Consider the following 57671-nt stretch of genomic DNA (forward strand, 5'->3'; position numbering starts at 1 on the left):
CAGCTTTTGGCTATTCTAATTTTACTAATCTCTTAACCAGAATTCGTTTGGAAGAAAATCTGTACAAAGAAAAAGAAACAAACAGCCTTTTAATGGTTGCTTGATTCTATTCATTTACTCATTATCAACAGGATTTGACAAAGAGCCCATTTTTTGTTAGGTCTTTATTTCAAAATAATTTCATGTTGTTTAGGTCTGGAATTAATCTTTCTTATCCATCCCAATTTTTCTAATTTGTCTAGAGCCATTTTGGTCCGCCTAATCGAAATACTATTTTCTTTAGAATTTAGTTGAATAATATCCCTATCTAAGATTGCCAATTCTTTATTACTTGCAAAAAGCTTAGACTCTCCTAAATAAAGTAGAATCGCATAAAATGCTACTTTATCATAACTACCATCAATATCTTTAATTTGCTGGCTAATATTAGCCTTAATTTCCTCTAATTGCTGCTTATCATCGGTTAAAGCGGTAACTATTTCTTCTTGTTGTGCGACGAGTATTTTTAACATTTCAAGAATAAATAATGTTAATTCGGCATAATTTTCAGTTTTATCTGCTTCTTTAAAAATTCTATAGTATGTTTGAACCCTAGAATGAATCGCAGTCGCAATAGAAAAGCCAGTAAAATGATCGTACTTATGCGAAATATATGTAGATAACAAATATCTCCCCATTCTCCCATTACCATCTAAAAATAGATGCGTATTTTCAAAAAAGAAGTGGGTAATCAAACTCTTATAAATTGACGGCAACTCATCATCGTTCATAAATTCAATTAAACTAGATAAAGCTTCATTAATATCTTTTTCTGTTTGTGGTGGAATATGAACTGTATGTAAGGCATCTCCAATCCGCAATCTTTCTCCTTCTGGTAATTCATCTCTAAATAATTTTCCATTAGGCAACTTATCAGAATCAATTTCGCCTTCTAATAAAGTATTATAAATATCTCTAAAATCTTTCAATTGTTCAATTTTAATGAGATGATCACTTTGGGTTTCTTGATACATTCGAATTGTTGATTGCAACCGCTTATGGAAAGGTCGTTGTGAATTTTCTTCATTCTCCCGAATAATTGTGCTAATTTCTCCACGATCCGTTTCAACTCCCTCTATTCGATTAGTATATGCAATCTCAGATACTAATAAAGAATTCAAGAATTGTTGTTTGGCAATACCAGGAAGATTCTTAGATAATTCCTTTATTTTATTAGAATTGTCTCTTAGATCACTTTCTAATTTCACAATTTCCGGCAAATAGACAAAAAAGATAGGATAGTGGTTTGTTTGGGTACCATTTTTATCAGTCAAAAGTGGATACAAATTAGTCTTAAAAGAACTAACACCGTTTAAACGTTCTTGATAAATTTGATTAATTTCTTCCTGAGTAACCATCTGGGGCTTATGCATATATTTTTCTTTATCTAGTAAATGATATCCTTTGACCATAATTGTCCTCGCTTTTACTAAGTTTGTTTAACAAAAACTACTTTTTGTTAATTATCTTGTATTTTATTATGAATAATTATTAACAAAAGCCGCATTTTGTCAATAATTATAGTAAAGATTCACTTTAATAATTAACAAATACGCACTTTTGTTAATTATTAAGCTTTCTTAATTCTAAACAATAAGATTTCTACCCAAGATAATTGTAAATTATAACTATCTATTTATACTGAAGATAATGGCTATTTAATACTTATGGAGGAACCAATGAAAAAATATTCTACACTACAAAAATTCAAAGCCTTAGTCCAAATCCAAACAATTATTATCTCGGCTCTGCCATATATTATCGGCTCGGTGATGGCTAGCTACTATTATCACAACTTTAATCTAGTCTATTCATTATGGCTATTTTTAGCTGTGATTTGCTTTCATTTAGCAGTTAATGGTCATAATCAATACACAGATTACACACGTTATAAGCAAAACCATATAACTAGCTACAACAATATCCTGGAGAAATTTAATATTACGAAAAGCTGGGCTCGAAAAATAATCATTATTTTGACGTTAATTTCTGCAATTATCGGAATTACTCTTAGCATTAAAGTCGGTTGGATTATTTTATTAATCGGGATTTTAAGCTATCTAATCGGCTATTGCTACTCAGGTGGCCCTTACCCCATTTTGAAAACTCCTTTTGGTGAACCAGCTTCAGGAATTACAATGGGCTACAACATTACATTTTTAGGCCTATATATCAACATATATAACGTGCATCCCTTCGATAATTTTTTCTGGGCTAAAGCCATTATCGTTGCTGGACCGGCAATTTTTGTCATTGCCAATGTCATGTTAGCCAACAACATCTGCGATGTGGCTGAAGATGTCAAAATCGGACGTAAAACCTTGCCCTACTATACAGGTCGAAAAACTGCCCTGACTATTTTATGTGGTTACTATGTATTAGCCTACATCTTTTTAATATTGGGAATAGTATTAAAATATTTGCCAGTTATTACTTTAGGGAGTTTACTTACTATTCCGCTTGTTTACCACACAACTAAGACTTTCGTAAAAAATCCACATAAAGAATCAACCTTTACAGGCATCTTAGTAAATGTTCTATTAGTACTAATTAGTGAAATTATTTTCTCGCTTGTTGGGTTGGCAATATAAAAATAAATAAAGCCCGCAAATTTAATTGCAGGCTTTTTTGCATTAATGACCGCGATGTTTTTCTCGGCGTTTAGCTTGTTTTTGTAAGAAACGTTTTTCTTGCTCCTCACGTTTCCTATTCCTATTTGCCTTTTTCTTGGCTACCTTTGACTGTTCAAACTGCTTTTTTAAAGCTTGTTTTGCTTTAGTACCAATTGCTTTGTTCTGCGTTGCCTTATGAGCCAACCTTTGGGCTCTCTTAGGGTTAACATGGTGAAACTTTTCCTCTTCTACAGTTGATTGATAAAAATGCAACTGCGAATAGTGATCATTCACCAATCTAAGTATCTCTGGCATATGTGGCAGGGATACACCTAAATTCACTTGTGCCACTTCATAATTAGTACCATCTACCCGTTCAAAAATTGCTTTATAAAACGGATCATCAAAAACGATAGTCAATTTACCTTTAATCATAATGCGTTCCTCCTAATAAAAATTATCAGGAAAGACGGACATCCTAGGAGGAAGGTTACTGATATAAAGTTAATGATTATATATTTGGACTACCAACCAAATCGTGTTTTTACTTTCCTTAGAAAAGATTATACCCTCACATTGTTACTTACAAATTAATTTTCATAATCTTATCCAGATATCTATTACGCCTATCATTAGAAGAATTGCTAATACCGCCAAAATTATACCAATGACAGTCTTGCATTCCTAATTGTTTTAAAGTTTTATTAATAAAGATTCTTTTAATTCCATTACCTAAAAATAGTTTTAAATAAATAGTCGGAGAAGTAGAAGTAGTAAAAACATAAGTATGTTTAATATTAGTCAACTCGCCATGAATACCTGTTTTTGTTACTGTATGCGATAATCCCTTTCCTTCTTTCATTACTTTATCAATACATCCTTTAAGCATTCCAGGAACTCCATTCCACCAAAATGGAGTAATAAAAATTACTTCTGGTGTCTTTCTTAACCAATTAAGATATTTTTTAACTAAAGGATCATGAGTTTTTCCGACATGGAATAATCGCATCTCTTCTAGATCATAAACTGGATTAAAATCATCTTTATACAAATCTATCACTTGGTAATTTTTATTATTTTGATCCAAATTGTTCTCTACGCACTCTAATACTGCATGATTAAAACTTTTATTATACGGATGGCAATAAATAATTAAACATTCCATAAGATACCTCGCTTTTACTTCAAGAACTCGTTTAGTGTTTTTTCAACTAAAGTTTCATCATATTTAACTATTTTATTTTTGATTAAAGCAGCATATCCCTGAATAAATGACCAAATTTGAATAAAAAATTCATGATCTGATACATTACTTTTTCGATTTAATTTATGAATTAAGCTACTTATTTTATTTAAAAAATCATATTTTGACTCTTTAGTAGAAAAAACCTTTAAAGTAACTGGATTAAAAAATAAAAAATCAGCCAAATTAGAGTGTTGTTCGACATATTTACAGAAATAATTTGCAATTATTAATAATTGCTGTTTAGCAGAGGCTCCTTTATGTAAAGGTATACTATTAACAAAATTTTTAGATAATTCGATTGCTACCTTTTCATATAAATCATTTTTATTTTTAAAATGTTTATAAAAAGCCCCTGTAGTCAACCCCAATGTACCTGTCAGCCTTCTTAGACTTAAATCTTCGTATCCATATTTATCTATTACAATGATTGTTCTACTAATTAAACTATCTTGTGTGTTCATTTTTATTCCTTTGGATAACATCGTTATCTAATAGTTTCTATGATAACACTGTTATCCTAAAAATCAAATTTAATAAAAAAGATAATTTGACTTAATACCTATGATCTTCAAAGCAGAAAAAATTTCCTTGTAAACTAAAAACCCGCAAATTGATTGCGAGCTTCGTTTATCAATAATCATTATCTCTGGTAACTATCTTAATTATTTTCCCAGTCAGAAACCACAACTTTTCCAGTCATGTGACCACTTTCCACTAATTTATGAGCCTTGCGTAAATTTGTTGCATTCAAAGGTATTAATGACTTAGTCATAGTGCATCTAAGGTTGCCGTTATCTAACATTTGCGCAATTTTGTCTAAAATATCATGCTGAGTAATCATATCATCTGTTTGATAATAGGATTTAGTATACATCCATTCCCATGAAAAGTGTGCTTTCTTTTTAGTTAATAATCTTAAATTAATTGGACGATGATTTTCAGTAATTGAAACAATGTGTCCTTCAGGCTTAATTAATTCACACATTTCTTTCCAATGACCATCTAAATCCTTTAGTTCCAAAATATAATCAACATACTTGAAACCTAATTTTCTCACTTGTTTTACTAGATCTTCATGGTGATTAACAACATAATCAGCACCATGACCTTGTGTCCACTTAATACTATCTGGGCGGGATGCAGTAGCAATAACTGTTAACCCTGCTAAATGTGCTAGTTGAGTGGCAACAGACCCTACTCCTCCAGCACCATTAATAATTAAAATTGTTTTATGTTGATTATTCTCTTGATTCCATGTTAAATCCATTTGTTCAAATAAGGCTTCGTAAGCGGTAAGAGAGGTTAAAGGCATTGCGGCTGCTTCATTATCTTTTAAGGTCTCGGGAGCATGACCAACTATTCTTTCATCAACCAGTTGATACTCACTATCACTACCTGAGCGAATAAATGAACCCGCATAAAATACCCGATCACCAGGTTTAAAAAGACTAACCTTAGATCCTACTTCTTCAACTACACCGCATGCATCCCAACCAATTACTTTTGGAGTCTTTAAAACTGAATGTCCTCCTTTTCTTACTCCAACATCTACCGGATTGACTGATACTGCATTTACTTTTACCAGCAAATCATGTCCCTTAGCGATAGGCTTTTTCATTTCAAAGTCAATCAGGCTTTCAGGATCATCAATTTTCAAATGTTTTTTAAATCCAATTGCTTTCATTTTTATCTCCTTTTCTATTTACTAATTAATTGTAAGTGGAGCATAAATAAAAACAAGAAGTGAATTTTTTCTTACTAAGTAACAAATTCTTCCCTAGCTCGATCCAATATAAAGATTTAAAATGAATTATTATATCGAGGTGAGAGAATGCCGCATCATATTTATAATTGCGCCGAAGGCTGTCCTGTTGAAAGCACACTTCAGGTTATCTCAGGTAAATGGAAAAGCGTAATTATCTATCATTTAATCAAAGAAAAGAATTGTCGCTTCAATGAATTGCAAAAATTGATGCCTAACTGTTCAAGACGAATGTTATCCCTGCAATTAAAAGAATTAGAACACGACCAAATCATTGATAAGACTATCTTTCCAACTGTACCGCCTAAAACCAGTTATCAATTAACTGCACTAGGTAAAACCCTTACTCCATTAATTTTGGAAATGGAAAAGTGGGGAAATAAATATAATCAATTGTATGAATAAAAGCCCTTAGTTTTTATACTAAAGGCTTCTTATTTTGGCATACTTTGGCAAACATGATACTTCTTCGAATCAAATATCATCTTATCCAATTACTGCTATTACTAAGGTTTTACCATGTATCCCTATTTATTTTTTGGCATACATTTTGGCATACAACCTTATCTTTTTTTATTCTTTTTGAGCTGGTTTCATTCCTTAAAATGCTTTTAAATCAAGGTTTACCATTCAAATTACATTGTCAGCTTATTCCCATTCAATCGTTGAAGGTGGCTTACTCGTCACATCGTAAACTACGCGATTAACGTTATCTACTTCATTGACGATTCTATCTGAAATGTGACCAAGTACATCCCATGGAATTTGGGCAAAATCTGCAGTCATCCCATCAATTGAGGTTACGGCACGAATACCAATCGTATAGTCATAAGTACGTCCATCGCCCATTACTCCAACGGAGCGAATACCTGGAAGAACAGTGAAGTATTGCCAGATCTTTTCTTGCAAACCTGCCTTTTTGATTTCTTCTCGTAAAATCGCATCAGAATCACGCACAATCTTAAGCTTGTCTTCAGTCACTTCACCAAGAACACGGATACCAAGACCAGGGCCTGGGAATGGCTGACGCCATACTAAGTCATGTGGAATGCCCAGCTTTTCACCAAGTTCACGTACTTCATCCTTGAACAACTTACGCAGTGGTTCAATCAGCTTGAAATGCATGTCCTTAGGAAGACCACCAACGTTGTGGTGGGACTTAATCGTTTGGGCAGTATTGGTACCTGACTCGATAACGTCAGTATAAAGCGTACCTTGGGCTAAGAAATCAACATCCTTGAGCTTCTTAGCTTCTTCATTGAAGACCTCGATAAATTCTTTACCGATGATCTTTCGCTTTTGTTCAGGATCAGTTACACCCTTAAGCTTATCTAAGAAACGTTTTTGCGCATTAACGCGGATAATGTTCACCCCAAGGTCCTTATTCAAAGCTTGCATTACTTGGTCGCCTTCGTCTTTGCGAAGCATCCCGTGATCAACAAAAATTGCCGTCAATTGGTCGCCAATTGCTTTATGAAGTAGTGTTGCTGTAACGCTGGAATCAACCCCACCAGAAAGACCTAAAATAACCTTCTTGTCGCCGACTTCCTTACGAATATCGTCAACCTTCATCTCGATAAAGTCTTCCATCGTCCAGTTAGCTACAGCACCACAAACATCAAAGGCAAAACGCTTCAAAATGTCCAAACCATATTCAGAATTGCGAACCTCAGCATGGAACTGAATGCCATAAAACTTTTTATCTTGATTGGCAATCGCTGCAATCGGACAGTTTTTGCTTGAAGCCGTTACTTCAAAGCCCTTAGGAGCTTGGGTAACCAAATCTCCGTGGCTCATCCAAACATATTGCTTGCTTGGCAAACCCTTAAAAAGTGCGCTATCAGGATCTTCAACAGTAATATTAGCCCGGCCATATTCTTTATTAACAGCTGGTTCGACCTTGCCGCCTAAGTCATAGCTCATTAGCTGCATCCCGTAACAAATTCCCAAAATCGGAATTCCTAATTTGAAAATCTCAGGATCGACCTTTAGCGCATCTTTATCATAAACGCTGTTAGGGCCACCTGAAAATACGATACCTTTAGGCTTCATTGCCTTGATCTTCTCAATTGAAAGATCATGTGGTAATAATTCTGAATAGATACCAAAATCACGGATTCGCCGAGTAATCAATTGATTGTATTGACTACCAAAATCAAGCACAATAATCTTGTCAAAATCGTCTAGATTCTTAGCCACAAAAATTCTCCCTCTTTTCACTAAACATTTTTAACTAACTCTACTAGGAAAAATTAAAAAGGTCAATTAAAAAATCAGAAAACAAGGCGTGATTGTTCGTCTTTAGCGGCCGCAACTACCGGTTGCAACTACTAGTTGCGCTAAATGCAATTAAAAAGTGGTTGTCTGCAACCGCAAATTTTCGTTAAATTAAATTATTCCAAAACGAAAGGACGATCAATCATGAGATTAGGTCAAAAAATTGCGGCATTACGCAAGAAAAATCATCTTTCTCAAGAAGCACTAGCTGAAAAGATGAATGTCAGTCGGCAAGCTGTATCCAAATGGGAAAGTGAACAATCAATTCCCGATATTGAAAAAATTGTAGCTTTATCAGAATTATTTGGAGTGACCACCGATTATTTACTCAAAAGCGGCACACCTTCCTTTGAATTAAACCACAAAGATAATAATTTAACTGAAGAATTGCCAATTTTATCTGATCAGCAAGAGCAAGGCTACTTAACAGCTGCTCAAAAAAGTGCCAGCCTTCGCGCTTTAGCCATTAGTTTAATTATTTGCAGTCCAGCTATCCTTTGCTTTTCTACTGCCCTAGCTATTATGCTTGACCTCGGCAATTTAACAATCCAATTAACCGGCTTAGGGCTAGTCATTGCTGCTCTAGCTGTCGCCTTTGGTTTATTAGTTTACGGCTGGCTCAATATGCGCGAATTCAAATTTCTCAAAAAACAAAACTTTAATTTAGCCAAAGAGAAAGCTAAATTAACACCTAGAATGCAAAACTTTCGCCATACTAATACCAAATACATTGTACTAGCCAGCGTTTTAGCCGTTTTAAGCATCATGCCACCAATGATTGCTAGTGAAAATAATTCAGATGGCCTAGGGGAAGCTATTGCGTGGGGAATAACTTGGCTACTTTTAAGTGTTGCTTGCTATTACTTCAGCTCATATTTGTTCCAGCAAAACAGCTTTACTATTTTGACTAAGCATAAAAGGCGCTTGCCAGCTCAACTGCGGCGTTTATATGTTTATGGCAGCTGGTTATATGCTTTAGCAGTTATTGGCATTTATTACATCATTTCTAGATTTGAACCCTGTCGTAGTAGTGGACCTAACTTTATTTATCTAAGCACGTTCATTTATATTCTATTCACTTATTTTTTCATCAAGGAAAAAGCAGAATAACGATTGCAAAAAAATAGTCTAACTCACCGATTTTTAATAAAATATAGTTAAGATATACTTTATTGTTTTCATATATATGAGAGGTGACTAACTATGATTAATTCAAAAATTTTGGCTAAAGATGCCATTAATCAATTTTTAGCAGCTCGCAAAACTGCGGCTACCCAGATTGCTATCGGCGTTCTACTCTGCATTATTTCCGCCGCACCGCTGCTATTGCTAATCAGCTTTACTAAATTAGACTTATTCCAATTGCCACTAGAGATGATGACCGTTCTCGGCGTCATTATTTTACTCATTATTGTTGCGATCGGCGTGGCTTTCTTCATTGCTGCTGACCGACAAACTAAGATTTACGAAGAACTTGAATATGAAGAATGTCAGCTTAATGAGGCGAAGCTAACAGAAATTAAACAAAAGAAGGCACAATACACTAAATCCTACACTGCAATGACAATTACAGCTACGGTTTTATGCATCATTTCTGCTATCCCGCTTCTATGCGGCGTGTTCTTTACTCAGCTACTAAATGGCAGCCAACTAGATCAATTAATGACTGGCTTAGTCGCTGGCACTTTAATCCTTATTGCCATCGGTGTGTTCTTCTTTGTCAAAAGCAATATCATTATGGACAGCTACAACATTTTATTACAAACAGATGATTATACCCCTAAGAAAAAACTTGGTCGCAAGATTATGAACAAATACGCCACACTCTATTGGTTAATAGCAGTCTTACTTTATCTAGGATATAGCTTCATTACCAATGATTGGGAACGCAGCTGGATCATCTGGCCAATCGCGGGGATCTTATATGGCATTATCGAAAAGATTATCAGTCTGTGCCATAACGATATCGCAGCTGAATAATTTTTACCATAATCGAACATTAATCCTTAATTTTCCACTTGTGTTCGGCAATATATTCTGTTAAGATTAAGCCAACACAAATATCTATATATCGTCGAAATAAGGTCGACAGTCTCTACCCGGTACCGTAAATACCGGACTATAGGTGAATGAAAGTTAAGAATAATCTTAAGGACTTCTTTTACCTGCTCTAGGTAGAGGAAGTCCTTATTTCTTTCTTGAGGAGGATAATGTTGAAGGAATTAGTAGATCGAATTAAACAAGATGGTGAAGTTTTACCTGGAAATGTGCTTAAAATTAATTCATTTTTGAATCACCAAGTTGATCCGCAACTAATGATGCATGTTGGTGAAGAATTTGCCCGCCTTTTTAAAGATGAAAAAGTCGATAAGGTCTTAACTTGTGAAGCATCTGGAATTGCCCCTGGCGTAATGGCAGCCTATCAACTGCACGTGCCAATGATCTTTGCCCGAAAGAAAAAGCCATCTACTTTGAATGATGCAGTTTATTGGGCTGACGTCTTTTCTTACACCAAGAAGGTCAACAATAAGATCTGCGTTGAAGAAAAATTCTTGCACCCAGGCGAACATATCTTAATCATCGATGACTTCGTTGCCCACGGTGAAGCAGTCAAAGGCATGGTTAACATCGCCAAGCAAGCCGGCTGTAACATTGTTGGCGTTGGCGCTGTTGTTGCAAAAACCTTCCAAGGCGGAAGCGAATGGGTAGAAAACGAAGGCTTACGCTTTGAAGCCCTAGCAAAAATTGATAGCTTTGAAAATAGTCAAGTACACTTCGAGGGAGAAGAATAATTAAAAATGGCACAAAAAGAAGTTAGTCACAAAAAAGCTGCTGTCCTAGGTTTGCAACATTTGCTGGCAATGTACTCCGGTGCAGTTGCCGTTCCCCTTTTAATTGGTACGGCACTACACTTCAATAGCACACAAATGACTTACCTAGTTTCGATTGATATCTTCATGTGTGGCTTAGCCACTTTAATTCAACTATTCCGTAATAAATATTTCGGCATTGGCTTGCCAGTCGTTTTAGGCTGTGCAATTCAAGCAGTAGCTCCCTTAGAAATGATCGGGCAGAAGTTTTCAATTAACACGATGTATGGTGCCATTATCGTTGCTGGAATCTTCGTCTTTCTAATTGCTGGCTGGTTTTCAAAAATCAAAAAACTCTTCCCGCCAGTAGTTACTGGGACCTTAATTACAGTAATTGGGCTAACTTTAATTCCGGTCGCTTTCCAAAATATGGGCGGCGGAAACGCACAAGCCAAAGACTTCGGTGATGCGAAAAATTTAATCGCTGCCTTTATTACCATCCTCATCATCATTGCCATCGAAGTCTGGACTAAAGGATTCTTACGTTCCATTTCCGTTTTAATTGGATTGATTGTTGGTACTCTAATCGCTAGCTGCATGGGGCTTGTTTCATTAAAGCCAGTTGCTGAAGCTTCTTGGTTCCATTTGCCTCAATTTTTCTACTTCGGGGTGCCAGAATTCGAATGGTCATCTTGTTTGACCATGATCATCATTGCCTTAGTTTCCTTGGTCGAATCCACTGGCGTCTTCTTTGCCATTGGCGACCTACTTCATCAAGATATCACCGAAGAAGACCTCAAAAAAGGTTATCGTGCAGAAGGATTAGCACAAATCTTCGGTGGGCTTTTCAACACCTTCCCTTACACTACTTTTTCTCAAAATGTCGGCTTGCTTCAATTATCCGGCATTAAGACTAAGCGTCCGATTTACTGGGCTGCTGGCTTATTAATGGCCATGGGCTTACTTCCTAAAATCGGTGCTCTAGTTACCATCATTCCTGACTCAGTTTTAGGCGGAGCCATGTTGGTCATGTTCACAATGATTGCCGTGCAAGGAATCAAAATGTTAACCAAAGTTGATTTTGAGAACAACCGCAATATTCTAATTGTAGCTATTTCAATTGGTATGGGACTGGGCGTAACTGTCTATCCGCAAATCTTCCAACCCCTTCCCCAAACCATTCAATTGTTCTTAGGCAACGGTATCGTTGTTGCTAGCATCTGTGCAACTCTGCTTAATCTTTTATTCAACGGAAGAAGTGGTGCCTATAAGTAAAAAGCCTTTTCATTTCATAATTCCACATATCACAATTCCCTATAAATATTCAAAAGCGGCCACTTAATGTGGTCGTTTTTCATTCTTCACCTTTTAAGCAAAATCTCTTTTATAATAGAAGTAACGTAATTTTTTTAAAGTGAGGGAATCCATGCCTAACTTAAACATTCAAAACCTTGAAAGCTACATCATGTTTTATGGCCGGCAAAAATGTCAGCCTGATGAATTCTTTCAAGGTGACAATCTTCGTAAGAACGATATCTTTTATTACATTATTAGTGGAACTGGCAGCTTTACTTCTAGTAGACACCACGCAGTCAAATTAAAAGCTGGCGATCTTTTTTACGTCCCGCGCAGTCAAACTTGTTCTTTCCAAGCTGACCATGATGAACCCTGGGAATACTTCTGGATTGGCTTAGCCGGCTACGGCGTTAATGAAAGCATCAAGGCATCAAATTTACCTAATAAAAATTTCTTGCGTCAAATTCAAAAAACTGCCTTTTATCAAACCCTAAATGAGCTTTATCAATGTTTGACAAAGAAAAAGACCTTATTAAACAATTTACAAATTTCAGCTTTAACCTATCAACTTTTTTATCATCTAGTAAAAGACTTTCCTAACCATCCACCAGTCCGCAAAACACCTAAAAATGATCAATATCAAATCGCTATTAATTATCTTAATCAAAATTACACTGATCCTACCTGCAATATTGTTGAACTTTGTCATAGGCTAGGAGTATCACGCAGCTTTTTATATGCTTTGTTCAGAAAAAACACTAAATTATCGCCGCAAAAGTACCTCATGCAATTGCGCATGGAAGCTGCTAAAAAAGAATTAATTAATACCAAGCACAATCTAAAGCAAGTTGCTCAAAAAGTCGGCTACGGCGATGAATTTACCTTCTCCAAGGCATTTAAACGCTATAGCGGCGTTAGTCCAAATGCCTTTCGGGGAAATTAATTATATTCTTTGCCTTATCGGATTATTTTTGCATACAATATTATTAGGAAATAATTTAAACATAAATATAAAGTAAAGGACTGATCCAATGAAACAAACAGAATGTACTACTATTTTAGTTGGTAAAAAAGCAACTATTGATGGCTCAACAATGATCGCTCGTAGTGAAGACGGTGGTCGTGTCATCATTCCTGAAGGCTTTAAAGCCGTTAACCCAGCTGACCAACCTAAGCACTACACCAGTGTTATTTCTAAGCAAAAGATTGATGATGCCGATTTAGCAGAAACACCATTGCGTTATACTTCAGCACCTGATGTTTCAGGTAAAAATGGTATCTGGGGCGCAGCCGGAATTAACGCTGAAAACGTAGCTATGACCGCTACTGAAACTATTACTACTAATTCACGTATTCAAGGCGTAGACCCATTGCTTGACCCAAGTGAAGGTGGTCTTGGTGAAGAAGATTTCGTTACTTTGACCTTGCCATACTTGCACTCAGCTTTTGATGGCGTTAAGCGCGTTGGCTACTTGGTAGAAAAATACGGTACTTACGAAATGAACGGCATGGCCTTTTCTGACAAGGACAATATTTGGTACCTCGAAACTATCGGTGGCCACCACTGGATCGCACGCCGTATTCCAGATGATGCTTATGTCATTGCACCAAACCGTTTGAACATTGATGAGTTTGACTTTGACGATACTGACAACTTCGCTGCTGCGGCCGACTTGAAGGACTTAATTGCCGAATATCACTTGAATCCTGACCGTGAAGGCTACAACATGCGTCACATCTTTGGTTCATCAACAATCAAGGATGCTCACTACAATAATCCACGTGCTTGGTACATTCACAATTACTTCGATCCTGACTTCGGTGGCACTCCAGCAGACCAAGATCAACCTTTCATCTGCCATGCCAACCGTTTAATCTCAATTGAAGATATTAAATGGGCCGAAAGTTCCCACTACCAAGACACTCCTTATGATGCATATGGCGATCAAGGTACCGCTGAACAAAAGAAGACCTTCCGTCCAATCGGCATTAACAGAAACTTCGAAACTCATATTTTGCAAATTAGAAATGATGTTCCAGCAGAAATCGCTGGCGTACAGTGGTTAGCCTTTGGACCAAATACTTTCAACTCAATGGTGCCATTCTACACTAACGTCACTACTACTCCAGAAGCTTGGCAAACAACACCTAAGTTTAATTTGAACAAGATCTTCTGGCTTAACAAGTTGACTGCTCAATTAGGCGATACTAATTACCGCGTTTACGGCGAACTTGAAGATGCCTTTGAACAAAAGAGCTTGGCTCAATGCCACAAGATTCAACATGACACTGATAAGGAAGTCGCAAATCTTTCAGGCAAGGAATTGCAAGACAAGTTAATTGCGGCCAACCAAAAGATGTCTGACACTGTTTACAACAACACTGTTGAACTTCTTGGTCAAATGGTTGACGAAGGTCACGGTTTAATGACTTTGAAGTACGACTTGCTTGATTAATTAAAAAGGCAAAAATAATCCACATGGAATTCACATCCATGTGGATTTTTCATTTACTGAATGTTCAACTCATATGCCAATCGATCAGGATTAATTGGATCATCTACTTGGATAATTCCCCGTTTAATAAAGTTATGACTAGTCGCAATATGTTGGACAATCTTATTCCTCTCGCCGGTATCAATTCTAAAATTGTGAATTTCCTGTGCATAAGTTAACGAAATAATATTACTCAAGAAAAATTGCGTCAAATGTATTCCCCGAAATTTGCTAGAAATCGCAATTCGGTGAATGGTCGCATAAGAATCTACATCATTATTCCACTCACCATCAATTTTGGTATAATTTGAATCTCTTCCAATCACCACTGCCGCATAACCAGCTACTTCATTATCCACAGTTAATACCCAAGCACAATTGTTTTTGATGTCTTCTTTCACCGTTTCTCGGCTAGGATACCCACTTTGCCACTGTGTTGAGCCCCTTTCCTTCAAAAAAGCAATGGCATCTTGCAGAATTTGTACAATTTTATCCACATCTGAATTTTGTGCATGTCTTGTAAAAATTAAGCTCATTTTTTCACCTATAAATTGACATATTCAAAAACCACATGAATTTCCCCATGTGGTTCTTATTATATTAAATATTATCTAAAATACCTGGTACATCAGGATCATCCTTGATCGTTACATCAGCGCCAAGTTGACGCAACTTCTCTTGTACCCGATCATACCCGCGCAAGATATTACCAGCTTTATCAATAATGGTGGTACCGTTTGCCATTAAACCTGCAATCATTAAACATGCACCAGCACGAATTTCACCTGCAGTCACTTCTGCGCCATGAAGTTGTTCAGTTGGATGAGCCAAAATAATATTATCCTCAACTTTAATATCAGCACCCATCTTCTGCAACTGAGCAATGTGTCCGATCCGCTTAGGATAAATATTATCAATCACCACGCCTTCACCGCTCTTAGCAGTTAACAAAAGTGGCGTAATTGGCTGCTGCAGGTCTGTCGCAAAGCCCGGATAAACATCTGTCTTTACCTGAACCATCTTTAAGTCACCGGCTGGATAAACATACAGTGAATCTTCATCTGCATCGATTACCACACCCATTTCTTCAACCTTAGCCAAGTATGAATCAAGGTGTTCCTCAATGATATTATGAATTCGAATACCGTTACCGATGCAAGCAGCTAAAGCAACATAAGTACCTGCTTCAATTCGATCAGGGATAATAGTATGGGGAATCTGCGCCTTAAGTTGTTCCACACCCTCGATTCGAATTGAGTCTGTACCAGCACCACGAATAACTGCCCCCATATTATTCAAGAAGGTAGCTAAATCGATAATTTCTGGCTCTTTTGCGGCATTTTCAATAATTGTTTGACCCTTCGCTGTCACACTAGCCATAATAATATTCATTGTCGCACCAACTGATGGCATCTTTAAATGGATTTTTGCTCCATGTAAACCATCTTCAGGTGCAGTAATTATAATTTGATCATTTTCATTTTTTACGCAGGCGCCTAAGGCTTCAAAGCCCTTAATATGTTGGTCAATCGGCCGTGGCCCTATATCGTCACCACCAGGGAAGCCCACTACTGCCTTGCCAAAACGACCAAGTAGCGCACCCATAAAGTAATATGAAGCACGCAAACTCTTAATCTTACCAGCTGGCAACGGACTCATCTTGATATCAGTTGGATCTATCCGCAAAGTGGTTTCACCGAAATCACAATGCACATCCATCTCACTCAATAAGTCCATCAAGTTAACTACATCAGCTATTCTTGGGACGCCTTCCAAGGTCACTGGTGTTCTTGATAAAATTGATGCCGGAATAAGAGCAACTGTTGAGTTCTTAGCTCCACCGATCCAAACATCACCCTGCAGGGGCTTTCCACCATGAATTATCATCTGCTTCATTGGCGAAAACAAATCCTTTTCTACTTTCAATTAATCATAATAATGTTAAAGGATATTTACAAAAAAAACAAGAGTTGCGGTCTTTCAACTCTTGTTTTCTTAAGATTTTGTATAATCAAACATTGAGTAGATTAAAATTCTTGTGCAGGAAGTCCACTAGCAGCGCCAATAAATGACTTAAATAAGCCTTCTGGACGTTGTGGACGGCTCAAAAATTCTGGGTGATATTGAGCTGCAACAAAGAATTTCTTCTTTGGTAATTCAATAATTTCAACTAAGCGGTTATCTGGTGATACACCTGAGAAGACCATGCCTGCATCTTCAAATGCTTGACGGTACTTGTTGTTAAATTCGAAACGGTGACGGTGACGTTCTTGGATAACATCTTGATCATCGTATGCTGCCCGAGTCTTAGTCCCCTTCTTAAGAGTAGCTGGGTAAAGACCTAAACGCAAAGTACCACCAATATTTTCTTCATCACGCTTGTCAGCCATAATATCAATGATATTGTTCTTGCAGTTTGGTTCTGCTTCAGCAGAGTTAGCGTCTTCAAGATTTAACACGTCACGTGCAAATTCAACACTAGCCATCTGCATCCCCAAACAAATACCTAAGAATGGGATGTCATGTTCACGAGCATACTTAATTGCAGTAATCATACCTTCAAGACCACGAGTACCAAAACCACCAGGTACAATCAAACCGTCTGAATCCTTCATAATTTCAGCAATATTATCTTCAGTTACATCTTCAGCTTGTACCTTATCAACATCGATCTTAGTGTTGTAAAGATAACCCGCATGTTGCAAAGCATCCGTTACTGAAATATAAGCATCTTCAAGTTCAACATATTTACCAACCAAGGTAATCTTAGTATGATGCTTCAAATTCTTAGCACGTTCATCCAGCTTCTTCCAAGCTTCCATGTCAGCTTCTGGCTTTGGACTTTCCAAGTGTAAGAAGTCACAGACCTTTTGATCCATGCCTTGCTTTTGGAAGTTCAAAGGCACATCGAATAATGAAGGAGCATCAATTGATTCAATAATTCGATCAACAGGCACGTCTGTAAAAGTAGAAATCTTGTCTTTGTGTTCTTGGTCAATTGGTTGTTCAGCACGAAGCACTAACATGTTTGGTTTAATACCAATACTACGAAGCTCAGCAACTGAGTGTTGTGTTGGCTTAGTCTTCATTTCATGAGCAGCGTGAAGAAGTGGTACTAAAGTACAGTGAATGTACATTACATTTTCTGGGCCAACTTCACGACGCATTTGACGAATTGCTTCCATAAATGGAGTTGATTCAATATCACCAACAGTACCACCGATTTCAGAAATAATTACATCTGAATCAGTAGTCAAAGCAGCACGCATGATCTTCTTCTTAATCATGTCAGTAATATGAGGAATTACTTGCACAGTTGCACCATGATAGTCGCCGCGACGTTCTTTTTCCAAAACTTCTTGATAAATCTTACCAGTAGTTACGTTAGAATACTTGCTAGTTCTAACGTCTACGATTCTTTCATAGTGACCTAAGTCAAGGTCAGCTTCTGTACCATCATCGGTAACATAAACTTCACCGTGTTGGTAAGGATTCATTGTACCTGGATCAATATTAATATATGGGTCAAACTTTTGCATAGTGACCTTTAAGCCACGGTTCTTAAGAAGTCGACCTAAACTTGATGCAGTAATACCCTTACCAAGTGAAGATACGACACCGCCAGTTACGAAGATGTATTTTGTCATTTAAATGCTCCTTTTTTACTTATCCTTAAAACAAAAAAACTCCCACTAATGGGGAGCTAAACGCACATAGGGTGCCCAACAAAAATATTATCTGCTTTTTCTTCTTAAGTCAAGCAAATTAATTATCTTCGTCGTCATCATCGTCATCGTTTAATTGTGATAATTGACCTTCAATGCCATCTGGCAATACATCATCAGTATCGTCATTATCTTCATCGTAATCAGAATCTTCATCGTCATAGTCGTCATCAGTATCCTCATCTGTGGCGTCTAAGTCGTCGTCTTCTGGGTCATCATTATCGTAGTCGATAATATCATCATCACCAGTTGCACTAGCTAAGAAGGCATTAACCTTCTTATGGTGCTTACGTGAATCGTCTTCTTCTTCATCTTCAGGGTGGTTGACTTCTTCATCAACTGATTCATATGGGAACCATGAACGAAGTGCCCAAACATTTTCACCCATTGAGATAAATTCACCATCAGTATTCATATCAGTATAGAATTGTGGTAAACGTTCACGAATTTCTTCGTCACTCTTATTCAAGTATTTTTGTACGGCATTAACAATATCGGCAAATGCCATTCTCTTGCCATTGTCTTCCAAAATTGCGCGAGCAACTTCGATCATTGACAATTCATCGCGATTTTTGTCTTTAAATTTGTCTAATCCCACAGCTGTACGTCCTCTCTTATACAATCTTTACTATTTTACTAGGCGTTTAAGTAAAAATCAACGTGACTGCATAGTTACCTATTAAGTATAGTCCATTAAAGAGGTCATATTCAACCCGAAGTTTTCGTGAACCATCAGCTTGACTTTGATATTCAAGCAAATTGGTAACGCTAGTCATGTCCATGCGGCGGCCCTCAACCACGTAACGACAATTTTCCTTTTCACCTGGAACAAATTTCATCATAGAATAATTATTACTGTCAACGCCGCGGCGAATTAACAACTCATTTTCTTTTAGGAGCATCTTTACCGGAATATCGCCTTCCTCGGCATAAGAGATCCGTGTAACGTCGCCATCTTCAGTCAATTGTCCTTGCGCATGTCGCGAAAAAGTTTCTGTTTCATCATCTTGAGTAATTCTACTAGTCAAATCAATCGTAATTGCTGTCAAACAAACGCCCCCTTTAACCATTATTAATCTATCTTTGCTATAATTTTAGTTAGATACAATCTATTTTATTATATATAGTTAAAAAAATTAACAAATAAAACTTGGTGGATTTTTATGGCAAGATTTCAAAGTGAAAAATTAAAACAAGAAGTTGTTCTGCGTGATCCAGTTCACGGATATATTCATATTGAAGACAAAGTTGTTTTAGATGTGCTTCAAGCAAAAGAATTTCAACGTATGCGTCGTATTAAACAATTAGGGCCTGTTAGCTATGTTTTTCCAGGTGCGACTCATACTAGATTTGAGCATAATCTCGGCGTTTATGAATTAACCAGACGCATCTGTGACATCTTTAGCAAAAAATACCCGTCAATTGTGCCAGGAGATGGGCTCTGGGATGATGACAACCGCTTACTAGTAGAATGTGCCGGTTTACTCCATGACATTGGTCATGGCCCTTATTCCCACACTTTCGAGCATCTTTTCGGCACCAATCATGAAAAAATTGGTCAAAAAATCATTACTGACCCAAATACAGAAATTAACCAAGCCTTAAAGCAAGTAGCACCTAATTTCCCTGAATTAGTCGCTAGCGTAATCGCCAAAACCTACCCCAACCCACAAGTGGTTAAAATGATCTCTAGTCAGGCTGACGCCGACCGAATGGATTACTTACAGCGCGATGCCTATTTCACTGGGGTTAACTATGGCAGATTTGATTTATCGCGGATTCTACGAGTAATTCGTCCTTACCAAAATGGCATTTGCTTTACAAATAACGGCATGCATGCAGTTGAAGATTACATCGTTTCACGCTACCAGATGTATCAACAGGTTTACTTTCACCGTGTTGGCCGTTCAATGGAAGTTATTTTGCATCACCTGTTGCAGCGGGCTCAAGTCGTTTATCAAAAATGCAACTTACAAGTCACGCCTAGTTTAGCGAAATTCCTTGAAGGCAATTGGACCTTGGCTGATTATCTCAAGCTTGATGATGGCGTAATGGAAACTAATTTTTCGATGTGGACTGAGGATCAAGATCCTGTTTTATCTGATTTAGCCAAACGCTATTTATATAGAAAGCCACTGGCTAGCGTCCGCATTGATGAAGAAACCAAAAACTTAGTGCCTAAGTTAAAAAATTTAATTAAACAAGCTGGATTTGACCCAGATTATTATACGGCAATCAATTCTGCTTTTGACGAACCATATGATGCTTATAAACCAACTGGAAAAAATGCCAACAGTCAAATTGAAATCATGCAGGATGACGGCAGTTTAATTGAGTTGTCACAGCTTAGCCCATTGGTTCGCGCTTTAAACGGAACTTTCCAAGGAGATGAACGCTTCTTCTTCCCTAAGATCATGCTTAGTCGGGACGAAGAACAACCCCAAATTTTTGATCCAATTTACGAGCAATTTCAAAAATATGTTAAGAATGGAGCTTTAAAGTACTTAAGAAAGCCAAAACGTGACAAAAAGAAGTAAAATTAAAGTAAATCCTAGAATCGAGGTATCGATAATGAACAAAAATGATTTAAATACAGATGTAAGAACTCAAATTGACCCAGAACTTGAAGAAAAAACTGCTAAGAGTGGTTATACTCAAGTAAAAGATTTAATGAACACAGTCCATGGTTACTGCATGGATTATACTAAGATGTCCTTTGACTTTATCCATGAAAATAAGGATTTAGTCAAAGATGTAGTTAAGATTGGCTGTAAAACCGCAATGGTCGCCTGTGTTGCTGGTGCCAGCGTGGCAATTGCCAAAGCTATTTCCAGCAAAGACTAGTTAATTAATCATTTCACACAAATAGGGATGCAGTAAGTTAGCATCCCTATTTTTTTCGTCTAAAAAAACTAATTATTTTCTTTTTCCTTTAACTCCAACAATAAGGCATAAAGTGCACCATATAAGTTAGACTCATTCCCATGTTTAGCAGCAACAATCACTGGCTTGATCACCTGATTATTCAACATGGAGTTATTTTGTAAAATTTTATCAAATTGATTGTTAATTTCTTCAATCAAAATTGGTTGCACACTAATCCCGCCGCCAATAACCACCTTGGAACCATTAATAACCGTCTGAATATTAAGAATCATGATTGCCACATTACGGCAATAATGTTTAAAGACAGCCATTGCTCTTAAATCACCATTATTAATCGCCTCAAATGCAGTTACTCCATCATCCAAGTCAATGTTGCCGAGAGCTAAATTAACTTTTTTAATCATATTAACTGCTGAGCAGCTAAAACCAGTATAAGCCGCCATATTTTTGACTCCAATACTTGAATTAGTGATCATCCAGCTAAGTTCACCAGCTTGAAAAGTCCAGCCATGTAAAATACGCTTATTGACCAAAACGCCGCCGCCAACACCGGTGCCCAAGGTAATTGCAATGCCGGTATTTACATCACGTAATTCGCCTAACCATTGCTCGGCTAAAGCAGCAGCCTTGCCATCATTTTCTACAGCAATTGGTACATTATATTTTTCACCCAAACTTTCCTGCAAATTCAGCCCATCTAAAAACGGTAATGCTCCACCAAAATAAATAATCTTATTTTGAGTATCGATTTTTCCCGGCGCACAAATAGCGATCCCCTTAAACCTGCCTTGATACTTATCCGCAACTTCATACACTGTCTGCATAAACGCATCTAAGTTTTCAGTATTAGTTTTTACACGATCTTTCTCAAAGATATGTCCTTTTTCGTCAATCAAAGCATATTTCAAGTTAGTTCCGCCAATGTCAAAAGATAAATATTGTGTCATGATTTGCCTAATTTCTATCTATATCTAAAATCTATTATTCTTAAGCGCACAATATCGTAGACTGGTTCAGCTTTATTAATATCCAAGTATTCTTGCACTATTTCATTAGGAAATTCCACTGAGTAATGCAAAACCTGACTTTTAATATTTTTCTTGCCCATTTGATTACCTAGACCAATAAAGGCGTTAACTGGTGCATCTTTTTTATCCTTAAATGGAATATCGCCTAAGACAAAGGTACCCATCCCTGACTGCTTATAAACCAAGCCCTTACGATCCAATCCATCCAATGCCTTCTGAATTTTAAACGACTAACGTTAAATTTCTTAGCCCAACTTTCTTGATCCGGCAACGCAGTTTACTTTTTATATTGTCCACTCTTAATTCGCGCTTCAATTTCTTGCGCTATTTCTACATATTTTGCTTTTCTAATTTGATTAAACCTATTTTCTCGTAATTCTACAGTATCTATTTTAATCAAAAAAATTGACTTTGTGTAAAATAAGCATAGGCAATTTAAAACTAAAGTATATATTTATGCTAAAATAAAACGACTAGCCAATCGACTAGTCGCTTTTTGAAATCAAATTTTATTTTACTTGTTCTTGTCAGCTTCGTATCTGGTGTTGAACAATGGGCTAAGTGCCTTGTGGTTTTGAATACACTTAATAGCATCGCCCATCAATGGACCAACTGATACCAAAAGCATCTTATCAAGCTTCTTCTCTGCTGGTTGATTGATTGAATCAGTCAAAACCAAGTTCTTGATTGGTGAATCGTTCAATCTCTTAATAGCTGGACCAGAAAGAACAGCATGAGTTGCACTAGCATAGACTTCAGTAGCACCCGCATCAATTAAGGCTTGAGCAGCTAAAGTAATAGTGCCGGCAGTATCAATCATGTCATCGATAATGATAGCACGCTTGCCCTTAACGTCACCAATAATGTTCATAACTTCAGCAACATTAGCCTTTGGACGGCGCTTATCAACGATAGCAATTGGGCAGCCCAAGAACTCAGCAAGCTTTCTAGCACGAGTAACACCACCGTGGTCTGGTGAAACTACAACAGCGTCCTTCTCTAAGCCGTTACGCAAGAAGTAGTCTGCCAAAAGTGGAGCACCCATTAAGTTATCAACTGGAATATCAAAGAAACCTTGAATTTGTGGTGCATGTAAATCAAGTGAAAGAATGCGATCAGCACCTGCAGCTTGAAGCATGTCTGCAACCAATTTAGCAGTAATTGGTTCACGAGCACGAGTCTTACGATCTTGACGAGCATAACCATAGTAAGGCATCACAATGTTAATTGTCCGAGCACTTGCACGACGTACAGCGTCAATCATAATTAACAATTCCATCAAATTGTCATTAACTGGCTTACTTGTTGATTGTACAAGGTAGACATCTTTACCACGCACAGTTTCATCAATATTAATTTGAATTTCGCCATCACTGAAACGTTCAACACTAGACTTAGAAAGTGGAACGCCAACACGATCCGCAATCTTTTGTGCTAATGGTACATTTGAGTTAAGGGCGAAGATCATCATATCGTCTTTATAGGACATAATTTCCTCCGTAAAAATATGCTTAACAACTCTATTTTAGCAAAAGTTAGCTGAAAAAGAACTATGCTCGTTCTAATTATAACAATAATTTTGCGTAACCATGAAAAAAACGAACAAAAGCACTAACCATTGACCATCAAAAAAGTTAGAATATATTTGTACTTTCTAGTATAACGAAAATATCCTAAAAAATAAGACGTAGTGTCGTTTCAGATACTACGTCTTATTTTATGCATTTCTAGTTAGTTGAAGTTGCTGAAGTTTGAGTAACATAATCACTAAGGTTTAAAACTTGAGTATAACCATTAGTAACAATTGTCAAAGCACCACTATTTGAAAGTTGAATTGAGCTTTCTGGTACATTATTAGCAGTTGCAACCAATTGTACAATTGAAGTTACTTCTGCTGGAGTCAAATTACTAATGTTTGATACAGTGATTTTCTTACCGTTAAGTTTAGCCTTAGCGCTAACAATTGCAGCATCTGCTTCGTTAACTTGAGCAATAGTAGCTGTAGCATCGTTATTAACGGCAGTACCATCTGTAATTGCCTTATCATATGCAGCCTTTGCATCACTTGAAGCAAACTTGTAAGCTTCTGAGTTCTTAACACTAGTTGCTTCGTTAATGTCTTGAAGCAACTTAGTCTTATCAGCTGCTGTAGCAACTGTAACGTCTGCTCTAGCTTGTTCTGGAGTGTTAACAGGAGTTAAAATCTTACCACTTACAGCAACGTCTGAAGCTTTTAAATAGCCTCTACCGCTTGATAATTTGTAGAATAATTCTGGGGTAGCAGTTGCAGAAGTTGCAATATATCTCAATTCTGAAACTTGTTGACTTTGACCTGCGCCAAATGCTCTAACGTTATCTGGTTGTCCCTTAATGTTGTAAAGTGGAGCAACATTAATTGTAGTTACCTTGGTTACGTTTGGATCTACAGTATTATTACCAGGGTCAACAGTAGCAGCTCCGTCTGGTTCATTTACTGGTTCAAGTGCTGGACCAGAAATCTTACCTACATTAGCAGCCTTAACGAATTGATTATCACCAATCTTGTAGTAAAGCTTAGTACCAATGTATCTTGCTTCAGTAGTTTTAACAGTTTTACCCTTCTTGACTGTCTTCTTCTTGGTATCACCATTTTCATTGTAAATGTAAGCATTCTTCTTCATGGTGATTGAAGTTGCCTTGGTAGTTCTAGATACGTTGCCTGCCTTAACAAAAGCAGTACCCTTCTTATCAAGTTGGTAGTACTTCTTACCCTTAATAGTTTCAATACCATAAACGTCGATTGAAGCATCCTTTAAAAGCTTAGCTTTGCCTTGATACTTGTTAATGCGCTTACCATTCTTGTCATATACGTAAGCGTTACTCTTTAATGTGTAATTATAGTCGTTAGTTGCTTCTGTATCATCTGAAACAGCAGGTTTCTTATTTGCAGTAGCCTTACCGTCAATATTTACAGTTCTTACGAAAGCAATACCCTTCTTGTCAAGTTGGTAGTACTTCTTACCCTTGATAGTTTGAATACCATAAGTAGTAACTGAGTCACCCTTTAAGAACTTAGTCTTGCCTTGGTACTTGTTAATGCGCTTGCCGTTCTTGTCATAAATGTATGAGTTAGAAACAAACTTAGCCTTGGTACCCTTGGATAATGATGTAGTTGATGATGATGGCTTGCCATCTACATTAACAGCCTTGATATAAGCATTATTACCAAGACTGTAGTACTTCACGCCATCAATAGTTTTAGTACCATTAGTAGTAACAGTTACTCCCTTGGCAATAGTAGTGTACTTTGCACTACCCATGTACTTGTCAAGGCGCTTACCATTCTTGTCATATACATAAGCATTACGTACTAAAGTAATCTTATTGCTTGCTGCCTTCTTTGAAGCAGTCTTCTTAGGTGCAGCTTGAACAGTATTGACATTTTCTGCGGTACCCAAAAGAGGGGTAACACTCATCAATGCAGCTGCTGAGACCATCACTAATTTATGACTTAATTTCATCGATAAATACCTCATTCTTACAAAACATAAAGTTTATTTATATATTCTAAATCTAAAACTGTTTTTTGCCAATTTAGAAACGAAAAAGACATCTTTTCATAATGAAAAAGTGTCCCTTTACATCAATTATTACTTAACAGTTACGTCTGAAGCCTTAATGTAATATTTATTTGGTTGTAAAGCGTAGTATTTTACACCCTTAATGGTCTTAGTACCTAATCCCTTAAGAGAGATCTTTTTACCAATGTAGCTGGTGCCTAAATAGTTCTTAACGCGCTTACCATTCTTATCATAAACATAAGCTTTATTCTTAGTTACGATTTTTACTGCTTCAGAAACTGGCGTCTTCTTTGATGAAGCCTTCTTAGTAGTTGTTTTCTTTGTGCTGCTTTTTTTGCTAGTAGTTTTAGCAGCTTCTTTCTTGGTTGACTTCTTAACTACCTTTTTAGTAGTCTTCTTGTCACTAGTTTTCTTACTTGCCTTCTTAGTAGACTTAGTAGTTGCAGTAGAAGTAGTTACCTTCTTACCATTACTCTTAAGCGTATAAGTAGTATTACCTGACTTATAAGTTACTGTGCCTTCAGTTGCAGCCGCAGGAATCCAGTACTTCAAGTCAGTTTGAATACTGTAGTAAACTTGACCATCAATCTTCTTGACGTTCCAAATAGTGTAACTACCGCCCTTAGGAGCAGTCTTAGAAGTCTTTTTACCATTGCGGTCAACAAACTTCATTGTCTTAGTTACCTTAACTTTACTGTTCTTACCATAAGTATTATGTACACCACTAGTACTCTTGGTAGCAGCTTGAACAGGGGCAACATTTCCTGCCATTCCTACTACTGGGCTAACTCCCATTAAAACAGCTGCTGAAACCATAACTAACTTATGACTTAATTTCATAGTATTACCTACCTCATGTAAAAATTATTATTAGCACTCCCTATTGTAGGTCGCCAGTACAATTTTGCAATAAGTATTTAACATTTCTTAATAAAAAAAGTACCAGTCATTCAACTAGTACTTAATTGCTTAATCCCAATCCTTGTCTTGGGAAAGTGGAAGCTTATGCCAGTAATCTGGCTTATTAACTTGACGGCCACGACCAATTGCCATGTCATATTTATTAACGTCCTTAGTAACAGTTGTATCAGCTGCAATAAAGGCATGGTCTGCCACATTAATTGGAGCGATTAGCGTTGAGCCGGCGCCAATAAAGGCATGGTCACCAACATTTGTATGGAACTTCTTCACGCCATCGTAGTTGGAGAAGATAGTACCACAGCCAATATTAATGTCCTTACCCAAGGTAGCATCCCCAACATAAGTCAAGTGACCTACCTTAGTATTTTCACCAATTTCAGCCTTCTTAACTTCGACAAAGTTACCAATATGTGCTCCCTTGCGAATGATTGCCTTTGGACGCAAGTGTGAGTTAGGACCGATATCAGTATTATCATCCATTTCAGACTCTTCAATTGTTGAAGAAGTAATAGTTACATTATTGCCAATCTTGGAATCAACAATTCTTGAACCATTAGTAATGTAACAATCGCTACCGATTTCGGTATTGCCCTTAATTACAACATTACCTTCAATCACAGTATCATTGCCAATCTTAACATCTGCATCAATATAAGCAGTATCTGGATCAACAAATGAAACACCGTCACGCATGTGTTGTTCATTAATTCTTCTTTGCATGGTCTTAGTAGCTTGAGCTAAAGCAATACGGTCATTAACACCGAGACTTTCGCTAAAATCAGGCATCTTGTAAGCACCGACGCGTTCACCAGCATTGCGCAAGATTTCTAAGACATCAGTTAAGTAATATTCGCTTTGAGCATTATCGTTATTAACATGTTTCAATGCTTCAAATAATTTCTTATTATCAAAGCAAAAGACACCAGTGTTGATTTCTTTTACTTTTAATTCTTCTGGCTTACCGTCTTTTTGTTCTACAATTCGTAAAACATTACCCTGATCATCACGAATAATTCGACCATAACCAAATGGATTTGGAGCTTCTGCAGTCAAAACAGTTGCGGCATTGCCTTTTTCTGCATGATACTTGAACAATTCATCAAAAGTAGCAGTAGTGAAAAGTGGTGTATCACCAGTTACTACTAAGGTAGCACCATCTTTATCGCCTAACTCTTCACGCGCCGTCATTACTGCATCCCCGGTACCTAATTGCTTTTCTTGGAAGGCAAACTTAGACTTATCTGCCAACACTTTTTTTACATCTTCTGCACCAGTACCGACAATTGTAACAACTTCAGCTGGATTAACACCACGAGCTGCATCAACAACATGCTCAACCATTGTTTTGCCACAAACTTTGTGTAAAACCTTGTACAACTTTGATTTCATTCGCGTACCCTTGCCTGCAGCAAGAACAACTACATATTTTTCCATTATATTAACCTCTTAATAATCAAAACTTGAGTCTAGTATACCATTTTAGAAACGGTCAAAATCAGTTTCAGTTAAGAAGTTGCCTGGTTCAGCCATGATTAATTTTTTAGCAGTATCAATTTCACTAATTTTTACTAATGAAAGATAATTTTTGATCAATTTTTCTTTATCAAAATCAGCTTCACAAAGAACACAAACGCCAGCAATTGTGCCATCAAATTCCTTAACCAATTCTTCCATTCCAGTTAAAGTACCGCCGCCCTTCATAAAGTCGTCGACGATTAATACCTTGGCGCCTTTTTCAAGCGCACGAGTTGGCAATTCCATCTTAGATACACGGGACAATGATGAAGAAATATAGTTAACAGAAACAGTCGCACCTTCTGTAACCTTAGAACGTTTTCTAGCTGTCACAAATGGGACGTCTAAAAAGCGCGCAACAGCTTGAGCTAAAGCAATCCCTTTAGTTTCAACCGTCATTACTGCATCAATTTCTTCATAAGCGTAACGAGTAGCAACCAATTCACCGATTTTACGTAAATCTTGTGTATTACCCAAAATATCTGATAAATATACAAAGCCACCAGCTAAAATTCTACTTGGATCTTCAATTCGCGATGACAAGTCAGCCAAATATGTTTCTGCATGCTTTTTTCCTAAAAATGGGATATACCGCACACCACCAGCTGCACCAGCTACGGTCTCTAAAATGCCATCCTGGTTGCTGGCAAGAGTATGCTTCAAAATCGCTAAGTCTTCTGAAATAGATGACTTAGCAGCGCCGTAACGCTTAGCAAAGAATGGTAGTGCAATTAAAGTATGGGGACGCTCCATTAAATATTTGGTCATGTCCACCAGTCTTTCTGAACGTTTCATGAAATTTCCTTTCTAATGTTTGTTTTATACTTAATAAATATACTCTAAAGGGCAAAAAAAAGCACTAACATTTTAATAAATGCTAGTGCAATTTTCAAAAAAGTGTTTATGCTTCAGCTTCTTCTGCTTCATCATCGAATTCTAACGCAATATTCTTAGTTAATAGATCGGTATAACTGTAAGAAACATGTTTAAAATTATTTTGATGTTGGTCTAAATCAACCACAAACACTGCAGGGAAAGTTTCTCGTAAAATTCCCCGTCTCTTAGTAACTTTCTTACGACCCGCTTGAGCTACTACTGTCAAAGTATCACCTAAGTGAGAATCCAACTTATGTTTAATTGTGATAATTGATGTTGGCACTAAACAACAGCTCCTTTACCAACATTTTATCACAAATATATAATAAATTCAATATTATACATCATCTTGCAGGAATAAAGCTAGCAATTTTAATAAATTGTTTAATTGTTAATTCTTCAGGGCGAATTCTTGGATCTACCCCTAATTCCGCAAATAATTCATCACGCTTAGTTTTATCAGGCAACAAAGCTTTTAAATTATTATTGAGTGTCTTTCTTCTCTGTGAAAAACACATTTTCACTACCCAAATAAAATGCTTACGATTTTCAATTGCTGGCTTTTCCTTCAGTGGCGTTAAGACAACTACGCTCGAGTCTACTTTTGGCCGCGGCATAAAGGAATTATGACTCACCTGCAAAGCAAGTTTAACATTCATTTCGGTCTGAACGGAAATAGTCAACGGACCGTATTCCTTGCTGCCTGGTTGGGCTTCTAATCGTTCTGCTACTTCTTTTTGCATCATTAAGGTCAATGAAGTAAAGTGCAAATCTGATTCAGCTAAGGCAAAAATGATTGGCGTAGTGATGTAATACGGCAAGTTAGCTACAACTTTAATTGGCTTAGTAAAATCAAAGAAGTCACCAATATCTACCTTAAAGTCCGCTTTTAATACATCTTTCAAGATCAGCTTAAAGCGACTATCTAATGGCTGATCATCGATTTTTTTAGGCAATTCATTTTGCAAAATTGTTGGCAAACTATCATCAACTTCGTAGGCAAAAACTTTAGCCCCTGCTAAAAGCAATTGCTCAGTCAACGAACCAATCCCCGGACCAATTTCAATTACCTGATCACCTTTTTCAATGCCGGCTGCTTCGACAATACCCAAAATAGCATTTTGATCAATTAAGAAATTTTGTCCTAAATTTTTCTTTGCTTTCACAAAATAGCGATTAACAATTGCCTGCGTTCTAACGGGAGAACCAATTGGAATATTATTGGCCATATTCAACCTCCTCAACAGCTGTCTTCAATTCAGCAAGTGAAACACCAAACGTATGCAAACGATTATAAAACTGCTTAGAGTTGCCGTAACCAACCCGCAATTTAATTCCAACTTGCTCACGCAACTTCCGCGCTCCCTTGCCTCCAGCAAGACCTAATTGACGATAAGCTTTTTCAGTTAAATCACTTTTTTGTGGTTCAACTTCATGCAAATCACTTAAAGCTCGTTCTAATGCCTCTTTTGAAGCGTGTTCTACACCGAGACTACCTTTTTTATGAGGCTCGCCTTCTTTACGCGTAATAAATGCTTGCTTGGCATCTGGAACCGTATTAGTCACAATGCGGCGAATTCTTTCTCCATTAAAGTCAGGATCAGTAAAAACAATAATCTGGCGCGTTTCACTTAATTTTTTAATTTGCTTCAACACTTCATCTGAAACAGCTGAGCCATTAGTTTCTATCGTTTCAATTCCTGGGAAAAATTGCTTTAAGCGAATGGTATCGTCTTTTCCCTCAACAACGATTACCGCATCAAAATTCTTTTTATTTAAGCCCATAAACTCTCACTGTGTTCTTATAAGTAGCATCCGCTACTTTTTCTAATGGAATATCCTTCAACTTAGCGATTGCTTCGGCTACATAACGCACATAGCCCGTCTCATTTTGACGGCCGCGATATGGCTTAGGCGTCAGATATGGCGCATCAGTCTCAACCAAAATTCGATCAAGTGGTGCAGCCTTTGCACTCTCATGTACTTGCGTAGCTTTAGTAAACGAAACCACACCAGAATATGAAAAGTAAACATTCAAGTCTAAGAACTTATTCAACCAGTCAACGCCGCCATTAAAACTATGCAAAATTGCACCATATTCCAAATTACTATTTTTCAAAATATCATAGCAATCATCAAATGCATCACGCGTATGGATATCAACTGGCATTTTGAGATCGTGAGCCACTTCAATTTGCCGAGCAAAAACTTCGCGCTGAACATCTCTAGGAGATTCATCCCAATAATAATCAAGACCAATCTCTCCCATTGCTACAACCTTGGGCATTTTTAACTGTTCAACTAACTGATCTTCTGACTCTTGATCATAGTCTTTAGCAACATCAGGACAGTAACCGACCATGGCATAAACATTATCAAATTTTTGCGCCAAATCAACTGCTCTTTGATTAAAATCAGGATCTTGACCAGCACAAATAACCTTGGTAACGCCTAAATCTTTGGCCCGTTCAAGATAATATTGTTCCTTACCGCGAAAAGGCTCATCGTTCAAATGAGTGTGATTATCAATAATCTCCATTAGCCTAATTCAGCCCCAATTGCATGTTCATCGCCAACAAGTGCCAACTTAACTTGACCATCTTTTTCACTTGATAAGAGCATCCCTTCACTAAGGTGACCTAGCATCTTACGTGGCTTCAAGTTAGTAACTGCCAAAACCTTTTTATCTAAAAGTTCACTTACATCTGGATAGAACTTGCGAATTCCACTCAAGATTTGTGTTTCTTTACCATTGCCAAAGTCTAACTTAAACATCAATAATTTACTTGAGCCTTTGACTGGTTCAACTGATAAAATTTGACCTACTTGAATCTTAACCTTGTCAAAATCATCAATGGTGATTTCGTCATTCTTCTTTTGTTCACTTCTAGTGGTCTTCTTTGGCTTAGCCTTAGCCATTTCATCCTTAATGTACTTAACTTCTTCGTCAAGCTTAAGTCTTGGGAAGATTGGTTGTGGCTTTTCAATTACCTTAACATCCCATTCAAAGTCACCAAAGGCTAAATGCTTAGCATCGTCATTATCCCAGTTTAAACCAAGTTGATTGAACATGATTGGTGCAGTTTCGGTCATTACTGGTTCAATCATAATAGCAATTAAGCGTAAACTTTCAGCCAAATTGCTCATTACCTTGCTAAGTTCTTCTTTTTTACCTTCTTTATTCAAAGCCCATGGAGTAGTTTCATCAATATATTTATTAGCACGAGAAACAAGTTTCCAAATACTATCTAAAGCCTTTGAAAAGTGAAGTGAATCCATATTTTCGCGATAATCATTAATTACGCTAGCAGCAGTATCTTGTAATTCTTTACCAAACTTTGCTTGAGCAACAGGTACTGCCGCAACATGACCAGCTTGATATTGATTAATCATTGAAACGGTACGGTTAAGCAAGTTGCCCAAGTCATTAGCCAAATCATAATTAATTCTTTCCACAAAATCTTCTGGCGTAAAAATACCATCATCACCAAATGGCAAGGCACGCATCAAGTAGTAACGAAGTGGATCAACGCCATAACGACTAGTAAGTGATTCTGGGTAAACAGCATTTCCCTTTGACTTAGACATCTTGCCGTTTTTCATCAAAACCCAGCCGTGACCAATAATGTGCTTAGGAAGTGGCAAATCAAGTGCCATCAACATAATTGGCCAATAAATAGTGTGGAAACGAACGATTTCCTTACCTACCAAATGAACATCTGCTGGCCAATATTTCTTAAACAATGAATCATCATCTGAGCCATAGCCCAAAGCGGTAATATAGTTTGAAAGTGCATCGATCCAAACATAAACAACGTGCTTAGGATCGCTTGGAACTGGAATGCCCCAGTTAACAGTAGTACGAGTAACTGACAAGTCTTCCAAGCCTGGCTTAATAAAGTTATTAAGCATCTCCTTTTCACGTGAATGAGGCAAAATAAATTCAGGATGTTCCTTGTAGTATTCCACCAAACGGTCAGCATACTTGCTCATCTTGAAGAAGTAGGATGGTTCCTTAACCAAACGTACTTCATGACCACTTGGAGCCTTACCGCCGATTACATTACCATCATCATCTTTGTAAACTTCAGCAAGTTGTGATTCAGTAAAGTATTCTTCATCTTCAACTGAGTACCAGCCAGTATATTCGCCTAAGTAGATGTCACCTTTTGCTAATAATTTTTCAAAAATCTTTTGTACGGCAGCTACGTGCTCTTTGTCAGTTGTTCTAATAAACTTATCGTAAGAAATATTGAGACTCTTCCATAATTTCTTGTAAGAAGCCGCCATCTTGTCGACGAACTCTTGTGGCTTAATTCCTTGTGCTTCAGCTTTTTGTTCAATCTTTAAGCCGTGTTCATCAGTACCAGTTAAAAAGAAAGTATCGTAGCCTTGACTGCGCTTGTAACGAGCCATTGTATCAGCTGCAATAGTAGTATAAGCATTACCGATCGTTAAGCGACCAGATGGATAGTAAATTGGGGTTGTAATATAAAAAGTATCTTTATCAGCCATTAATTAGTCATACTCCTTTAATTGTCTAAAATATCTATTTTATTTTAACATGCAAAAAAGGGAATTGGGCTAAAACCGCCAATTCCTTTCAATTCAAATCAGAATTTTTCTTTTTTCAAATATAAGTGCTTAACCAAAGTCGTCAATAAAACGTAGATTACTTCTAGCAAGAAGACTATGCCCCAATAACCAAACGGCAATTGAGTTAGGCCCAAACTTGGCGCGATACTTGATGAAGGCAACATTGTACCAATAATTGCCATACCAAAGGTAACCAAGAACACCACTGGCGTGGCATGTTGCTTAAAGAATGGAAAACGTTCATCACGCAAAGTGTGAATCACCATAATTCTTGTCCAAAGCGATTCCACAAAAATCCCCGAATAAAATAGTGTCATAAAGACCCAATGATGATAATTAGACCCTACTAAATATGGACAAATCACATAAAACATCAAGCCCATTGCGATAAAATCAATAATTGCTGGAATCGGGCCAAAATTAAGTACAAACTTCGGCCATCTCTTAATCGACCATTTTTGTGGCTTTTTGACATAGTTTTTAGAAACACTATCAAAGGGAATAACCAGACAACTTATGCTAAACAGCAAATTTAAAATTAAAACTTGCAATGGCAAAAGAGGCAAAAATGGCAAGAGCAGCGATGAAACAACCATCGCAATTACACTACCAGCGTTAGTTACCAAGAAGGTCTTAATATATTTCATTGTATTTGAAAAGACTTTTCGGCCCATTAGAATCATTTCTTCTAATAGCTGCAAATCTTTTTGCTCAAAAATAATATCGGCTGACTCTTTGATAATATCAACTGACGTATTCGAAGTTACGGTCACATCAGCTACCTTCATTGCTAAAGCGTCTTTATTGCCATTCCCCATATAACCGACTGTATGACCGTTTGCTTTGAGTGCATTAATAATTTTTACTCTTAATTCCGGGGTTATTCGCACAAATATATCGCATTTTTCAACAATTTCACGCAACTCTTCCGGGCTAGCCGCTTCGATCTGGGTGCCGTCATAAACAGTATCAACGTTTAATCCTACCTGCAAAGCAATAGCACGAGTAACTGCTTCATTGTCACCAGTAAAAATCTTGACATCAACATAATCTTTTTTAAGATCTTCCAGCGCTTCTTTAGTTGTTTCTTTTGGCGGATCAAGATAAGCCAAATAGCCAATAATGGTTAAATCATGTTCATCTTTAGCAGAGAACTCACCTACTGGGGCAGGATTTAATTTATAACCTACTAAAAGTACCCGTAAACCGTCATCGTTTAATTCATTAATCTGATTTAAGATCTTTTCTCGCCAGGCAGTAGTTAAATTCTCAACCTTGCCATTAAGTTCAACCTTATTAGAAATTGCCAGCATCCCTTCAGCGGCACCTTTAGTTACTAATAAGTGCTGCCCGTGGTGTTCATCGTTATCTACCACTACCACGCTCATTCTTTTTCGAGTGTAGTCAAAGGGAATTTCGTCAATTTTATTGTAATCACGCTGAATTTCGTTTACATCTAGTTCATCGCCCGCGGCATCAATTACCGCCTTATCGATTAAATCTTTTACCCCAGTTTGATAATATGCATTCAAATATGAAAACTTTAAAATCTGTGGGGTTTCTTGCATATCTAAATCATAGTGACGCTCTAAAACCACTTGATTTTGTGTCAAAGTCCCGGTTTTATCGATACAGAACACATCAGTTGAGCCCAAATTCTGAATAGCATTCATTTGCTTAACGACAGCGCCATTTTTGGACATTTCCCGTGCGCCCCGTGTTAAATTGGAATTAACAATAATCGGCAACACTTCTGGTGTTAGGCCAACTGCCGCTGTCAAAGCGAAAATTAAGCTTTCCCCCCAATTGCCCTTAGTCAGGCCATTAATCACAAACAAAAGCGGAATCACAATTGCTGTCGCGATAATCAATATTTTAGCTAATTGCTTCATTTCCCGGTCAAACAGGGTAGTTTTTACTTTTTTACGGGAAATAGCCTGAACTTCTTTGCCAAAAACAGTGTGATTGCCAATTGCAAAAACAATCCCGGTGCCAGAGCCTGAAACAATGGTTGTTCCCTCATATAGAATATTAGGGTAGTTCAAATAATCATTAGCCATACTCGGCTTAATTACTACATTAGCCATCTTTTCTGCCGGCTCAGGATCCCCATCTAAATAGCTTGATGAGCAAAAAAGATCTTTGCTAGTTAACAACTTCATATCCGCTGGAATCATATCACCAGCCGACAAGTTAATTACATCACCAATCACTACTTCATCTGTTGGCAATTCCACATTTTTGCCATCACGCCGGATATTCGTTGTAACTGATACCATATTGAGTAATTGATCAGTTACCTTAGCAATTTTGATTTTTTGGATAAAATTGACGAGAACCGAGATAATCAACATCACGATCATCACTATCGTAGTAATTAAGTCATTATCTCCTTGTGGCACCAAAATATAACTAGTAAACAGGGTTAATAAAGTTAATACTAATAAAACCAACGTAAATGGCGTAGCGATTGATTCCCATAATAAGCGCCATTTAGAGGAATTGCTATTAGTAATGATTTCGTTTTTGCCATATTCTCTTCTGTTTTCTTCAGCCTTATTGGTCGAAAGTCCCTCAGCACTCGCTTGCAAACGCGCCAGAGTTTCACTACGCGATTCGCGAGCAATTCGTTTTATTCGCTGAATATCTATATTCGATCGCTTCTTGCTAGCTGCTTTTAACATGATTGCTGCTATTTTCTCCCTTCTTTAATCGGGACAAGCAAAACAAAAAAGCCACCTGTAATATCTGCAGGTGACTTTCGCCAAACAAGGCTTCTGTCATACTCGTCGTTCAGTTTTAACACTACGTGACGTAAGCACATGCTAGCTATCTGGATCTCGCCTTAAGTCGACGACACCTATTTAACCCGTTGGCATCTCTGGATGTTTCTGGGCGATAGCGTGTGTTCACGTAGGAGTCTCACCTAACAGTTTTTTCGCTAATTATGTCTACAAAAAGTGTAAGGACAAAATGCAAATAAGTCAAGTCGACTATTCTTTCGAAATTGAGCTATGATGACTATATTTACGCAAGAAATAAATTATTCCCATAATTAAAAAGGCTAGAGCCAAGGCAATCGGCAACGCTACACTATGCGGATGAGCAATTTTATTTTGCTCAGATTGCGTTAAATCATATTTATCAAGCGCATATTGATATTGTTGATCTACTTTAGTTGCACATGCCCGAAAGACAAAGCGAATTCCTTGGTTAAAGGTCGCGTTATTAGGGCTGCGCAACTTATCTACTTCAGCCCGCAAAATATTGCCGCGCGCATCTGCAGTAAAAGCACTATGCAGATCTTTAGTTGAAAAAATCTGCACATTACGTTTTTTACCCTTTTGACCTACCACAATAAAGACTGTTCGCTTAGAGTGATCCAACATTTTAGGTGTTAATTTATTCAGCCTTTTAACGGTCATAATTACAATTTGGGGCTGCTCCTTAGTCTGAAAATAGCGATCATTTTTTTCAGTAACTAAAGTCCGGGTCTCTTTGTCTAAAATATGAGCATGATCTTCAATGTTGGGTTGAGTAAAAGCAGTTGTTGTTAAAAAAACAGCTATCAATCCTAACAGCCAAACAAAATTAATTCTCGTCTTCTTCAAGTTTATGAGCCAAGCTTTCCACGTATTTGCGATTAATCTTAATCTGTTCATAAGGTACCCCGCTATCATGAAGTAATTGCATTGCTAATGGATTATCCCGATAATCAAAATAATAATTAATCTTTTTTACACCAGCTTGCAACAAAGATTTACAGCAATTATAGCAAGGAAAATGCGTCACATAAATCTCAGTATTTTCGGTTGAAACGCCAAACTTAGCGCACTGAATAATAGCATTCATTTCTGAATGAATGGTTCTCACACAATGTCCATCAACCATTTGGTGCCCTACATCATCACAGTGTGGTTGCCCTGAAACAGAACCATTATAACCAGTACCGATAATTCGATTATCTTTTACTAAGACACTGCCAACTAATGCGCGATTACAAGTAGACCGTCGCGCAATAACCAACGCCTGCATCATAAAATATTGCTTCCAAGGAATCCGATCGTGCATATTTTTTACCCCTAAATTATTTATTCTTGAAATAATTCAAACCAATGGCATCGCGAACTTGATCAAGAGTAGCATTAGCTACTTGGTTAGCCTTCTTTGAACCTTCCAAAAGCATTTCATAAACGGCATCTTCATCTTGAGCAAACTTTTCCCGGCGTTCACGAATTGGAGCTAATTCAGCTTCAAGGACCTTATTTAAGTAGCGCTTGATCTTAACATCGCCAAGGCCGCCCTTTTGGTACTCTTCCTTAAGTTCCGCCACCTTAGCCTTATCTGGATCAAAAACATCAAGATAAGTAAAGACAGTATTACCTTCAATCTTACCCGGATCTTCAACGTGAATATGATCTGGATCAGTGTACATTGACATAACCTTCTTTTGGACTGTCTTAGCATCGTCAGCTAAGTAAATGGCATTACCCAATGACTTAGACATTTTGGCATTTCCATCAAGTCCAGGCAAACGACCTTGTCCCTTAGGTGGGAAGTAGCCCTTAGGTTCAACTAAAACATCACAGTTATAAACGCGGTTAAAGGTTCTAACAATTTCACGCGTTTGTTCAAGCATTGGTTCTTGATCATCCCCAACTGGGACAACTGTTGCCTTAAAAGCAGTAATATCGGCAGCTTGAGAAACAGGATAGTTTAAAAAGCCGACCGGAATTGAATCTTTAAAGCCCTTTTGCTTAATTTCTGTTTTTACAGTTGGGTTTCTTTCAAGCCGAGCGACAGTTACCAAATCCATGTAGTAAGCAGTTAATTCAAATAAAGCAGGAATTTGTGACTGAACATAAATCGTTGACTTAGTTGGATCAATTCCCACAGCTAAATAATCTAAAGCTACTTGGATTAAACTATTGCGAATTTTCTCAGGATTACGTGCATTATCAGTCAAAGCCTGCGTATCGGCAATCATAATATAAGGATCATACTTGCCAGAATTTTGTAATTTTACCCTGTTTTTCAATGAACCAATATAGTGGCCGATGTGCAATTTACCAGTGGGACGGTCACCTGTTAATAAAATTTCTTTTGCCATCTTTTTGCTCTTTTCTAATTTTTAAAAGTTTATTTTTTATCTAATTGCTTAATTACCTAATTTTAACAAAAAATAAGCTATGATTAAACTAGATACAAGAAAGGACCTCGCCATGTGTAACCAATTTCATTTACCTGATTTAAAACAAATTCAAGCATATCTCAAAAGCGATCTTAACCTGCCTTTAGTTGAACCTGATTTTTCCATTCAGGCAACAGATATTTTTCCTAATCAAACGGCACCTGTTTTGCTTTATCAAGATAACAAATTACAGCTAAGCAATAAAAAATGGGGTTATCCTAATCCGATTGATCCCAAAAAATCATTATTTAATGCTCGCATTGAACGCTTTTATGAAGCAAAAACTTCAATGTGGGACAAATCTTTTGCCCAGCAGCGCTGCCTGATTATTACCGATCACTTCTTTGAATATGCTCATACCACCTATACCGCAAAAAACGGCCGCAAATACCATGACCGCTATGCCTTTCATACAGATGCTCCAATCACTTTGATTGCTGGAATTTATGATCATGATCGCTTCTCCATGGTTACTACTACACCGAACAAAGATATGGCACCGATTCATAACCGCATGCCTTTGGTGATTTTGCCAAACGAATTACGGCGCTGGCTTTTTCAAAATTTTACTAGTTTAATTAACCGCGAAAGTGTTGATCTTCACGTAGAAAAAATGCTACAATAAAAACATATTGCGGGTATAGTTAAATGGTAGAACGACAGCTTCCCAAGCTGTAGATGCGGGTTCGATTCACGCTATCCGCTTTTTTTATACAAAAAATAAGGATGAGAATGTATCACAATTTCTCATCCTTTTAACATTATCTTAAATCATAATCACTGTGAGTACGCCACTAACCACAGCTAAGTAAATTGGCATCCATAATGTTTGCGTGTACAGGTAGCTCCAGGCAAAAATCATTCCGTAAACTGCTTCAATAATAAATAGTAATAATGAATTTTGAAAATTCAACAAACTAAAAATCAAACCTGAAACAATGATACCAGTAATTGCAACTTGCTTAGTATTTCGCCGAAAAGCATAATTAAATAAAAAGCCAGTTGCCAAAAATTCTTGTAGGATTGGCAAGACGATTCCTTGAACAACAATCAAAAACCAAAACATATTAACCGATTCGCTTTTGGCATAAATCAGTTGAAAATCATAATGGTTTAATTTGCCATATGCTTGCAAGTACGAGATTGAAATTTGTGTAACAGTAATTACTAGCGTCAATAAAACAACCGTTGATAAATTGCCTAACCAGGGAAGTTTAAAATCTCGCGCAAAAAAAGATTGCTCGCGATTAAAACGATAAATATAAAACAATAAAATCATGGCTGCAACTAAGCCAAATAAAATCAAGTCCCAAATATGGACCGGGGATTTTCTAGTAACTAGCTTAGTTACCGCATAGACGACAACATAGCCAACTAAATAAACAGCATAGCGAATTACGTTACCCTCTCTTGATTGTGGCGTATTCAAATTCTTCACTCCTACTCTGAATTGTATCCTACAAAACCCATATTATACCAGAAAAAGCTAGTTTATTATAGCTTTGCGGCTACTTTACTTCCACAATCGTTACTTGATATTCACCTGCTGGTGCCGCAACGGTAACAGTAGTACCAGCTTCTTTTTTCATAATTGCTTGTCCTAACGGTGAATCAAATGAAACCTTTCCCGCCGCAAGGTCAGCTTCCATCCGGCCTACTACCTTATATTCTTCAGTCTCATCATCGTCATCAAATTTCAAAACGACCGTCTTACCCAAATTTACTTTACCATCGTCTTTAGTCTCAACGATTTCTGCATACTTTAACTGCTTACCTAAATAACGCAGACGACTTTGTAAATGACCCAGATCACGTTTAGCTTCTGTATACTCAGTATTTTCTGATAGATCGCCTAAAGCACGTGCAGCCTGCAAAATCTTAATCCTACGTGGCCGATCTTTCTTTAACTTAGCAATTTCATCTTCAATTTGTCGATAACCTTCTGGCGTCATTTTTTGAAAATATACCATTTTATTTCACAAACTTTCCTTTCATTTTCTATACATAATAATTATCCATCGTATAAAAATGGCTAAATAGTAAGATTTTTAAAGCAAAATTAGCACTATACATTTTTGAGTGCTAATTTCTGCCATTTTTCTAAAAAGCGACTACAATAATCAATGTAAGGAATAAAGAGATCAAGCAACGAGTTGGTCTTTTCTTTATATTCTAAATAAGCAAACTCAAAAATGAAAGGAAGTTTTATTTATGGCAAACGATATAATGAATCGGCGCAATGATATGATGGATGCAATGAATGATTGGTTTGGTTTTCCAAGAAACTTCTTTGATGACAATGAAATTGAAAACATTATGCAATCTGATGTTGCAGAAACAGACAAGGATTACATGGTTAAGATTGATATGCCAGGAATGGATAAGCATGATATCAATATTAACTACAAGGATGGCACTTTAAATGTTAGTGGCACCAGAAAATCATTCAAGGACACTAGCGACAAAAACAGAAATGTCATTCACAAGGAAAGAAGCGAAGGTAGCATCTCTAGAAGCTACAGATTACCAAATGTAGTTGCAAGTGAGATCCATGCAAAGTATGATAATGGTGTATTGACCATCACTTTGCCTAAGGAAACTGCCGGCGATGATGGCAATTCTATCAAAATTGATTAATTTATTAGGTTTATGCAAGAAGTCTAATAAGTTAACGGATTAATAATTCTCTACAAGCGAGTTCTAATTGAACCCGCTTTTATTTTGCTTTAAAATAGAGTTAATTTAGAAAAAAATTATAAAATTAAAAAGGAGATTTTTTATGGCTCATGAATTAACTGTGCAAGAACTAGAAAAGTTCTCTGCCGAATTTAATAAAAAACCTGAAAATAAAGTCGTTGCTCGTGCGGCTCAACGCAGTGGTGTGCTTGAAGCATCTTATAACGACCGTGTTCAAGGACAATTAACCAGAGTATTCTCAACCGAACTTGACACCAACAACGTTACTAATCAAAAGCATTCAGGTCGTTGCTGGTTGTTCGCAACTTTGAACGTTTTACGTCATGCTTTTGGTAAAAAATACAAGACTAAAGATTTCACTTTCTCACAAGCTTACAACTTTTTCTGGGATAAGATTGAACGTGCCAACATGTTCTACAACAGAATCTTAGACAGTGCTGATATGCCACTTGATTCACGTCAAGTTAAGACTGACTTAGACTTTGCAGGTAGTGATGGTGGTCAATTCCAAATGGCTGCTGCCTTAGTTGAAAAATATGGTGTTGTTCCTTCATATGCTATGCCAGAAACTTTTAACACTAACGACACTACTGGCTTTGCGACTGCTTTAGGCGATAAGTTAAAGAAGGATGCTTTAGTATTACGCCACTTGAAGCAATACGGCAAAGAAGATGAAATTAAAAAGACTCGCGAAAAGTTTCTAAGTGAAGTTTACCAAATGACCGCTATTGCAGTAGGTGAACCACCTAAGACTTTCGATCTTGAATATCGTGATGATGATAAGAAATATCACTTGGAAAAGAACCTTACCCCACTTGAGTTCTTGCATAAGTACATGGGCGATGTTGATTTTGATGACTATGTTGTTTTAACTAACGCTCCAGACCATGACTATAACAAGCTTTATGGTTTACCAGCTGAAGACAACATTGAAGGTTCACTGAGAATCAAGCTTTTGAACGTACCAATGGAATACTTATCCAGTGCTGCTATCGCTCAATTAAAAGACGACGAAGCGGTTTGGTTTGGTAATGATGTACTTCGTCAAATGGACCGTAAGACTGGTTACCTCGATACTAATTTGTACAAGTTAGACGACTTATTTGGCGTTGACCTTAAGATGTCAAAGGCTGACAGATTAAGAACCGGTGTCGGCGAAGTATCACACGCTATGACTTTAGTTGGGGTTGACGAAGACAACGGTGATGTTCGTCAATGGAAAGTTGAAAATTCCTGGGGCGACAAGTCAGGTTCAAAGGGCTTCTACGTCATGAACAACGAATGGTTCAAGGACTACGTTTACGAAGTTGTTGTTCACAAGAAGTACTTAACTGACAAGCAAAAAGAACTTGCTGAAGGTCCAATCACTGATCTTCCTGCATGGGATTCATTGGCTTAACGAAAAATGATCATATCAAAAAGGCGATCTATGTCAGATCGCCTTTTTTAACATAAATATAATATTAATAATAGAGAGAGTTGCGTTAGATTTAGCATCTAATTTTCGTAGCTTGCTGCTACTTCTTCGTAATGCTTGACTTCATCGTCAGAGCAGCGTACGAAGTGACCTGGACGAATTTCGTGCATGCTACGAGGCTTGCCGTCCATTTCTTCTTTTTGCGCATCATAAGGGATTCGTTTACGAGTACGCTCAATTTCTGGATCAGGAATTGGCACAGCGGAAATCAAACTCTTAGTATAATCATGAAGCGGCCGATCATAAACATCATCAGCTGGTCCTACTTCAAGCAATTTGCCGTAGTGCATAACTCCAATTCGATCAGAAATAAATTTAACCATTGATAAGTCGTGAGCAATAAACAAGTATGTTAAGCCACGCTTTTTCTGTAACTCAATCATTAGGTTAACTACTTGAGCCTGAATCGAAACGTCTAAAGCTGAAATAGGTTCGTCAGCCACGATAAACTTAGGTTCCACCGCTAAAGCACGAGCAATCCCAATTCTTTGTCTTTGTCCACCTGAGAATTCATGTGGAAATCGGCTGGCATGGCTCGCATTCAAACCAACAGTTTCTAGCAGTTTTTCTACCCGCTCAGTTCTTTCGGCCTTGTCCTTAACCAAATGGTGAATGTCTAATCCTTCCGCAATAATATCTTCCACAGTCATTCTAGGATTAAGTGAAGCATAAGGATCTTGGAAAATCATTTGTGCATCCCGCGTAAAGGCAAGCTTATCTGTGCGACTCTTTAAGCCAGCCACATCCTTACCTTCAAATAGCACCTCACCACTAGTAGGCTTATACAATTGCAAAATCGACCGTCCTGTCGTAGTTTTACCCGAACCTGATTCACCTACTAAACCAAAAGTTTCGCCTTCATAAATATCAAAGCTTACATCGTCAACAGCTTTGGTGACATTACGGCCATTTTTAAAGTATTGTTTTAGATGTTTTACTTCCAAAATTTTCTTTTTTTCTGGCATAAATTTCTCCTTTACTGCGACTACTTAATTTTTGGTAGCTTATCTTCTTGTTTCATCAAATCATATTTCTTCCAGCGGCGCACAATTTCTGCTGGTGGATCAACCTTAGGCGCACCCGGTGCCAAAAGCCAAGTTGCGGCATAGTGAGTATCAGTTACCTTAAAGAATGGCGGCTTTCGTTCCACATCAATCCTCATGGCATATTTATTTCTCGGCGCAAACGGATCACCCTTTGGCGGATCAAGCAAGTTAGGTGGTGTACCTGGAATTGATTCCAAGATATCGCTATTCAAAGTAGGCATTGAATTAATCAACCCCCAAGTATATGGATGTTGCGGGTCATAAAAAATTTCATCAACACCACCGAATTCTAAGAATTCACCAGCGTACATTACAGCCACCCGGTCTGCCATACCTGCTACAACACCTAAGTCGTGAGTAATAAAAATAATTGAGGTTTTAACCCGCTTTTGCAAGTCTTTCATTAGATCCAAAATTTCAGCTTGGACAGTTACGTCTAAGGCAGTAGTTGGTTCATCAGCCAGCAAAATCTCAGGTTCACAAATCAAAGCAATTGCAATTACAATTCTTTGTCTCATCCCACCTGAAAATTGGTGTGGATATTGATTGATTCGCTCTTCTGCATTTGGAATACCAACAGCCTTCATCATTTCTAAAGCTTTAGCCCAAGCTTCTTTCTTAGAAGCACCCTTATGCTTAATCAGAGGCTCCGCAATCTGTTGGCCAATCTTCATTGTCGGATCAAGTGAGGTCATTGGGTCTTGGAAAATCATTGAAATTTCATTTCCACGAATTTTTTGCATTTCTTTTTCAGGTAACTCTAGCAAATTTTTGCCATGGAAATTAATTTCACCGCCTTCAATTTGAGCATTGCGCGCTAACAAACCGATAATACTTCTAGTAGTAACCGATTTACCTGAGCCTGATTCCCCTACAATCGCTAAGGTTTCACCCTTATTCAAGTGAAAGGAGACATTACGAATGGCTTTAACCTCACCAGCATAAGTGTGGAAATCAATTTTTAAATTTTTAACATCTAAAATTCTTTCTTCTGGCATTTAGGTTAATCCTTTCTATCTTTGTCCCCGTGGGTCAAAGGCATCACGTAAGCCATCACCTAATAAGTTAAAGGCGATCATTAAGATACATAATACGATTGCCGGGTACCACATCTGATATGGCAAGAATTGGAAGTTCTTTTGTCCTTCATTCAAAAGCACACCAAGTGAAGTCTCTGGAGCTGAAATACCAATACCAATGAAACTTAAGAACGCTTCAAAGAAGATAGCCGTTGGAATGGTGTACATCGTCTGAATAATGATGATACTTGAAAGGTTAGGCACTAAGTGTTTCCAAGCAATCTTCCATGATGATTCACCAAGTGATCTAGCTGCTAAAACATATTCTTCATTCTTCAAACTCAAGGTCTCAGCCCGGACCTGCCGCGCCATTGTTGTCCAACTAGAAATGGCAATGGCAATGATAATTGAACCAATACCTGGCTTTAAAACAACCAACATTAAAACAACAATAACTAAGTTAGGAACGGAGGAGATGATTTCGATAATCCGCTGCATCACGTTATCGACTCCCCCGCCTTTCCATCCGGACACTATTCCGTACGCGACCCCGATAGTTAAGTCAAAGAAAGCTGCAACTAAAGCAACAATCAATGAAATTTTTGTACCATAGATAATTCTTTGTCCTAAAGATCTACCTAAATAATCAGTACCTGCAATAAAATACTTATCTTTAGGTACGCCATTTTGGGCATAAGCATCAACCCACTTGCCATTTTGCTTAATCTTACCGTTCAAGCCGTTGATTGCACCCATTCCTGGCACTTTAGCAGGCAAGTTGGCATATTGCGGATGCGATTTAACTAAAGTAGACTTGTTGATGAATGGCGTTGAGCCAAAAGCTACTACAATCATCAAAATAACGATAATTGCAGAAATAACCGCAGCTTTTCTTTGTTTGAAGCGAAGCCAAACATTTTGTGCAAATGATAAAGATGGACCAGCAATGTTTTCATTATCCTGTGCTTCATCTTTTGGTAAGGGGTCAAAGGCATCTGCAGGAAGGTTTAATTTTTCTTCAGTCATATTGTCTTCTAGGCCTCGCTTTCATCTAATCTAATTCTTGGATCAATTAATCCATAAACAATATCAGTAATCAACAGAATTACTACTAATCCAATACAGTAAACCATCGTAATCCCCATGATTGTTGGATAGTCGTTAGTCAAAATTGACTTAACAAATTGTTCACCAATCCCAGGAACGTTAAAGATATTTTCAATAACCATTGAACCAGTCATTAAGGCTACAGCATAAGGACCAATTAAAGTTACCAACGGAATCATTGAATTACGCATTGCATGTTTTCTAATGACTTCCATTCTGCTCAATCCCTTAGCCTTACCTAACTCAATATAGTCACTACTTAAGGTATCAACCATACTGGTTCGGATAAACCGGGCTGTTTCCGCAAATGGTCCAACTGCCAAAGCAATCGTTGGCATAATCGTTTGAGAAAATTGTCCCCAACCAGCAATTGGGAACCACCCCAACTTTAAACCAATATAGTATTGCAAAAGCACTGCTAAAACAAAGTTAGGAACGGATTTACCTAAAATAGAAATTACAGTCGCGGTTGAGTCAACCCAAGTACCCTGTCTCATAGCAGCAATTGCCCCAGCGATTACACCAAGGACAACTCCCAAAATTAATGCTTGTAAACCTAATTGTACTGACGCGCCCAAACGCGCCCCAATTAATGAAGCTACCGGTTGGTTACTATATTGGAAGGATGTCCCAAAATCACCATGAAGCATCCCCGCAATATAAATCAAATATTGTTGCCAGATAGGTTTATTTAAACCATACTGTTGATCCATAATTTGCCGTTGAGTTAACGTCATCTTTGCTTCATTAGCATAAGGTGAGCCGGGCATCAATTTCATTAAAAAAAATGTTACCGTAGCTACAATAAGCAAAGTGAGGATCATATAAAATATACGTTTTAATAGGTATCTAGCCATATTAATTGCTCCCTCATTTTATTTTATGCTTTTATTTACTTTTTAATGTTGTTTTAATTATACCAAAAGAAATAAATATATCTAGTGAAAATGTTCAAAAAATTAAAAAAATAAGAGAGAATTTTTGACTTCTCTCTTATTTTTAACTTTATTATATTTATTTTGCTTTACTTATAGTTTGGTGCAGCCTTAGTCATTTGCACATCATGTGGATGTGATTCACGTAAACCTGCATTCGTAATTTGAACAAATTGAGCTTTTTCAATCAATTCAGGGATATTAGCAGCACCACAGTAGCCCATGCCTGAACGAAGACCACCATCAATTTGAAAGACAACGTCAGAAACGTCGCCCTTGTATTCTACGCGTGCTTCAACACCCTCTGGAACTAACTTATTAGCCTCATTAACGCCGCCTTGGAAGTAACGGTCACTTGAGCCATGAGCTTGAGCCATTGCCCCAACAGAACCCATGCCGCGATAGCGCTTATATTTCTTGCCATTCTCTTCAAAAATATCACCAGGTGCTTCAGTAGTTCCTGATAACATTGAACCTAACATTACAGCGTTACCGCCAGCAGCCAAAGCTTTAACAACATCACCTGAATATTTAATCCCACCATCGGCAATAATTGGTTTATGGTATTCACGTGCAGCTGTAGCAGCATCATAAATTGCAGTAATTTGTGGAACGCCGACACCTGCTACAACTCTAGTAGTACAAATTGAACCAGGTCCAATACCAACTTTAACCACATCAACACCAGCATCAAACAAGGCTCTAGTTGCATCCCCAGTCGCAACGTTACCAGCAATCAAAGTTGCTTCTGGAAAATGATCACGAATTTCTTTGATCTTGCGCAATACCCCAGCTGAGTGACCATGAGCAGTATCGATAACGATCGCATCAGCACCAGCTTCAAGCAATGCTTCTGCTCTTTCAAAAGTATCACTGGTTACACCAACTGCAGCAGCACAGAGCAGATGTTTTTGATCATCAGTTGCGGCCTTTACAGCACTAGTTGGCACAACTACGCTCTTTACGTTGGCTACTTCACCAGCCTGAGCTTGAATTGACATATTCTTATGTACAACGCCTAGCCCACCTTGGAGAGCCATTGCAATTGCCATTGCACCCTCAGTAACAGTATCCATTCCTGCACTGATCAATGGAATATTTAATTTAATGTTGTCTGCCAAAGTCGTACTCAAATCAACTTCATTTGGCAAAACATGACTTTCTGCTGGAATTAATAAAACATCATCAAAAGTTAAACCTTTTTTAGCGAATTTTGTATCCCAATTTGACATTTGGAGCTCTCCTTTTCTTATTCAAAAAATTATTAGTTTTACTTTACTAGCCCAACTTGCTTTTTTCAAGCAAAAATCAAAAAGCAGGCCGATTTTTCGGTCTACTTTTTAATTACATAGAGGAGTTGTTTATTGTTATAAGTTTTATTATTTAGATATTTAGGATTCTAGTCTACTTTTCTACATAAGCATATTTGAAGTTATAGTTTGCACCAGCACCATTGTAGACAACGTCTTTTACTGTTGGGCGAATCATCCAGGCTTCTGCTGGTTGGTAAAGTGGTACTACACCTTGTTCTGTTAATAATACACGTTCAGCCTTAGCTAAATCTTCAAAACGAGCATTTTCGTTAGCTGTTGTCTTTGAAGCAGCAACGTACTTATCATATTCTTTATTAGCCCACTTGCCCCAATTATATGAAGCGTTTGAAGTATTCAAATCAAGGAATGAGATTGGGTCAGTAAAGTCAGCTTGCCAGCCCATGAGCAGAGCATCGAAATTACCATTTTGACCACGAACCAGTACTGTCTTCTTTGGCAAATTATTTACTCTGACATTAACACCCTTCAAGTTTGATTCGATAGTACTTTGCAAGTATTCGCCAGCTTTTTTAGCATCATCATCGTCATAAGTTAACAAGGTAAAGTTGACTTTGCTCTTGCCTAAAGCTTTCTGTGCTTTCTTCCAGTAACTCTTGGCTAAAGTTGGGTTATAAGTCATCAACTTATCAGTTTCAGCAGTCTTAACCAAATTAGTGTAATCTTTGCCATTAACTTCAGTCATACTATTTGGTGAAAAAGTGGTTACTGGCTTGTTGGCACCACCTACAGCTGAAGCTAAAGCCTTACGATTGACTGACAATGATAATGCACGGCGGAAGTCAGTATTTTGGAAAAGCTTATTTTTCTCATTTAATTGTAAATATTGAGTTGATGAAGCTGGTCTGATTGTGTAACCTGCTTGATTCTTTAATTGTTTAGTGGCTTGTGGTGCCAATAATGCCGCATCTAATTTTCCAGCTTGATACAAGTTGTAGTCAGTTGATGGTGTCTTTTGCACGCTGTAATTAATCTTACTTAATTTTACCTTGCTCTTGTCCCAGTAATCTTTATTTTTAACTAGTTTCCAAGCTAAGTTTGAGCCGGTCCAACCTTTTGATACAAATGGTCCGTTATAAACCATTGTTTTAGATGAAGTACCATAGTTTTTACCATATTTTTCAACAGCGTGTTCATTTTGTGGGAAGAAAACTCCGAAGCCCATCAATAACTTAAAGTACGGAATTCTTCTATCTAAAGTAACGGTTAAATGTTGGTTATCATCTGCTTTAACACCAAGTGATTCAACCTTCTTCTTTCCTGCCACAACATCATCTGCATTTTTTACACCTGAGAAAAGATAAGCATATTGTGAAGCAGTCTTCGGATCAACGGTTCTACGCCATGAATAGACGAAATCTTTAGCAGTAACTGGATCACCGTTAGACCATTTAGCATTCTTTCTCAAAGTAAAATGCCATACTTTACCATCTTTTGAAACTTCAGTCCTGGTTGCCAAGGCATTCTCAACCTTAGAATTTTTACCTAAGCGATAAAGACCTTCCATCGAATTATTGATTTGGTCTAAACTAGTTGCATCAGTTACTTTAGACAGATCTAATGTCTGCAATTCTGACTTGGTCATCCAATTTAATGTTTGCTTAGTTCCAGAAGAAGAACTCTTTGAACAGGCTGCCAAAGTTGCGGCCGATACAGCTGTTAATAAACTTGCACTTAAATACTTTTTCCACTTTTTCATTTTTATCCTCAATTCTAGTTACAAAAAAGGAGCAACTCCTACGCAGTTGCTCCTTCTATCTATATATTTATCAAATCATAGTTAGACTATTATTACGCAATCGCAAGTAAAGAGAGATTATTCTTATGTCTTGTCTGTAAAATAATAATTGCTGAAATAATAATCATTCCTATGTCCTCCCGATTTTTTAATTAATTTGCTACATAAGCATTCTTGAAGTTGTAGTTCAAGCCAGCACCGTTGTAAACAATACCCTTAATGTCTGGACGAACTAACCAAGCTTCAGTCTTGTAGTAAAGTGGGGCAATTCCTTCATCGCTAAGCAAAATCTTTTCTGCTTTTTCCAAATCGTTCCAACGCTTAGTTGTATCTGCTGTAGTCTTAGAATCAGCAATCAACTTATCGTATTGTGCATTGCTCCACTTACCGTTATTTTGCGCATTCTTGCTAGTGAATAAGTCAACGAATGAAATTGGATCGGCAAAGTCAGCTGACCAACCAGTTACAACAACGTCGAAGTTACCACTAGTTGAGCGATTCAAACGAGTCTTAAATGGTACATTAGCTACTGAAACCTTCATGCCCTTCAAGTTTTCTTCCAATTGACTTTGAAGTGTCTCTGTAGTCTTTTGACCAGAGTCTGTATCGTCAGACAAAATTGTAAATGAAACGTTCTTAACGCCTAATTCCTTCAAAGCCTTCTTGTAAAGTTTCTTAGCCTCAGTTGGGTTATATGTGGCATTCTTCTTATCGCCAACAACTTCTGACCAGTCCTTACCATCATGGTTAACTACACCCTTTGAAGTTAAACTGGTTGCTGGGGTATTAGCACCACCTAAAGCACTTCCCAGTGCCTTTCTATTGATTGACATTGAGATGGCTCTACGCAAGTTAGCATTTTGGAAAATCTTCTTCTTTTGGTTAAATTGCAAGTAGAAGGTTGCTGCAGTATCACGCAAAGTGTAACCCTTTTGATGTTTTAAGTTCTTAGTTTGTTGTGAATCTAAAACAGTAGCATCAAGCTTATTTGATTGATACAAGTTATATGCAGTTGATGGTGTCTTTTGCACGCTGTAGTTAATCGCATCAAGTTTTACATTCTTCTTGTCCCAGTAATTCTTGTTTTTAACCAGTTTCCAAGAAAGGTTAGATCCAGTCCATCCTTTTTGAACAAATGGTCCGTTAAAGGCGGTAGTTTTTGATGAAGTACCATACTTAGAGCCATTAGCTTCAACCACCTTTTGATTTTGTGGGAAGAACAATGGGAACCCCATCAACAACTTGAAGTAAGGAATTCGTTTGTCCAAAGTAACGACTAATTTGTTGTCGCCTTCAGCTTTTACTCCCAAACTATTAACTGGCGCTTTACCAGCAGAAATTTGAGTAGCGTTATGAATACCTTCAAAAAGGTAAGCATATTGTGAAGCAGTCTTAGGGTTAACTGTTCTACGCCATGAGTAAACGAAATCTTTAGCGGTCAACTTATCACCATTGGACCACTTAGAATCACGCAAAGTAAAAGTCCAAGTCTTACCATCTTTTGAGACTTTAGTATCTGTTGCTAAAGCATTTTCAACTTTAGAATTTTTACCTAAACGGTAAAGTCCTTCTTCAACATTTCCTAATTGATTAAAACTAGTAGCATCAATTGCCTTAGAAATATCCATCGTTGGAATTTCAGCAGCATCCATCCAATTAATTGTTTTCTTGGCCGATGAGCCACTCGACGAATTAGAATTACTACCACACGCTGCTAAAGTTGAACCAGCAATTAAAACGGTTGCTCCTGCGGCGAATAACTTGGTAAACTTCATACACATTGCTCCTCTCATTTATGAGAAAAATAATAGAACTCTTTAAGTTGTTTATAAGTATAGCTAAATCATTTTTATTTTGCAATATTTTTTTAATATTATTTTTAATTTATTCAAAAAAATAAGCCTCAATACCGATGTATCAAGGCTTATTTAAAATTAAATTATTCTAGACATTCCATTCTTGCATAAATTCACGTACAAAGTTACGCATATATGCTGTTCGCCTACCCGCTTCTTCTTTAGCAGCAGGTGTATTCATTAACTCTTCTAGATGAAACAGTTTCTCATAAAAATGATTAATCGTTGTTTCAACATGATTACGATATTGATCATGACTAGTTAACATAGCTGGCTTAATCTCTGGATCATAAATCTTATTGCCATGCTTGCCACCATAAGTAAAAGCTCGTGCAATTCCAATCGCACCCAAGCTTTCTAGCCGGTCAGCATCCTGCACATATTGGCCTGACAAAGGCAAATGATAGTGGTGCTCAATATTAGCTGAAAAAGACATATGCTGAATAGTAAACAAAATATCCCATATTTCTAATTCATTAAAACCAACTTGTGGCAATAAAGCTTTAATTTCACCAATTACCTTTTCAGGATCGGCACAGATTTTTTCATCAATCGTATCGTGCAAATAGCCAGCAGTTTTAATAATCGCAACTACACGACTATCTTTATGCGCAGTGTCATGATCAGCTATGTACATTTGACTAGCTAAATTAGCTACCCGTTCACCATGATAAAAATCATGTCCGGTCTTTTCATCTTTCAAATGTGCCTGAGTAAAGTCAATAACTTGCTTAAGTTCCATTATGCCATTGAATCCCATGCTTCTACTGGGGTTGCTTCGCCTTCCCAAATTTCAACAAGTTTTTCTGGAACGTACTGCTTTTTAACAACTACTTTGAAAAGATATTCATCAAACCACTTGTCATCCATTACAAAGTAGCCTTTTTCACCAACTTTAGTCCCCCATGAATTTTCAATTTTCCATTGAAGTGGCTTGCCATCAACAACATCCACACCAACCATCGTCATGGCATGAGTTGAACCAGAAGCACCAGTTTCTAGTCTTTCTTTTTTACTTAGCTTGGTTTCAATATTAAAAATAGCGTCAGTTTGATAGAGGTTATGAGCTAAAATTCCCTTTTGGCGATCACTGTCTTTACCAACATCACAGCCAAACCAGAAAGTTTCGCCTGCTTCAAGTTGCTTAATCGCAGCTTCTTTAAGATTTTCAATTTTAGTGTTTAAGAAATGAACCGGACTGCCGCCTTCAACATTGTCTTCAAATGGCAAAGCGTACAACTTATCAAATTCATGATCTGGTGCATTAAACAAAACAATATAGTCATCAAGATCATCAGTAAAGTAATTATGGAAGAAGTCAAGCGGAGTAAGATCACCATCAAACTGATACTTGCCATCATCATCTTTAAATTCAAGATCGAATTTCTGCACCGGTTCACCAAAAGCAATTACCGCCATGCGATAAACTTCACTCAAAAATTCTTGACGTTTAGCTTCGATTTCATCAATTTGACCTGCTTGAGCTAATTTACGTAAAACCAAACCATCTTCACGCAACTTATTGTTCAAAGTCTGGTTAAAGAATGCAGTGTTGTTAGCCGTAAAGCTTTCATCCTGCGCATAAGTAGGCGCTAAGCCATATTTTCTAATTAAAGATACTGCCATCGCCCATTGACCACCATCAGTATCAGGACCTTGCATATATGTGTGAACTGTTCGATCGCTAAGTGGTCGATCGGCAGTATTCAAAATATTGTCAAAGAAAATATTTGCTCGTTCAATTCGATCCCAGAAGAATAAATAATTTTGTGAAAAAGTAAAATTCTTAGCACGATACTTTTTAGCAAAACCATGCCGTAAGGTATTCAAAGCGGCAAAGAGCCAACAACGACCTGACTGCTTTTGATCAGTAACGTTATCAGTAGGGATTTCAATTGAAAAAGTACGATTTAACTTTCTAACCTTTTCTGAATCAAAACTAGCCTTAGCCACACCATTATTGACAACAGCTAATTCTGCAACGCGATTCTGTGGCTTTTGTTCATAATCTTTTTGAAATTTGGCAATTTCAGCCATTGTAAGTTCATGCTTCATAAATTTTTCCTTTCTTGCCAAAAACAACAACTAAGCCGCTTCCCAGGTTTGAACTGGGGACCTCCTCCTTACCACGGCGGTGCTCTACCTATTGAGCTAAAGCGGCGTCTATATTGTACCAAAAAAGGCGAAGACATTCATTTGAACATCCTCGTCCTTCTTTATTCTCTCCAATTATTTTTAGAAAATAAGTATCAAAAACAGTTATTAAACCTGCTTCTTATTAGTTCTTAACAACGTCCTTAGTATTCAACCATTGACTCTTGTTAATTCTAACGATCTTCTTCTTGTTAACTTTTTTAACGTCTTTTGCGGTATAAGTAGAACCCATTGCAACTTTTTTGTTAGTCTTTTCAGCATTTTTATTGTAAACAGTTACTTTTTGATTTTTGGTGTCTTTAATAACAACAAAGATCTTGTCGCCCTTTCGAATAGCAGGGTTAGTTGGAGCTTGCGTTGCAACACCCAACTTAGGAGCAGTAAATGAAGTAGCTTGAGCAATAGGAGTAAGAGCACAGCCTAAACTTAAACCGATTACCAAACTTGAAACAATCTTGATAGCTTTTTTAGATTCTAACATTTTAATAACCTCTTTCTGTTTACTTATTTTCTCTTTACACTTTTACTATAACACTGTTTATCTAGAAGTAAAGTAGATAGTGTCATTTTTCACATATTTTCATCAAAAGTAATTATTTATTCAAGCGCCAGGCACCAGCATTCGTCAAAAGTATACACAGATATTATATATTGGCATTGTATTGATAATGTATAATTGTATAGCAATCATGTGAATTTGTGAATAACTCAATTAAGATATTATCGTGATTGCTTTCAGAAAATAAAATAACAATTTAAGAAGTAAAAGACTATTTTACCTGAATTATTATTTTTTACTCTTACTATTAATAACCAAAAAACTAAATAGATTAATTATAGTAAAAAATAGAGGGAAAAAATCCCTCTATTTTTAATGCATAAAAATTTAAAATTATATATCTAATTATTTAATTGTAACTAAAGTGTACTTTCTCTTGCCCTTACGGATAATGACGTATTTACCATCAAAAGCACTTGATGGATCAACTTCAAAGTCAACACTTTGTTCACGATCGCCATTAACATAGATGGCACCGTTTTTAACATCTTCACGAGCTTGGCGCTTTGAAGGCTCAATCTTAGTATCAACTAAGAAATCAACAATATTTTTCTTTTCATTGCCAGCTTCTGCACTTGGAGCATTCTTCAAACCTTGTTCAATTTGCGTAACTGACAAGTTCTTGATATTGCCTGAGAACAAAGCATCAGTAATCATTTGAGCTTCTTCAAGACCTGCTTCACCGTGAACAAACTTGGTAACTTCTTCTGCTAATTTCTTTTGAGCAGCTCTCTTCCAAGGTTCTTTCTTAGTCTTTTCAGCCAAATCTTCGATTTCTTCACGGCTAAGGAAAGTGAAGTACTTAAGGTACTTAACCACATCACGGTCATCTTGGTTAATCCAGAATTGGTAGAATTCGTAAGGACTAGTCTTTTCAGGATCAAGCCAGACAGCACCACCAGCAGACTTACCGAACTTAGTACCGTCAGCTTTAAGCATCAATGGAATAGTTAAACCAAAGGCTGGACGATCTGCACCCTCAAGCTTGTGAATCAAATCGATCCCGGCAGTAATGTTGCCCCATTGGTCACTACCACCAATTTGAAGTTGAACTCCATCATCTTTATTTAAATGGTAGAAGTCGATCGCTTGCAAAATTTGGTAAGTAAATTCAGTAAATGAAATACCATTTTCAAGACGACTAGCTACAACGTCCTTGTTAATCATGTTGTTAACTTGGAAGAACTTGCCGTAATCACGCAAGAAATCAATCAAGTTAAGCTTACCGAGCCATTCAGCGTTGTTTCTGATTTCGAAGTTTTCAGTACCAAACAACTTCTTCATTTGGTTAGTTAAGCTTTCTTCATTGTGCTTAACTTGCTCAGCAGTTTGTAAAGTACGTTCAGTCTTACGACCTGATGGGTCACCGATTGCACCAGTACCACCACCGATCAAAATTACTGGATGGTAGCCTGCCATTTGGAATCTCTTCAAGATCATGAATGGGATAAGGTGACCAATATGAAGTGAATCACCAGTTGGGTCAGTACCACAGTACAAAGCTAAGTCGTCATGTTCTGCTAAGTACTTGCGTAAACCTTCTTCATCAGTTTCTTGGTTAATGGCGCCACGCCATTTCAAATCTTCCAAAATATCAAATTTTGCCATTATTTTTCCTCCAATAAAAAACGTCCCCGGATCAATGATCCAGGGACGACTAAATTACATTATTAGCCGTGGTACCACCCACGTTCGCGCATATCGCGCCTCTTAATAGTCTTTATGGAAACTACCCCATTAGTACTTCGTCAAAATCAGCCTGCCTAGCTCACACCACACCGCTAGTTCTCTGAACGCTGAGCTGATTTACTACTTAGATAAAGATATCTTAACGTGAAGACCATCTTTCGTCAACTCTTTTTGCCACAAAAAAAGCCCGAGATTTCTCTCAAGCTTTCTTATAGCTAGTCACCCATCTTATAGAAGCCCTTAGCCTTTAAGCCGTAAGCTTGACCAGCAGTCATATCATATTGAACCATTTCGTAATCCTTCAAAATTGCTTGTTGTTCTGAAGTCAATTTCTTTGGATCAACGAAGTGACCCTTTTGGTCAACTAATTGGAAGCCTTGGTCACCATTGAAGTTAATGGTGATTGCTGGCAACTTCTTGTGAACTTCAGTTAACAATGCTTGGTAAGGAGTTACCTTAGAGTTAGTTTGTTCAAGCATCATTGCAGTAAAATCACTTGTGTTGACATAGTTAGTGTTATGGGTCAACTTGCTCTTAGCACCATGTTCTCTAGCATACTTATTAGAGTAAATGAAGTAGCGAGTTGAGTGCATTTGCACTGGATAACGACTAGCGTAGTTTTGTGACAAGATACTTGGGTAGTGGTCCCCATAGAAGACAACCGTAATTGGCTTCTTGATCTTATCAATCTTACCGATAAATTGCTTTACAGCCTTATCAGTGTATTGAACACCCTTCATGTAAGTTGCCATTTGTTCACGAACAGCAGCAGTGTTGAAGAGCTCACCAGATACCTTGCCCATGTATTCATTATTTGGATACCAATTGTTGTACGGCATGTGGTTTTGAATTGAAATCAAGTTAATGAATTGACCGCCCTTCATGCTATTGATTTGTTTCAAACCATTTGCATAAGTAGTGTAGTCAGAATTGTAAGTTGATTTGCCAAGTTTCTTTTGATCAATGATCTTGTACTTAGAGCCAAGGTAAACAAACTTATTGAACTTAAATCTCTTGTAATCTTCTACTCTTGAGTAGTAAGTACCGATGAATGGGTGAACTGCAGACTTGTAATTGAAGTCCATTCCGACTGTTGGGTAGAAGTCATGGTTTGGCACAATTTGAACATATGGTGTCAAGGTTGACTTGAACATCCCCATGTTGAAACCAGTCAAGGTTTCCCATTCCATGTTGGCAGTACCACCACCATAACCAGCACTAAGCATGC

General features: G+C 37.3%; 54 protein-coding genes, 2 tRNA genes and 2 riboswitches (1 of these 58 running past the window's edge). Of the genes, 14 read left to right on the forward strand and 42 right to left on the reverse strand.

The annotated features are described in order from the left end of the window. Positions 1 to 164 precede the first annotated feature (164 nt). Positions 165 to 1451 (reverse strand): Fic family protein, encoded by a 1287-nt coding sequence (locus Q0Y84_RS02380; protein ID WP_297950555.1) that lies wholly within the window; start codon positions 1449 to 1451, stop codon positions 165 to 167. Positions 1452 to 1718: 267 nt separating this feature from the next. On the opposite strand from Q0Y84_RS02380, the gene Q0Y84_RS02385 reads away from it, so the two are divergent. Then, complete coding sequence (locus tag Q0Y84_RS02385; RefSeq protein ID WP_297950557.1) at positions 1719 to 2630, forward strand: prenyltransferase; 912 nt, start codon at positions 1719 to 1721, stop codon at positions 2628 to 2630. Positions 2631 to 2672: 42 nt separating this feature from the next. Here Q0Y84_RS02385 and Q0Y84_RS02390 read toward each other — a convergent pair whose 3' ends face one another. The 4 genes from Q0Y84_RS02390 to Q0Y84_RS02405 form a co-directional block, all read right to left on the reverse strand. Beyond that, on the reverse strand, positions 2673 to 3086 hold the full coding sequence (locus Q0Y84_RS02390) for a YjdF family protein (protein WP_089146995.1): 414 nt from the start codon (positions 3084 to 3086) through the stop codon (positions 2673 to 2675). Positions 3087 to 3234: 148 nt separating this feature from the next. Further along, complete coding sequence (locus Q0Y84_RS02395; RefSeq protein WP_297950561.1) at positions 3235 to 3816, reverse strand: NAD(P)H-dependent oxidoreductase; 582 nt, start codon at positions 3814 to 3816, stop codon at positions 3235 to 3237. Positions 3817 to 3830: 14 nt separating this feature from the next. Beyond that, positions 3831 to 4358 carry a TetR family transcriptional regulator gene (locus Q0Y84_RS02400; protein ID WP_089146993.1) on the reverse strand — a complete coding sequence of 176 codons (528 nt, stop codon included), beginning with the start codon at positions 4356 to 4358 and terminating at the stop codon, positions 3831 to 3833. Positions 4359 to 4555: 197 nt separating this feature from the next. Continuing rightward, on the reverse strand, positions 4556 to 5581 hold the full coding sequence (locus Q0Y84_RS02405; RefSeq protein WP_180861449.1) for a zinc-binding alcohol dehydrogenase family protein: 1026 nt from the start codon (positions 5579 to 5581) through the stop codon (positions 4556 to 4558). A gap of 147 nt (positions 5582 to 5728) precedes the next feature. Here Q0Y84_RS02405 and Q0Y84_RS02410 point away from each other — a divergent pair, with 147 nt between their 5' ends. Next, a complete protein-coding gene (locus Q0Y84_RS02410) occupies positions 5729 to 6064 on the forward strand; it encodes a helix-turn-helix domain-containing protein (RefSeq protein ID WP_180861447.1) in 336 nt (111 codons plus the stop codon). Positions 6065 to 6307: 243 nt separating this feature from the next. Here Q0Y84_RS02410 and guaA read toward each other — a convergent pair whose 3' ends face one another. Continuing rightward, on the reverse strand, positions 6308 to 7858 hold the full coding sequence (gene guaA, locus Q0Y84_RS02415) for a glutamine-hydrolyzing GMP synthase (protein WP_297950565.1): 1551 nt from the start codon (positions 7856 to 7858) through the stop codon (positions 6308 to 6310). Between the two features lie 222 nt (positions 7859 to 8080). Between guaA and Q0Y84_RS02420 the strand changes: the two genes are divergently transcribed. The 6 genes from Q0Y84_RS02420 (at position 8081) to Q0Y84_RS02445 (ending at position 14498) form a co-directional block, all read left to right on the forward strand. Then, the gene (locus Q0Y84_RS02420) at positions 8081 to 9046 is read left to right on the forward strand and encodes a helix-turn-helix transcriptional regulator (protein ID WP_180861443.1); all 966 of its coding nucleotides are present in this window, start codon (positions 8081 to 8083) and stop codon (positions 9044 to 9046) included. Between the two features lie 93 nt (positions 9047 to 9139). After that, complete coding sequence (locus Q0Y84_RS02425; RefSeq protein ID WP_260985938.1) at positions 9140 to 9916, forward strand: hypothetical protein; 777 nt, start codon at positions 9140 to 9142, stop codon at positions 9914 to 9916. A gap of 64 nt (positions 9917 to 9980) precedes the next feature. Then, a riboswitch (purine riboswitch) is annotated at positions 9981 to 10078 on the forward strand. A 71-nt stretch (positions 10079 to 10149) separates the two neighbouring features. Then, on the forward strand, positions 10150 to 10728 hold the full coding sequence (locus tag Q0Y84_RS02430) for a xanthine phosphoribosyltransferase (protein WP_297950569.1): 579 nt from the start codon (positions 10150 to 10152) through the stop codon (positions 10726 to 10728). Between the two features lie 6 nt (positions 10729 to 10734). Continuing rightward, the gene (locus tag Q0Y84_RS02435; RefSeq protein ID WP_098037186.1) at positions 10735 to 12021 is read left to right on the forward strand and encodes a nucleobase:cation symporter-2 family protein; all 1287 of its coding nucleotides are present in this window, start codon (positions 10735 to 10737) and stop codon (positions 12019 to 12021) included. Positions 12022 to 12172: 151 nt separating this feature from the next. Then, complete coding sequence (locus Q0Y84_RS02440; protein ID WP_297950570.1) at positions 12173 to 12985, forward strand: helix-turn-helix domain-containing protein; 813 nt, start codon at positions 12173 to 12175, stop codon at positions 12983 to 12985. Positions 12986 to 13073: 88 nt separating this feature from the next. Continuing rightward, on the forward strand, positions 13074 to 14498 hold the full coding sequence (locus Q0Y84_RS02445; protein WP_297950571.1) for a C69 family dipeptidase: 1425 nt from the start codon (positions 13074 to 13076) through the stop codon (positions 14496 to 14498). Between the two features lie 53 nt (positions 14499 to 14551). Here the strand turns inward: Q0Y84_RS02445 and Q0Y84_RS02450 are convergent, their stop codons facing one another. The 5 genes from Q0Y84_RS02450 to Q0Y84_RS02470 form a co-directional block, all read right to left on the reverse strand. Then, positions 14552 to 15073: a GNAT family N-acetyltransferase gene (locus tag Q0Y84_RS02450; protein WP_297950572.1), complete on the reverse strand. Its 522-nt coding sequence runs from the start codon at positions 15071 to 15073 to the stop codon at positions 14552 to 14554. Between the two features lie 64 nt (positions 15074 to 15137). Further along, on the reverse strand, positions 15138 to 16433 hold the full coding sequence (locus tag Q0Y84_RS02455; protein WP_297950573.1) for a UDP-N-acetylglucosamine 1-carboxyvinyltransferase: 1296 nt from the start codon (positions 16431 to 16433) through the stop codon (positions 15138 to 15140). A gap of 131 nt (positions 16434 to 16564) precedes the next feature. Then, positions 16565 to 18184, reverse strand: coding sequence for a CTP synthase (locus Q0Y84_RS02460; protein WP_297950574.1), 1620 nt, complete (start codon positions 18182 to 18184; stop codon positions 16565 to 16567). Positions 18185 to 18302: 118 nt separating this feature from the next. Then, the gene (gene rpoE / locus Q0Y84_RS02465; RefSeq protein WP_297950575.1) at positions 18303 to 18860 is read right to left on the reverse strand and encodes a DNA-directed RNA polymerase subunit delta; all 558 of its coding nucleotides are present in this window, start codon (positions 18858 to 18860) and stop codon (positions 18303 to 18305) included. 46 nt (positions 18861 to 18906) lie between these two features. After that, positions 18907 to 19311, reverse strand: a complete 405-nt coding sequence (locus Q0Y84_RS02470) for a DUF1934 domain-containing protein (protein WP_297950576.1) — start codon at positions 19309 to 19311, stop codon at positions 18907 to 18909. 114 nt (positions 19312 to 19425) lie between these two features. Between Q0Y84_RS02470 and Q0Y84_RS02475 the strand changes: the two genes are divergently transcribed. Both Q0Y84_RS02475 and Q0Y84_RS02480 read left to right on the forward strand, forming a co-directional pair. Further along, complete coding sequence (locus tag Q0Y84_RS02475) at positions 19426 to 20799, forward strand: HD domain-containing protein (protein WP_297950577.1); 1374 nt, start codon at positions 19426 to 19428, stop codon at positions 20797 to 20799. A 34-nt stretch (positions 20800 to 20833) separates the two neighbouring features. Beyond that, the gene (locus Q0Y84_RS02480; protein ID WP_297950578.1) at positions 20834 to 21106 is read left to right on the forward strand and encodes a hypothetical protein; all 273 of its coding nucleotides are present in this window, start codon (positions 20834 to 20836) and stop codon (positions 21104 to 21106) included. Between the two features lie 68 nt (positions 21107 to 21174). On the opposite strand, the gene Q0Y84_RS02485 is transcribed toward Q0Y84_RS02480, so the two are convergent. The 16 genes from Q0Y84_RS02485 to trpS all read right to left on the reverse strand — a co-directional run bounded on the left by Q0Y84_RS02485 (position 21175) and on the right by trpS (position 38754). Continuing rightward, positions 21175 to 22095 carry an ROK family protein gene (locus Q0Y84_RS02485; RefSeq protein ID WP_297950579.1) on the reverse strand — a complete coding sequence of 307 codons (921 nt, stop codon included), beginning with the start codon at positions 22093 to 22095 and terminating at the stop codon, positions 21175 to 21177. 14 nt (positions 22096 to 22109) lie between these two features. Next, positions 22110 to 22376: a hypothetical protein gene (locus Q0Y84_RS02490; RefSeq protein WP_297950580.1), complete on the reverse strand. Its 267-nt coding sequence runs from the start codon at positions 22374 to 22376 to the stop codon at positions 22110 to 22112. Positions 22377 to 22690: 314 nt separating this feature from the next. Beyond that, on the reverse strand, positions 22691 to 23665 hold the full coding sequence (locus Q0Y84_RS02495; RefSeq protein ID WP_297950581.1) for a ribose-phosphate diphosphokinase: 975 nt from the start codon (positions 23663 to 23665) through the stop codon (positions 22691 to 22693). Between the two features lie 238 nt (positions 23666 to 23903). Continuing rightward, the gene (locus Q0Y84_RS02500) at positions 23904 to 25676 is read right to left on the reverse strand and encodes an SLAP domain-containing protein (RefSeq protein ID WP_297950582.1); all 1773 of its coding nucleotides are present in this window, start codon (positions 25674 to 25676) and stop codon (positions 23904 to 23906) included. A 129-nt stretch (positions 25677 to 25805) separates the two neighbouring features. After that, positions 25806 to 26576, reverse strand: a complete 771-nt coding sequence (locus tag Q0Y84_RS02505; RefSeq protein WP_297950583.1) for an SLAP domain-containing protein — start codon at positions 26574 to 26576, stop codon at positions 25806 to 25808. A 129-nt stretch (positions 26577 to 26705) separates the two neighbouring features. Continuing rightward, positions 26706 to 28091, reverse strand: a complete 1386-nt coding sequence (gene glmU, locus Q0Y84_RS02510; protein ID WP_297950584.1) for a bifunctional UDP-N-acetylglucosamine diphosphorylase/glucosamine-1-phosphate N-acetyltransferase GlmU — start codon at positions 28089 to 28091, stop codon at positions 26706 to 26708. A gap of 45 nt (positions 28092 to 28136) precedes the next feature. Further along, positions 28137 to 28967: a pur operon repressor gene (gene purR / locus Q0Y84_RS02515; protein WP_297950585.1), complete on the reverse strand. Its 831-nt coding sequence runs from the start codon at positions 28965 to 28967 to the stop codon at positions 28137 to 28139. Between the two features lie 106 nt (positions 28968 to 29073). After that, positions 29074 to 29331 carry a Veg family protein gene (locus Q0Y84_RS02520; RefSeq protein WP_005718479.1) on the reverse strand — a complete coding sequence of 86 codons (258 nt, stop codon included), beginning with the start codon at positions 29329 to 29331 and terminating at the stop codon, positions 29074 to 29076. 61 nt (positions 29332 to 29392) lie between these two features. Further along, positions 29393 to 30277, reverse strand: a complete 885-nt coding sequence (gene rsmA, locus Q0Y84_RS02525; protein ID WP_297950586.1) for a 16S rRNA (adenine(1518)-N(6)/adenine(1519)-N(6))-dimethyltransferase RsmA — start codon at positions 30275 to 30277, stop codon at positions 29393 to 29395. Then, entirely contained in the window at positions 30267 to 30833 is a 567-nt protein-coding gene (gene rnmV / locus Q0Y84_RS02530; protein WP_297950588.1) for a ribonuclease M5, read from the reverse strand. The genes rsmA and rnmV overlap by 11 nt, the downstream gene beginning before the upstream one ends. Continuing rightward, on the reverse strand, positions 30820 to 31587 hold the full coding sequence (locus tag Q0Y84_RS02535; RefSeq protein WP_297950589.1) for a TatD family hydrolase: 768 nt from the start codon (positions 31585 to 31587) through the stop codon (positions 30820 to 30822). Before Q0Y84_RS02535 ends, rnmV begins: the two co-directional genes overlap by 14 nt. After that, positions 31587 to 33563, reverse strand: a complete 1977-nt coding sequence (metG, locus tag Q0Y84_RS02540) for a methionine--tRNA ligase (protein WP_297950590.1) — start codon at positions 33561 to 33563, stop codon at positions 31587 to 31589. The genes Q0Y84_RS02535 and metG overlap by 1 nt, the downstream gene beginning before the upstream one ends. 98 nt (positions 33564 to 33661) lie before the next feature. After that, complete coding sequence (gene mgtA / locus Q0Y84_RS02545; protein WP_297950591.1) at positions 33662 to 36328, reverse strand: magnesium-translocating P-type ATPase; 2667 nt, start codon at positions 36326 to 36328, stop codon at positions 33662 to 33664. Between the two features lie 93 nt (positions 36329 to 36421). Further along, positions 36422 to 36585: riboswitch (M-box (ykoK) riboswitch) on the reverse strand. A 52-nt stretch (positions 36586 to 36637) separates the two neighbouring features. Beyond that, complete coding sequence (locus tag Q0Y84_RS02550) at positions 36638 to 37255, reverse strand: TPM domain-containing protein (RefSeq protein WP_297950592.1); 618 nt, start codon at positions 37253 to 37255, stop codon at positions 36638 to 36640. Continuing rightward, a complete protein-coding gene (locus Q0Y84_RS02555; RefSeq protein ID WP_297950593.1) occupies positions 37236 to 37715 on the reverse strand; it encodes a ComE operon protein 2 in 480 nt (159 codons plus the stop codon). The genes Q0Y84_RS02550 and Q0Y84_RS02555 overlap by 20 nt, the downstream gene beginning before the upstream one ends. Before the next feature lie 16 nt (positions 37716 to 37731). Next, complete coding sequence (gene trpS / locus Q0Y84_RS02560) at positions 37732 to 38754, reverse strand: tryptophan--tRNA ligase (RefSeq protein WP_297950594.1); 1023 nt, start codon at positions 38752 to 38754, stop codon at positions 37732 to 37734. 112 nt (positions 38755 to 38866) lie between these two features. On the opposite strand from trpS, the gene Q0Y84_RS02565 reads away from it, so the two are divergent. Next, positions 38867 to 39460, forward strand: a complete 594-nt coding sequence (locus Q0Y84_RS02565) for an SOS response-associated peptidase family protein (RefSeq protein ID WP_297950595.1) — start codon at positions 38867 to 38869, stop codon at positions 39458 to 39460. A 9-nt stretch (positions 39461 to 39469) separates the two neighbouring features. Then, a tRNA-Gly gene (locus Q0Y84_RS02570) sits at positions 39470 to 39540 on the forward strand. Positions 39541 to 39601: 61 nt separating this feature from the next. Here Q0Y84_RS02570 and Q0Y84_RS02575 read toward each other — a convergent pair. Together Q0Y84_RS02575 and greA are read right to left on the reverse strand one after the other, a co-directional pair. Then, positions 39602 to 40264 carry a type II CAAX endopeptidase family protein gene (locus tag Q0Y84_RS02575; RefSeq protein ID WP_297950596.1) on the reverse strand — a complete coding sequence of 221 codons (663 nt, stop codon included), beginning with the start codon at positions 40262 to 40264 and terminating at the stop codon, positions 39602 to 39604. Between the two features lie 79 nt (positions 40265 to 40343). After that, the gene (gene greA / locus Q0Y84_RS02580; protein ID WP_297950597.1) at positions 40344 to 40805 is read right to left on the reverse strand and encodes a transcription elongation factor GreA; all 462 of its coding nucleotides are present in this window, start codon (positions 40803 to 40805) and stop codon (positions 40344 to 40346) included. A 241-nt stretch (positions 40806 to 41046) separates the two neighbouring features. Here greA and Q0Y84_RS02585 point away from each other — a divergent pair, with 241 nt between their 5' ends. Beyond that, positions 41047 to 41472 (forward strand): Hsp20/alpha crystallin family protein, encoded by a 426-nt coding sequence (locus Q0Y84_RS02585; protein WP_297950598.1) that lies wholly within the window; start codon positions 41047 to 41049, stop codon positions 41470 to 41472. A gap of 142 nt (positions 41473 to 41614) precedes the next feature. Further along, positions 41615 to 42931: a C1 family peptidase gene (locus Q0Y84_RS02590; protein WP_297950599.1), complete on the forward strand. Its 1317-nt coding sequence runs from the start codon at positions 41615 to 41617 to the stop codon at positions 42929 to 42931. A 98-nt stretch (positions 42932 to 43029) separates the two neighbouring features. Here the strand turns inward: Q0Y84_RS02590 and Q0Y84_RS02595 are convergent, their stop codons facing one another. The 13 genes from Q0Y84_RS02595 to Q0Y84_RS02655 form a co-directional block, all read right to left on the reverse strand. Further along, a complete protein-coding gene (locus Q0Y84_RS02595; protein ID WP_297950600.1) occupies positions 43030 to 43974 on the reverse strand; it encodes an ATP-binding cassette domain-containing protein in 945 nt (314 codons plus the stop codon). 20 nt (positions 43975 to 43994) lie between these two features. Further along, entirely contained in the window at positions 43995 to 45053 is a 1059-nt protein-coding gene (locus Q0Y84_RS02600; protein WP_297950601.1) for an ABC transporter ATP-binding protein, read from the reverse strand. A gap of 15 nt (positions 45054 to 45068) precedes the next feature. Next, a complete protein-coding gene (locus Q0Y84_RS02605; protein WP_297950602.1) occupies positions 45069 to 46100 on the reverse strand; it encodes an ABC transporter permease in 1032 nt (343 codons plus the stop codon). An 8-nt stretch (positions 46101 to 46108) separates the two neighbouring features. After that, positions 46109 to 47038, reverse strand: coding sequence for an oligopeptide ABC transporter permease (gene opp3b / locus Q0Y84_RS02610; RefSeq protein WP_005718454.1), 930 nt, complete (start codon positions 47036 to 47038; stop codon positions 46109 to 46111). A 167-nt stretch (positions 47039 to 47205) separates the two neighbouring features. Then, positions 47206 to 48348, reverse strand: a complete 1143-nt coding sequence (locus tag Q0Y84_RS02615; RefSeq protein ID WP_297950603.1) for an IMP dehydrogenase — start codon at positions 48346 to 48348, stop codon at positions 47206 to 47208. 172 nt (positions 48349 to 48520) lie between these two features. Continuing rightward, positions 48521 to 50146 carry a peptide ABC transporter substrate-binding protein gene (locus tag Q0Y84_RS02620; RefSeq protein WP_297950604.1) on the reverse strand — a complete coding sequence of 542 codons (1626 nt, stop codon included), beginning with the start codon at positions 50144 to 50146 and terminating at the stop codon, positions 48521 to 48523. Positions 50147 to 50337: 191 nt separating this feature from the next. Then, positions 50338 to 51960 carry a peptide ABC transporter substrate-binding protein gene (locus Q0Y84_RS02625; protein ID WP_297950605.1) on the reverse strand — a complete coding sequence of 541 codons (1623 nt, stop codon included), beginning with the start codon at positions 51958 to 51960 and terminating at the stop codon, positions 50338 to 50340. A 169-nt stretch (positions 51961 to 52129) separates the two neighbouring features. Beyond that, positions 52130 to 52783: an HD domain-containing protein gene (locus Q0Y84_RS02630; protein WP_297950606.1), complete on the reverse strand. Its 654-nt coding sequence runs from the start codon at positions 52781 to 52783 to the stop codon at positions 52130 to 52132. Then, on the reverse strand, positions 52783 to 54096 hold the full coding sequence (locus tag Q0Y84_RS02635) for a C1 family peptidase (RefSeq protein WP_297950607.1): 1314 nt from the start codon (positions 54094 to 54096) through the stop codon (positions 52783 to 52785). The genes Q0Y84_RS02630 and Q0Y84_RS02635 overlap by 1 nt, the downstream gene beginning before the upstream one ends. Positions 54097 to 54129: 33 nt before the next feature. Beyond that, positions 54130 to 54202, reverse strand: a tRNA-Thr gene (locus Q0Y84_RS02640). A 117-nt stretch (positions 54203 to 54319) separates the two neighbouring features. Continuing rightward, positions 54320 to 54676, reverse strand: a complete 357-nt coding sequence (locus tag Q0Y84_RS02645; protein WP_297950608.1) for a hypothetical protein — start codon at positions 54674 to 54676, stop codon at positions 54320 to 54322. 423 nt (positions 54677 to 55099) lie between these two features. Then, positions 55100 to 56362 (reverse strand): tyrosine--tRNA ligase, encoded by a 1263-nt coding sequence (tyrS, locus tag Q0Y84_RS02650; RefSeq protein ID WP_297950609.1) that lies wholly within the window; start codon positions 56360 to 56362, stop codon positions 55100 to 55102. Positions 56363 to 56658: 296 nt separating this feature from the next. Beyond that, positions 56659 to 57671, reverse strand: partial view of a sulfatase-like hydrolase/transferase gene (locus tag Q0Y84_RS02655; protein ID WP_297950610.1) — the end only. 1978 nt of this gene lie beyond the right edge of the window; the window shows 1013 of its 2991 coding nt (coding positions 1979-2991); its start codon lies off the right edge, out of view; it ends in the stop codon at positions 56659 to 56661.

This window comes from uncultured Lactobacillus sp. (genome assembly GCF_947367125.1).
GTDB lineage: Bacteria > Bacillota > Bacilli > Lactobacillales > Lactobacillaceae > Lactobacillus.

What these genes read in the sequence shown, in the direction of transcription:
- Q0Y84_RS02380 (WP_297950555.1), bottom strand. Translation starts at nt 1,451, where the DNA reads ATGGTCAAAGGATATCATTTACTAGATAAAGAAAAATATATGCATAAG.
- Q0Y84_RS02385 (WP_297950557.1), top strand. Translation starts at nt 1,719, where the DNA reads ATGAAAAAATATTCTACACTACAAAAATTCAAAGCCTTAGTCCAAATC.
- Q0Y84_RS02390 (WP_089146995.1), bottom strand. Translation starts at nt 3,086, where the DNA reads ATGATTAAAGGTAAATTGACTATCGTTTTTGATGATCCGTTTTATAAA.
- Q0Y84_RS02395 (WP_297950561.1), bottom strand. Translation starts at nt 3,816, where the DNA reads ATGGAATGTTTAATTATTTATTGCCATCCGTATAATAAAAGTTTTAAT.
- Q0Y84_RS02400 (WP_089146993.1), bottom strand. Translation starts at nt 4,358, where the DNA reads ATGAACACACAAGATAGTTTAATTAGTAGAACAATCATTGTAATAGAT.
- Q0Y84_RS02405 (WP_180861449.1), bottom strand. Translation starts at nt 5,581, where the DNA reads ATGAAAGCAATTGGATTTAAAAAACATTTGAAAATTGATGATCCTGAA.
- Q0Y84_RS02410 (WP_180861447.1), top strand. Translation starts at nt 5,729, where the DNA reads ATGCCGCATCATATTTATAATTGCGCCGAAGGCTGTCCTGTTGAAAGC.
- Q0Y84_RS02420 (WP_180861443.1), top strand. Translation starts at nt 8,081, where the DNA reads ATGAGATTAGGTCAAAAAATTGCGGCATTACGCAAGAAAAATCATCTT.
- Q0Y84_RS02425 (WP_260985938.1), top strand. Translation starts at nt 9,140, where the DNA reads ATGATTAATTCAAAAATTTTGGCTAAAGATGCCATTAATCAATTTTTA.
- Q0Y84_RS02435 (WP_098037186.1), top strand. Translation starts at nt 10,735, where the DNA reads ATGGCACAAAAAGAAGTTAGTCACAAAAAAGCTGCTGTCCTAGGTTTG.
- Q0Y84_RS02440 (WP_297950570.1), top strand. Translation starts at nt 12,173, where the DNA reads ATGCCTAACTTAAACATTCAAAACCTTGAAAGCTACATCATGTTTTAT.
- Q0Y84_RS02445 (WP_297950571.1), top strand. Translation starts at nt 13,074, where the DNA reads ATGAAACAAACAGAATGTACTACTATTTTAGTTGGTAAAAAAGCAACT.
- Q0Y84_RS02450 (WP_297950572.1), bottom strand. Translation starts at nt 15,073, where the DNA reads ATGAGCTTAATTTTTACAAGACATGCACAAAATTCAGATGTGGATAAA.
- Q0Y84_RS02455 (WP_297950573.1), bottom strand. Translation starts at nt 16,433, where the DNA reads ATGAAGCAGATGATAATTCATGGTGGAAAGCCCCTGCAGGGTGATGTT.
- Q0Y84_RS02460 (WP_297950574.1), bottom strand. Translation starts at nt 18,184, where the DNA reads ATGACAAAATACATCTTCGTAACTGGCGGTGTCGTATCTTCACTTGGT.
- Q0Y84_RS02475 (WP_297950577.1), top strand. Translation starts at nt 19,426, where the DNA reads ATGGCAAGATTTCAAAGTGAAAAATTAAAACAAGAAGTTGTTCTGCGT.
- Q0Y84_RS02480 (WP_297950578.1), top strand. Translation starts at nt 20,834, where the DNA reads ATGAACAAAAATGATTTAAATACAGATGTAAGAACTCAAATTGACCCA.
- Q0Y84_RS02485 (WP_297950579.1), bottom strand. Translation starts at nt 22,095, where the DNA reads ATGACACAATATTTATCTTTTGACATTGGCGGAACTAACTTGAAATAT.
- Q0Y84_RS02495 (WP_297950581.1), bottom strand. Translation starts at nt 23,665, where the DNA reads ATGTCCTATAAAGACGATATGATGATCTTCGCCCTTAACTCAAATGTA.
- Q0Y84_RS02500 (WP_297950582.1), bottom strand. Translation starts at nt 25,676, where the DNA reads ATGAAATTAAGTCATAAATTAGTGATGGTCTCAGCAGCTGCATTGATG.
- Q0Y84_RS02505 (WP_297950583.1), bottom strand. Translation starts at nt 26,576, where the DNA reads ATGAAATTAAGTCATAAGTTAGTTATGGTTTCAGCAGCTGTTTTAATG.
- glmU (WP_297950584.1), bottom strand. Translation starts at nt 28,091, where the DNA reads ATGGAAAAATATGTAGTTGTTCTTGCTGCAGGCAAGGGTACGCGAATG.
- purR (WP_297950585.1), bottom strand. Translation starts at nt 28,967, where the DNA reads ATGAAACGTTCAGAAAGACTGGTGGACATGACCAAATATTTAATGGAG.
- rsmA (WP_297950586.1), bottom strand. Translation starts at nt 30,277, where the DNA reads ATGGCCAATAATATTCCAATTGGTTCTCCCGTTAGAACGCAGGCAATT.
- rnmV (WP_297950588.1), bottom strand. Translation starts at nt 30,833, where the DNA reads ATGGGCTTAAATAAAAAGAATTTTGATGCGGTAATCGTTGTTGAGGGA.
- Q0Y84_RS02535 (WP_297950589.1), bottom strand. Translation starts at nt 31,587, where the DNA reads ATGGAGATTATTGATAATCACACTCATTTGAACGATGAGCCTTTTCGC.
- metG (WP_297950590.1), bottom strand. Translation starts at nt 33,563, where the DNA reads ATGGCTGATAAAGATACTTTTTATATTACAACCCCAATTTACTATCCA.
- mgtA (WP_297950591.1), bottom strand. Translation starts at nt 36,328, where the DNA reads ATGTTAAAAGCAGCTAGCAAGAAGCGATCGAATATAGATATTCAGCGA.
- Q0Y84_RS02555 (WP_297950593.1), bottom strand. Translation starts at nt 37,715, where the DNA reads ATGCACGATCGGATTCCTTGGAAGCAATATTTTATGATGCAGGCGTTG.
- trpS (WP_297950594.1), bottom strand. Translation starts at nt 38,754, where the DNA reads ATGGCAAAAGAAATTTTATTAACAGGTGACCGTCCCACTGGTAAATTG.
- Q0Y84_RS02565 (WP_297950595.1), top strand. Translation starts at nt 38,867, where the DNA reads ATGTGTAACCAATTTCATTTACCTGATTTAAAACAAATTCAAGCATAT.
- greA (WP_297950597.1), bottom strand. Translation starts at nt 40,805, where the DNA reads ATGGTATATTTTCAAAAAATGACGCCAGAAGGTTATCGACAAATTGAA.
- Q0Y84_RS02585 (WP_297950598.1), top strand. Translation starts at nt 41,047, where the DNA reads ATGGCAAACGATATAATGAATCGGCGCAATGATATGATGGATGCAATG.
- Q0Y84_RS02590 (WP_297950599.1), top strand. Translation starts at nt 41,615, where the DNA reads ATGGCTCATGAATTAACTGTGCAAGAACTAGAAAAGTTCTCTGCCGAA.
- Q0Y84_RS02595 (WP_297950600.1), bottom strand. Translation starts at nt 43,974, where the DNA reads ATGCCAGAAAAAAAGAAAATTTTGGAAGTAAAACATCTAAAACAATAC.
- Q0Y84_RS02600 (WP_297950601.1), bottom strand. Translation starts at nt 45,053, where the DNA reads ATGCCAGAAGAAAGAATTTTAGATGTTAAAAATTTAAAAATTGATTTC.
- Q0Y84_RS02605 (WP_297950602.1), bottom strand. Translation starts at nt 46,100, where the DNA reads ATGACTGAAGAAAAATTAAACCTTCCTGCAGATGCCTTTGACCCCTTA.
- opp3b (WP_005718454.1), bottom strand. Translation starts at nt 47,038, where the DNA reads ATGGCTAGATACCTATTAAAACGTATATTTTATATGATCCTCACTTTG.
- Q0Y84_RS02615 (WP_297950603.1), bottom strand. Translation starts at nt 48,348, where the DNA reads ATGTCAAATTGGGATACAAAATTCGCTAAAAAAGGTTTAACTTTTGAT.
- Q0Y84_RS02620 (WP_297950604.1), bottom strand. Translation starts at nt 50,146, where the DNA reads ATGAAAAAGTGGAAAAAGTATTTAAGTGCAAGTTTATTAACAGCTGTA.
- Q0Y84_RS02625 (WP_297950605.1), bottom strand. Translation starts at nt 51,960, where the DNA reads ATGAAGTTTACCAAGTTATTCGCCGCAGGAGCAACCGTTTTAATTGCT.
- Q0Y84_RS02630 (WP_297950606.1), bottom strand. Translation starts at nt 52,783, where the DNA reads ATGGAACTTAAGCAAGTTATTGACTTTACTCAGGCACATTTGAAAGAT.
- Q0Y84_RS02635 (WP_297950607.1), bottom strand. Translation starts at nt 54,096, where the DNA reads ATGAAGCATGAACTTACAATGGCTGAAATTGCCAAATTTCAAAAAGAT.
- Q0Y84_RS02645 (WP_297950608.1), bottom strand. Translation starts at nt 54,676, where the DNA reads ATGTTAGAATCTAAAAAAGCTATCAAGATTGTTTCAAGTTTGGTAATC.
- tyrS (WP_297950609.1), bottom strand. Translation starts at nt 56,362, where the DNA reads ATGGCAAAATTTGATATTTTGGAAGATTTGAAATGGCGTGGCGCCATT.